Here is a 56235-nt window from a genome sequence, read left to right as displayed (position 1 = left end):
CCTTAGATCAAGTTACTTATATAAGCAACCTGATCTGGCCCGGGTTCTGCGACTGGCGTGCAGCCCGTCAGGGCGCCGAGTGTCTAGTTGGGCCGGTACGGAAGCTTTTGGGCATCGTCAGAGGGCGAGAAGCAGTGCCGCAGATCGCGATCCGGCCGCCCTGGGCGCGGGCCCGGACTCGTGCCGTGGACGGAGCCCTGAGAACTCCGAGGTGAAAACCGCGTATCAGCCACGCATCCGCGTGATGCTGGGCAGTAACGCCTCCCAGGACAACTTCGACAGCACCTGGACGTGGCCCGCCGTGATCGGCCTGGGCACGCTCTTGATCACCATCTAGGTCACCAGCCAGGTGCGCAAGCACAAGAAGGCGACGGAGACGAAGAAGAAGGCCACGGAGGGTCGGGCTGAACGAACTGCGCAGTCGGGTCAAACAGGCCGAACGCCGCTCTCCCGACCTGCCGTTCGGTGACGTCGTCGCCCGCATCGACGTCTACCAGAAGACCATGCTGCCGGACTGCTACGGAAAGAAGCTGGCGGGCAAGCGGGGCGACCTGGATGAACTCTTGGAACCGTCCAGGCAACAGGGCACAGCCTTGACGGAGATCAGGGTCGCGTGCGATGCAGTGCAGCGAGAGATTGACAGCCGTACAACCTGAGGTGCTCAGGCACCAGTCCGAAGTCAAGTCGGCTACGCCTGAGGCAAGTTGCTCGCGAACGCTTGCCGTGGGCCCGTTCAGTCTTTGCGGCATGGGCACACGGCAAGCCGATCTGAGCCCCGTCGACGCTGGCCATGCGGCTTCGTATCGATACGCTTCGCTCCGTGAGTTAGCGGTTCCCGCTGACGCTGCCGACCTTGTCGGCGGACTCGATCTCTTCGGGCATGGCATTCACCACCCACCGCGGACCAGTGCACGGCCAAGCAGCCGTGGCGAGACCCGGCTCGCTTCCCGACCGAGAGTCAGACCGGAAATGCGACGATCACAACGGACGACCGTAATTGACCGCCCTCTGACCGGAGTTGGGATTCGGTCGCGTTCGCGATGCGGTCACTGTGACCGTTCGCCGAACGTCTCCTTCCGGGCCCTCCAGGCCCTCGTGGCGCACCGCCGCGAGCAGTAGACCGCGTTCGAACGGCGGTCCACCCCGGCCACCCAAGTCGCCCCGTACTCGGGGCACTTGGCCCGGCCGCCGGCACCACGCAACTCCCCGGCCACCCGCTTGCGCAACCGGCGGTCCCGGCGCCACTGCCTGGAACCGGAGAACGACAACGGCCACGAGCGGTAGCCGGGTCAACCATCTGTCGACGACGGCTGATTCAGCCGTCGTCGACACGTATGCGTTCGGGGGGCTGGTCACTGTGACCAGCCCCCCGAACGCATACGCAAAGCTCCTATCTCAGGCAGGCTGACAGCCTTTGGTCTGCCGATTTGAGGTTCAGAAACAGGTCTGGCGCAGGACCCTGCAAGACCACAACAGATAGGACCGCGTCCCGGGGCGCGAGATCAGAGGCGCACGGGTCATAGGACGTCAGCCCAGATCGAGGAGTCCCGCGGCGCGGGGGTCGGGGAGCGGCTCGGGCGGCCGTCGAGTGGCCGGGACGAAGACCGGTGCGTCCTGCTGATAGAAAATGTCGATGTCCGCCTCCTCGCCGCCAACGATCAGCGTGTCCCACGCACCGCTCTCCTGAAGTGTCCGCAGAGTTGCCGGCGCCAGGGAGGAGAGGTGGGTCCGGAGCACCTCGTCGTCGGGAAGGCCCGGCAGGCGAGGTGCGAGTCGTTCGCGGATGGCCCGCATGCGGTCGAGGAGGATCTCCAGGTGGGCTTCCGCCGAGTTTGAGGCCGCGGCCGGAGCAGAGGGCTTCTGGTTTGTGGCATCCGTCCGTGCCGATGTCGCCGTGGCCTCCATGCTGCCTTCGATGATGTCCTTGATCGCTCGGGTCACGCCCCGCTCGTCCGTCGTGACCATGGCGTTCCATGCGCGGCTCTTGTGCCGGTACTGGAGCATGGACATCGCCGCCTCGTGCCGGATGAAGTCCGCGTCGCGCAGCGGCCGTCCGCGCCAGACCCGGCTGAGGGAGCGGGCCAGCGAGACGGCCGAGGCGAGACCGCTGTTGAGACCGCGCCCGGGCCAGAAGTGGATGGCGTTGGCCGCGTCTCCCAACAGGAACCCGTACGTTCCCGGACGGTCCGCGGCCGGGCGGGTGAGCTGGGCTGTGAACCGCGGGCGCTGGACCATGTCGAGGCGGAATGACGTGATGGCGCTGAGGTCCTCTTCGGGAACGTCGAACAGCTGCAGCCCCTCCAGGATGCGCTTCCACAGCGGTGAGCTGCGCAGCAGCGCCGGGAGGAAAAGCGTGCCGTGGGTCGGGCAGGCGAACTCGTTGTCCTCGTGGCGGCTCATCAGGCACGGCCGGGCCGCGATGCACTCCTCGAAGACCTGGCGCACCGGGTCGATGCCGATGACGTTGCGTGCCTCCTCCCGGGTGAGGCGCATGTTCAAAAAGCCCTCGCCGCGCAGCGAGTTGAGCAGGAACCGGTTCTGCGCCACGGTCAGCAGCACGCCCATCGGGTCCGACAGGCGGGACTTGACCTTGAGCCCGAGCACCACGTCCTGGATGTGCTCGCCGTCGAGGGAGTAGATGGAGGCGTCGGCCATGCCGAAGCGGTCGGCGAAGTGCTCACGGGTGCGGGAGCGGCCGCCCTCGCTGATGACCAGCACGTGGTCGCGGGCTATGAGGTGTTCCTGCTCGGCCACGTCGAACCGCTTGGGCACCAGCCGGATGGCGGACTTGCGGTTGGCCAGCTCGAGCAGCCGGTCCTCGATGTAGGCGATACGTATGTTGCGGGGCGGCTGTCCGTCCACGGAGTCGGGGCCCAGCGGCCACATCTCGGAGAACTGGCCGCTGTCGCCGAACATTGCCGTCTGCATCTCGTCCGTCAGCGCCAGGTACTGCCGGCTCTGGACGGTCACGACCTGCTGGCGGCGGACGTTGCCCTGGGCGGCGTCCTTCCAGACGACGGAGGTGCCGCTGCGGACCCACCGGCCGTCGTAGACGGTGACAGCGACCCGCCCGGACAGGGCCTCCTCCAGCAGCAGCGCGAAAGCGAGGCCGACGGGACCGCCGCCGCTCACCGTGACCCGCAGGACTCCCGGGTCCACGACCGCGCCGGCGCGCGGCAGGTCCATCTGGGAGAGGTCCATGACCGTCTCCACGGCTTCCTGGGTCTCGAACAGGAACGTCTCGTCGCCGATGCGTATGGTGTCGCCGGGCGCCAACTGACGCCGATCGACCCGCTGTTCGTTGACGAAGGTGCCGTTCCTGCTGCCGCGGTCGCGAAGGACGTACGCGCCGTTCTCTGCGACGATCTCGGCGTGGAAGCGGGAAGCACTGACACTCACGATGATGACATCGTTCTCACTGTTGCGCCCGAACGTCAGGGGAGCGTCTCCCAGGACCACGCTTTGACCGGTGAAGGGACCGGTGCGTCCCACGATGACCGACAGCACTGAGACTCCTTAGGGAAAAATGAGTGGTCCAAGTATGAGCGAAACGTTGCCTTGTCACTCGCCGTTCGCTCGGCACGTGATCACAAACGAAACAGAGTTGGACTTCGTGCCGAACGGCGACTTGATCTCCACGGACATTGCGCTCTTCAGCGTCCCCTCCTGCGCCCACGTCGACAAGCGCACCATCTCGGTCTTGGTCGTCGGGTCGCCTTCGCGGAACGACAGCGTCCGCCACTCCCGGTCAACCACCGCTCCGTTGTCGGAGACCCACCGGTAGGAGAACTGGACGGGGGCCCGGTCCGTCTTGAACGTCGCGGTGAACCGGGGGGCCTGGCTGTCTTCGGACGGGCAGCTCCCGTCGTACGTGGTGGCACCGCCGGTGACGGCAACTGACACCGGCCGGGAGGCGCTGCCCGCGGTCTCGACTCCGGCATGGTTGGTGCCGTTGTCATTGTCCTGGTTCATGAGGGTGTAAGCGACTCCTCCGCCCGACAGGACCAATACGATCGCCGCCGCGCCGATCAGATATGCGGGACGGCGTCTGCGTGGTGCGGGGGCCGGCTCGGAACCGGCGTGTTCCCCGAGGCCGGCCGCCAAGGCCGGTGTCGCCGTGTTGGGCCCAAATCCCGTGCTATTTAGGGGAGGCCCGAACGTTCCCAGCGGTGTGGCCTGGGTCTCGGGCGCCTCCGTCGTGGCGGTCGCCGCGGTTGCGGTGTTGTCCGTGGTCGTGATCGCCGCGGTGACCGCGGCCGTGATGCCCTCTGTCGCCGAATCCGTGGTCACCGTGCCGGCGGTCTCCTCCTCGGAGGGCGTCGCCAACGCGGCTAGAGCCAGATCGATTTCGCGCGCTGCCTCGTCGGGGCCCATACGTTCCTCGGGATTCTTGCGCATCAGGCCCTCGATGACCGTTGTCAACGGTCCAGCCCGGTGCGGCGTCGGCAGCTCGTCGTCCACGATGGCGCGCAGTGTCGACAGGGCGCTCGTTCGACGGAACGGCGAACGTCCCTGGACGGCCGTATAAAGGAGCGCCCCCAGTGACCAGAGGTCGGAAGCGGTGCCGGGCGTCCGGCCCAGGGCACGCTCGGGCGCCAGGTACTCAGGCGATCCGACAATTTCGCCGGTCATCGTGAGCGCAGTGTCGCCCTCCACCGTCGCTATGCCGAAATCGGTCAGGACGACGCGGCCTTCGTCGGCCAGCAGCACGTTGGCGGGTTTGACGTCGCGGTGCAGTACGCCGGCGCCATGCGCTGCCCGCAGAGCCGCCAGCACCTCGGTACCGATCCGCGCGACCTCCTGCGGCGCCAGGGCACCCTCGGCACTGATCACATCAGCCAGGGAGCGGCCGCGCACGAGTTCCATGACAATCCATGGCCGGTCGTCGAAGTTCACCACGTCGTGGACTGTTACGACACCACGGGCGTTGACCCGCGCAGCCGCCCACGCCTCCCGTTCCAGCCGGACGTGCATTTGCTTGCTGCGCTCGGCGGGCAGATCGATGGAAGCTCGGACTTCCTTGACTGCTACGTCGCGGTGCAGTACTTCGTCGCTGGCCCGCCACACGGTGCCCATACCGCCCGCCCCGAGGATGGACAGCAGTCGGTATCGGCCGGCGACCAGCCGTTCACCGCTGTCTGGTGACACCTCGTCGTGGTTATTCATGGGGCAACTCCCTTACTCCGCCAACTGCCGCGGACAGTATGATGAATACGGTGACGATCACTGAAATGTGCAGGCCTGAGGATCGGTCAGATACTCCTCTGGAGCACGCTGCCACGCGAGAGCCGGCGAACCGTGTGGAGGAGTGGCCTGCTTACTGGCACGACGAGATCTTCCTGAACGGCCGCGTCCAGGTCGCCGCCAGAACCGCCGTGGCCGTGGGCGGCCTCCTTGCCGTCGCCAGCGGCTGCGCCGTCGGGGTCGCCTGGGAGCACTGAAGGTCCATGGATGCGTGGCTGGCCTCCACCCTCGCGCGTGTCACGCTCGTGCTGGCCGCCCCCGCCATCACCGCAGCGGTACGGGCCTCTCTCTGCCGCTGTGGGCCGGGGACGGCGTCACCACGCTCTCCGACCACCTGCTGAACGCCCTCGGCTTCCCGCGGGAACAGATCGCCGCACGGCGAGAGGGCTCCGCGCGGTCGCAGAACCTCACCTTCAGCGACCCGTACGCCTACGTCTACCTCCAGGCCCGCGAGATCGACCGCCAGGTCGTCGGCCACCTGGACAGCTGATTCGAGCCCAAGCGCAAAGAACTCTTCCGCCTGATGTTCGCGCTCACCGACAGCACACTCATGGAGCTCAAGCGCATCAAGAACGGGCTCACGGACCGGCTGAACGCCAGAAATACCGAGCACGACAACGTCAGCTCCTTCCTGGCGGCCTCCGACCCCCGCGGCGAAGACGAACTGCGGGCCGAACTCACCCAGCTGCGCGACACGCTGACGCGGGCCGAGTCCGCCCTGGCGAGCCTCCGCGGTGAACTCGAGGAACGGACCGCCGCCGACACCGCCTTGCGGGAGGAACTGCAGAGCGCCATCCGAGCCGCCCGGCAGGCCGAGGAAGAGGTAGCCGCAGCTGGCGACCTCGTCGAGGCGCGGCAAGCCGTCGTCGCCCAGGTGCAGCTCGACCTGTCCCGCCTTGACCGGTCAGCCACGGCCATCGACCAGCTCTCCCCCTTCGAGTTCGTCGTCTGCCCACGGTGTACGCAGTCTCTGGCCGCCCGGCCTGTCGAGGAGGGCCACTGCCGCGTCTGCCTCCAACCCGACCCCGTCGAGGCTGACATCGACGCGGCCGCCATCCAAGCCACACGCACGGCTCTGCAGCAACAGCTCGAAGACGCACAGCACATCCAGCAGTCCGACGAGGCGCACCTGCAGAGCGCCCAGGCACGTGTTCAGCAACTCAGCTTCGCCATCACCAGCTTGCGCCGGCAGTTCGACGCCCAGACCCGCGATGTTGTCGCACCGCGCTTCGACGCCATCGCCGATACACGCCACCCGCGTCAATACCCAATCCGAGAGCTGAGAGTGACAGCCGCCGACGCAGGCTCGAGGCCTCCTGCCCCGCCTCGAGCCCAGGCAGCACGCCGTCACAGACCCTCGGGGAGCAAGCGCAACTGGAACGAGCTCCGCTGTCGAAGCCCGCATCCGGCCGCCGCTACGGCCGCCGACCGGGCAAGGATCCCCGGTTGCGGTTGGCAAAGGGGAGCGCTCCATGAAGCGCGGTGAACTCCGCGATCAGCTCCGCCTCAGCTCGGCCGGCAGGCAGATCGGTCACGGTGCGCCAGGCGACCAAAAGCGTGTCGGAGTCGGACAGCTGCCAGATGTACGCGCCGCCACTGTGCCCGGCGTTGCGCCCCTGGCCTTGACGGCGGTAGGCGTTCAGCCGATTCCTCAACCCTCGGCGGCCGGCAGCCTTGCCGACGTACACCACGGTGGCTCCCGGCACCCAGGCGCTGTTCAGGATGGCGGTCGTCACGGTGGGGTCGTGACCCTTGGGGTGACCGGCAGGGCTTCGCGTGAGGAAGAGCGGGGGCGCGGTCAAGGGGCGCAGCACGACATAGATGCCCTTCCCCTCGGGGACGGCGTTGCGCGGGAGGTCGGCGAACGGCACGAAGCCGACGAAGCCGCGCTCGGCCAGCATCGCACGCGTCAAGGGCGCGGGGCGGCCCGCTGGGGTCGCGGGCAGGCCGTCTCCGGCATGTTGAAGGTCGGGCGTCATCGGGCTTCTGCTCCCGGGGGTGAAGGGCTGGTTCCCGTCCCTTGCGGTGTCGGCTGTGGCTGCGGAGCGGGCCATGGCCGTCCGGCGGGCCTGCTCGGCGGTGAGCCGTTTGACCTTGCGCCGTCCCCGTTCACCGAAGGAGTCCGGATCGACGGCATTGGCTGCGGCCGCCGCCTCGGTCCAGGTTGTGCCCTCGCCCTCACCCTACGCGAACACCGTCGCCCGCTCGGCCGGCGTGAACCGCGCAGGACACAGTTGAGGCGGTCGTCTTCGTACACCCCGCCCGCGGCATGTTCCCACTCGACGTCGGCGGCGACCAGGTCGTACAGCGACAACCCATCGCCGAGATCGGAGTCCAGCGACCACACCCGACCGTGCCGGGTCCGCCGCCAGGTCGGATCCCCACTGGCGATGCGGGGTGCCCGCTTCCGTATTCAGCGCACTGATTGCCGTGTTAGGAGATGTCCGGTCCGCCCGGCACCAGAGCTTGTGCTGGTTCATTCCAGGTCGTCCCACGTCCACGAAGGGGCGGCCATCCCGTTGGGCTCACGTCCGAATCGAAACCCTCGGCATCCCGGCCGTCGTCGCCATCTGCGGGTCCACCCGCTTCATGGCGGAGATGACGGAGGCCGACCTGCGGGAGACCGCCGCCGGGCGCATCGTCGTCAAACCGGGCTGCAACATGAAGGAACCGCACCCGCTGTTAGCCGACCCGGCCGAGGCGGAAGCCTTGAAGGCACGGCTTGACGACCTGCACCAGGCGAAGATCCGTCTCGCCATGGCCGGAGCAAGGTCGCTCCATTTCCCGTGGGCGACGTCTCCCTCCGGGAATCCCTTCACAGGCCGCTACTTGGGCCAGCCATGGTCCATCGCAGGGATCGAGACCTGCGAAGAGCGGTCCGCAGATGGGCACGCCCTGTCAGAAAGGGGTGGCAATGGTTGGGGGAGCCCGATGACGAGGATCGATGAGTACCAGCTGCGCTGCGAGCAGCTGTTCGTGGCTGGAGGAAACGGGGCTGTGAGGCGGGCCGCCCAGGCAGGCCTGGACGAGCTCGGCCCCAGCCCCGATCTGTACTGCTGGTTGGCCCTCGGGCACGCCGCCGAGGACGACGACGAGCACGACGACTCTGCGGAGGAAGCCTTCCGGGCCGGCCTCGCTCTCGACGGTGACCACCTGGGGCTTCTGGCCGGCTATGCCGAACTGTGCCTTCGCGCCGACTCCTTCGAGTACCCGGGCCGGGCCGCGCGAGCCGTCGCTTTGTCCACGCGCCTCAAGCAGCTCGCTCCGCAGTCCGCCGAGGCCGACCGGCTTGCGGCAGCGGAACGCTGGGCGCGGCGCGGCTACTGGGACGACTTGCGGATGAGAGCGGCGGCCGCCGCGGTCGCGGGCCGCGACACCGAAGCACAGGCACGTGCCCTAACCGTGGATCTCCGACACGGCGACGAAGCGGCGACCAGAGACATGAACCTCGAGGACCGCGACGCCGTCGTACGCGCCGCTACCCTCAAGGCGCTGTCCGGGCCGTGGAACGCCCCCGTACGCTTCCTGGGCCGACATCGCACGACCGTCTGGGCCCTCAGCGGCATCCTGTGTTTCCTGACCAACACGGTGTTGCGCCAGACCGGCGTCGTCGACTCCTTCAGCGCCTGGGGCTTCCTCTGGGCCCTCCCCGTACTTGTTGTCGACCGCCGTTTCGCCGCCATCCGCAGGCAAGCCCAGGCACAGCACATCGCCACCCTCGAAACGGCGCTCGGCGAACGGAGCTGAACGCACGGACGCGTCCGCTTCACCGCCCCGGTCCCGAGGTACCGGCGTCGGGGCGCCGGTGGTCGACCGTGACCACACTGATGACCGCCCGAACCGCTGCCCATGAGCGCGCACCTGTCTGCGCAGCCTCCTTGCGCTGCTGCCAAGCACGCTTAGGCCCGAGGAGGACCGCCACTGTGGGAGTACCCCCTTTTTGGGGGTGTGCGAGTCAGTGCCGTCGCCTGGGATCTCAGCGCCGCTCACCAGGGCACGGGCGGTCCGTCCCAGGAGAAGAAGCCACCGGTGGGGCCGTCGTCTGGCAGCAGGGCCAGGCGGGCGGCTCCCTGGGCGGCCTCGGCCGGGTCGTCGCCAGCAGCGGCGGCCAGGGGGTTGAGGTCGGTGGCCCGCTTGCCGGGGGCGAGCGCGTTGACCTTGAAGCCGTCCTCGGCCAGCGTCTGGGCGTAAAGGACGGTGAGGGCGTTGAGGGCGGCCTTCGAGGACCGATAGGCGGCGGCGCCACCGCTTCCCGGGGTGAACTGGGGGTTGGGGTTCGTGCTCCAGGTCAGCGATGCGGTGCCGCTGGAGATGTTGACGATGCGCGGATGCGGGGACCGGCGCAGGGCGGGCAGGAAGGCATTGGTCACCGCCACCACCCCGAAGACGTTGGTCTCGTATGTGCGCCGGAACTCCTCGACGCTCGTGTCGGCCGGCGGGGCGAGCGACGGTGAGATTCCGGCGTTGTTGACCAGCACGTCCAGACGGTCCACCTGGGTAGCGGCCCGTGCGATGCCGTCAGGATCTGTCACGTCGAGGACCAGCAGGCGGGCGCCTGCGCCGATCTCCTGGACGGCTCGCTGTCCGAGCTCGCGGTCGCGAGAGCCCACGTACACGGTGAGGCCCTCGGCGGCGAGGAGCCGGGCGATGTGCTTGCCGATGCCCTTGTTGGCACCGGTGACCAGAGCTGTGCGATCGTTCATGGCAACTAGCGTTCCCTGGCTGTGGGCGCCCTGCCAGGGACTACCTGTACCAGGCAGTAGGAGGAAGCGACATGGCACGGCAGGAGCTGGCCCGCTTCCTGCGGGGCCGCCGGGCGGGCCTGCGTCCACACGAGATCGGCCTGACGGTGACGGGCACCGATCGCCGGACGCCGGGCCTGCGCCGCGAAGAGGTGGCGGAACTCGCCCACATGTCGGTCGACTACTACACGCGGCTGGAGCAGGCCCGGGGCCCGCGGCCGTCCACTCGGATCCTCGACGCGTTGTCCCAGGCACTACGGCTCACGCCGGCCGAGCGCAGCCACCTGTTCCGCCTGGCGGGATCGAGCGCGCCGCCCGGCACCAGCGCCGTGCGGCGGGTACGCCCGCATGTGGCCCGGATGCTGGAGCGGCTGCCGCAGACCGGCGCCATCGTCACTGACGCGGCGTACGGCGTCGTCGCCTGGAACCCCCTGGCCCAGGCACTGCTCGGCGGCGATCTCGAAGCCGGGAGGACTAACCTGGCCCGGCGCCGCTTCCTTGGCCAGGGGCGGATGTACGAGAGCTCCAGCGTTGAGGAGTTCGGGCACATTGTGGTGGCGCGGCTGCGACGGGCCGCCGACCGCTACCCTCACGACCCGCAGCTGACCGCTCTGCTGGCCGAACTGCACACCGGCAGCGAGGAGTTCCGACAGATATGGCAAACGCGTCCGGTCCACGCCCCCGGGCACCGCACCAAGATCCTCGATCACCCGGAGACCGGCCCGCTGCGGTTGAACTGTGACGTCCTGCTCGTGCCCGAGGATGACCAGGAAGTCGTCCTGATCACGGCCGACCCCGCATCACCTGCCGCGCGGACCCTGCACAGGCTGGCCGGGCAGGCGACCTGAAACATCAGACTGGCACAGGTCCCACCAGTGGTCACAGAACGTCACAGCTACATGATCACTGGGGCCTGTGCCCCTCGCCTGCTCGGTGCTCCGAACGATCCACGGCAGGCAGCTCGTTGGAGGTGATGACGACCGGCGCGTTTGCCTCCGCGCGTGCGCGTTCGGACGGCGCCGCGATCTCCTCGTAGGTCCATTCCCTGTACAGGCGCTCCCCGTGGGCATCGGTGATGTCGATGACCACGCCCGTCCATTCCTGGGCGGGCTCTTCGGGGACGAGTCCCAACTCGTAGGCAGCGTCCTGGAGGAGGGAATCAGTGACGCGTATGCCGGTGAGTCTCTCGGCCAGAGCAAGGACCGCCGCTTTCCGGTCGACGTCCGGGGCGCTGTCGTCATGCTCTCCCTCGACGGTCAGAGGGAAGCCGACGTCTCGCAGCAGGGGGATCAGTTCATCGGGGGTGCTGCCGTGGCGCGCCGCGGGGTCCTCGAACGTCGTGCAGAGCTCGCCGTCCTCGAACCAGTGGAAGAGGTGGATGGGCTTGCCGCCGTTGGTCGAGTGCGCCACGACCCGGCCGCCGTTCGACAGCCTCTCGAGGCTCGGCGTGGCGATCCCCAGGCCGCCGTCGAAGCCGAGGACGAGGGTCCAGTCGCCGCTCTCGCCCGGCACGCTGAAAGCGCCCGCGATGTAGGACTCGTCCCAGTAGTCATCCCCTGCGCCGGCGCGGTGAGCCTCGTCCGCCTCGATCAGCCCGGCCGTTCCCTCCCCTGTGCCGCACGGTTCGGCCGTCATCGCCTGCAGCACTTCGCGTGGGGGCCGCCCGCGTACCAGAGTCAGGGTGTAGCCGCTCTCCATCATGTGGTGGAAGAGCGGCGAGGTGCGGATCCAGGCGTAGTCGTGCGCGGTCACCAAGGTCATGCGGCGCAGTGTGCCTGATACCTCTGACAACAACGCCCGGTGCAGGCCACTCCCCCATGGCCGCCGGTGACCTACTCTGACGATTCGCCGCTCCAAGTCCGCATGACGGCGCCGACGTTCGCCGCTCCCGGGTGAGCACGTTCATGCTGATCATGCCAAACCATGATCGTGAAGAGCAGTGCAACAGCTGCCAAGATCAGTTGGACAGCGCCTGCGAACGGATGCGCCGAGACCAGGAAGATCACGGCTATCACGAGCACACCAACCGTGAACCCGCCGCACCAGAGGATCGGAACCCAGTCCACTGCCGGTGCCACGATGCGCTCGTCCCTACTGCCCCACCCACGGATGACCGAGGTCAAACCCAGCAGCATGACAACCGGAATCTCCAAGAGCAGCACGATCAGGCTCATGCAGCCTCCCGCGATCCCGTCGCCTCGAAGACTCAAGGGCTTCCCAGTGCCGTCATCGCCCCTGGGCAGGCGGGAAAAACGCGTAGTGGAGTCGAAGCGCATGGTCACACGCTGGAGCGTGACGCCATGCCACGCATCACGATTCACCAGGCCGAGACCGACTCGTGGCCAAGCCGATCACCAGGCGCACAGCGCGTCGCCCCTGTTCATTCAGAAAATCTCCCCGGCCCAAAACCCAGATCGTTTTCTGCGAGGAGCCGGGCTCGTGAGCCCTACCGGTGGTGGTGCTCCCGCCAGGCGCGGCACAGTGCGGTGAACTCCTGCTGGCGTTCGGCAAGAAGGTCCTGGCGCCGCTGCAGGTGGCAGTCCAGGATGTGCACGCCGTCCTGGAAGGGTTCCAAGCCGATCCGCTCCCATACGCGGCTCAGTGGGAGAATCCGGCACACAATCCCGGAGAAGAACGACAGCCACGCCGCCCGCCTGCGCAAGGGCGCACGCGGTGGACGGCCGCCCGGCTTCAATGAGGATCGCGACAAGAAGCGCAACACCGTCGAGCGGGCGATCACCGCCTGAAGCAGTCCCGGGCGGTCGCCACTCGCTACGGCAAGCGCGGCTACGTCTTCCTCGGCACCGCCACCGCCGCGGCCGTCGCGATCTGGCTCCGAACCTGAGCTCCTACGCGACCCAGCAGTAGATGCTCTGGTTCTGGCGCCGAGCGCTCCTGACAAGAGCAGCTAGATCGCCCACGATCCCGTCGGCGATCTCGGAGTCGATGACCTCGCCGTCCTCCGCACACAGCCGAGTCCACCAGGCGGCGACGTCACGCAACTTGGAGGGCCCTGCGTCCGCGAGTGCAGTGGTCAGGCGGCCTCGACGCAGCCGGTGGCCACGCTGATCTGCCGGGACCGGGATAACCGCCCGGATGCCGCGCTTGCGCAGGTGGCTGCGGATCGTGCGGGAGGAATAGGCCTTCTCCGCCAGGACCACGTCCGGCCTGGTGCGAGGGCGTCCGCGCTGCCGGGGAACGCGTAAGCGGGCCATGACGTCGGTGAAGGCCGGTGCATCGCCTGCTTGTCCGGCGGTGAGAACGAACGCGAGAGGTCGGCAGCGGGCATCGGCGGCCAGGTGGATCTTGGTGGTCAGCCCACCGCGGGACCGGCCGATGGCGTGGTCGCCTGGTTCGCCGACCGGGGCCCCTTTTTGCGGGCTCCGGCCGCGTGCTGGTGAGCTCGCACGATCGTGGAGTCGACGGACACGGCCCAGTCGAGGTCCTCATCGGCGTCGGCCTGTGCCATGAGCGTGTCGCTCCTCGTTGTGGGGGTGGCAGGTTGCGGGCGAGGAAAGGCGCAGGCAGACGAGCCGAACATCCCATTCTTGCCGAGTCTGTTGAAGACTTCGATGATATGTTGAAGAATCTCGGACGTACCCTCGGGTCGGCAAGCACAGGAATGTGTCACAGTGAGGACTCCCATGGACCGCAGTGATCTCTTCATCGGCGGCGACTTCGTCACCGCTTACAGCGAGGGCCGCGCGCTGGAGAACCCGGATGGCCTGAATTGCCATCGCGCGCGGTGACTGGCCGGATGCGAGCTCTTCCCTCGCTGACTGAGATCCAGGCTGTGGGTCGGCTCATCGCAGGCCACGTGCCCGAGTCGCCGCTCGTCGAGTGGCCTTCCTCTGCGGGGCGAGTCCGGCTGAAGCTCGAAAACCTGTTGCCCACTGGCTCGTTCAAGATCCGTGGCGCAACCGCAGTGCTGCTGTCGCTCACCGCCGAAGAGCGCGCCGCCGGACTCGTCACCCCCAGCGCCGGGAACATGGCTCGCGCCGTCGCACGGCTTGCCCACGAACACGGCATCCCGTGCACTGCGGTCGTCCCCGACCATGTCCCTGCGGCCAAGGTCGCAGCACTGGCGACCTGGGGCGCGAAGGTCGTCCGCCTTCCCGTCGCCGAGTGGTGGACGATCATGGAGAACGGAACGACAGAGGCGTTTCCCGGTACGCTGGTGCATCCGTTCGCCGACCCCCGGGTGGTGGCCGGCAACGGCACGATCGGACTGGAGTTGGCCAGAGATTTCCCCGACGTCGAGACGGTCCTCGTCCCGTTCGGCGGGGGCGGTCTCAGCCTCGGTATCGCGGCATCGGTCAAGGCGCTTATGCCAGGAGTCAGAGTGCTCGCCGTGGAGGTCTCCACCGCAGCACCACTCTCTGCCGCGTGGTCGGCAGGACATCCGGTCAATGCGCCCTACGCGGCAACCTGGATCGACGGCATCGGCAGCCCACGCATTGCGAACGACATGTGGGACCTCGTACACATTCATCTGGACGGCGTGGTCACCGTCGAACCGGAAGAGGCAGCCGAGGCGGTACGCGAACTCGCCCTCACTGCCAAAGTCGTTGCGGAAGGTGCGGGCGCTGCCACCGTAGCCGCCCTCCGCACCGGCAAGGCTGGCGATGGCAAAGTGGCGTGCGTGGTCTCGGGTGGGAACCTCGATGCCTCGTTGCTCGCTTCCACCCTCAGCGATGACGACAGTTAACCTCAACCTTCGCCCGAAGCCCATCGCCGCCATCCATAACGCCGCTGGAATCCCGCAAATCAGGATCACCGATCATGAAGGGAAAGCCACAATTCGTGGCAGCCGCACAGAAGTCAATGGTCTCCTTCACCGATGAGGAGACGGAATATGCACGGCTCGTCACCCGGGTCGTCTCCCAAATCGTCCCGGGCCTGGCCAGGGCACTCGCCCCGCGTACGGAGGTGCTGCTGCACGATCTGACGAAGTTCCCCAACTCCATTGTCGCGATCGAGAACACGATCACGGGCCGTTCTCTCGGCGGACCACCAACCGATCTCGGCATGAAAACACTCAACTGTGAACCTCCGGACGACTTGATCGGCTACCGCACAGAACTGCCCTCCGGCCAGGTACTGAAGTCGTCGAGCCTGTTCTTCCGCGCTCCGATCACGGGGCGCACCGTCGCGGCGCTGTGCATCAACGCCGACATCGACCACATCATGCGTGCCCAGGAAGTCCTTGCGACACTCGGGTTCCCGCTGCACCAGCAGGGCACTGGAGAACCAGAAGATGCGCCGCGGGAGACTTTTCCCGAGTCCGTCGACGTTCTGGCGCAAAGCATCCTGCGGGACGCCATCGCAGCGAGCGGCGTCAGCATCGATCTTATGAAGAAGTCCCACAAGATGAATGTTGTGCGCGAACTTGACGAGCGCGGCTTCTTCACTCTGCGGGAGTCGATCGATCTTGCCGCCAAGGGGCTCCGAGTGAGCCGCCACAGCATCTACAACTATCTCCGAGAGTTTCAGGAGTCCAAGTCCGGATCCTGACCGCGTCCGGCCCAGCCAGGGACACTGCCCGGGAGGCTGTGCGGGCGGGCCTGGTGCCATCGCACGGCTGCAACGCCCAGCAGGGCCTGGTTCGCGAGTAGTTGTTTCGGGCCAGGCAACGTGGCTTGTCTTCAATCGCCGAGCAGGTCGACCAGCTCCTGGAAGCCCGGTCCGGTGCGCCCAGGGCGGGCCGCACCGTTTGGGAGCGGTTTCGAGGCGGTCTTCCTCGACCCTCTCGGGCAGATCGTCCAGCAGCGACGGGCGGACGCGGCCCTGGCCGTGGCCTTCGAGGACCTGCCGCCCGTGGACACGTTCCCGGCGATCCCGGGGCGGCGGTGGGGGGGGCCGGGCCTGTGGTGGTCGGCCACGACCGGAGGGCACGTGTCGGCCGGGTCGAACGCGATGCGCCTGCAGCTGATGGTCCCGGACCGCGCCGCCGACTCTCCACCCCGATCGCCCGCCGATACTCACTCGACGACGGCGTCGAAGCGGCAATCGACTACGCCCGCAGGCACCCGCTCGGCAAGAGGTCGTCACCGTCTGAGCAGCGAAGCCGGCCGCCACTGAGCACGGCGCAAGGCAGCCGCGACTTCCCTGGGAGAGGGACCGATTCGTCACGCCCTGACCGGCGTGACTTGTCCAGACACACAACACTGAGAGGCGTACGCACGATGCGAAGTGATGAATACTCAGCCGCGAACAGAGCCGTCGCAAGTCATTGTGTTGACCGTTCTCGACCAAAGAGTGCCAAATGCGATCGCCCTGCCTCGGAGGAGACCTGGTGACGAGAGCGGTTGGGGACTAACTTCACGCGCGCCCCTTTGGCAGAGAAGGGACGTGGCGGCGCAAGAACTCGATCTGGTCCGCGATGACGGTGCCGAACAGGGGCTCGACATAGGGATCGAAGTGGCCACCCTCGTAGACGCGGACGGTGGAGTGCCGCATCTTGCCTGCTGCCCGTTCGGCGACGCGCTTGGGAGTGATCGCGTCCTGCGCGACGATCTGGACCAGGACCGGGCACTTGATGTTCCCGGCCCAACGCTGGGGCGAGTAGAGGCCGATCTTCAACGCGATGCGGGCTGCCACGGTGTGGGGGTAGGCGTCCTCCTTCAGCCCTGATTCACGGAGGAGCGTGTGCATGCCCGGATAGGCGTCCGGCGAGGTCATCATCGCGGTGCGGCCGGGAAGACCGACGCTCTGGACATACACAGGTTCACGACCGAGGCGGGAGGCGATCGCGTCACGAATCCCCGGCACGGTGACCCTGAGAGCGGCCCGCAGGCCGGTCGACCTCACCGCTGCCGGGCCGCTGACGTGCGGGACCTGAGCGATGACGGCGGCGAGAGACTCTCCTTGGCCGGCGATGGTGATGACGTGACCTCCGGCGAACGAGGTACCCCACGCCACGACTCGGGTGTGGTCGATCCCCTCAAGTGACCTGGCGTAGCGGAGGGCGGCGCGCCAGTCCTCGTGCTGCATCGCGATGTCCAGGACCTGGCGCGGCTCCCCCTCGCTCTCTCCGAAATTCCGGTAGTCGAAGACCACGACGGCGTATCCGGCGGCGGCGAAGCTCTCGGCGTAGGCGTAGAGCCGTAGCGCACGCACCGCGCCGAAGCCGTGTGCCATCACAATGACGGGCAACGGCTGATCTGCAACGGTGGGCCGGTAGACGCGCGCGGCGCAGCAGGTGCCGCTGGAGTCGAACCACTCCTCCGACGTCGTGAACGTGCCGTCGAACGGCTCGGCCATGGTGCACTCCTCGTCTCGCTATGTCGTCCTGAATGATGTTCAAGGCGATGGATGGGGCTCAAACGGTGGGTGCCGTCCATGCCGCGAATGCGCGTCACATCGGCAGTCGCCGCGCCACCGCGGCGTCATGGACGGTGCGACGATCGTCCCGGAAGAACCGGGAGCCCCGCGAAGCACGCCCGTGTGCTGGTGATTCTCGCGGTGCTGACAGCGTGACCTCCACCGTGGCGAGGCGCCCAGACTCGCTCGTGCAGACGAAGAAGTCGTCGGTCGGACAGAACAAAATGAGCGGCTCGCGCCGTGGTCGTGGACCAACTCGTCCTCAGCTGTACGGGGATCTGGTCGAGGTCACGGAGATCGGGTGAGCACGGCAGGTCCGAGCCAGCGGCATGCGGCCAGCGCGAGCTCGAGGTCGAGCCGGTCCTCCTCGATCGGCCGCCCCCGCAGCTGCACTGCTTTGTCCACCCGGTACTTGACCGTGTTCTTGTGCAGGTGCACCTTCGCAGCGGTCGCGACAAAGCTCTGGTTCTGCTGAAGGAAGACGGTGAGAGTCTCCCGCAGCCGTGCGACACCTTCGTCGTCCTGCGCCAGCCCCCCGAGCATCGATGTGACGAGGTCGCGGGCGAGGGCGAGGTCGCCTGCGAGGGCCGCGGCCGCCCTGACTCCGGGAGCGGTGAACGACGTGATCTGGTGGGCCCGCTCGGCCCCGATGACGGCGACCTGGTGAGCTCGCAGGGCCTGGCGGTGTGTCGCACGGAAGCCCGCGATTCCTGTCCCGACCGCGCCGATCGCGGCCTTCACTTCACTTCCTGCCTCACCGAGGACTCGGGTCAGGCGGTCGACGTCGATGCTTGTGTCCGCTTGCAGCGGCACCCAGCCCCAGCCGAGCGAGCGGTCCTGCGGGACGAACAGCGGCGAGGACTGCGAACCAACCTCCTGGGCTATCGAGCTGGTCAGCTGCCCGAGACGCTCCAGCGAGCCTGTTGATGTCATCCGTTCGTCCGCCCAGAGGACGAGTCCAAGGTGGTCCTGGCGGAGTCGGTAGCCAAGTACGTGCTCCGCCGCGGCCACATCCATCTCGTCTCCGGCGAGGAGCGCGCTCAGCGTGGCCGTGCGGATCGTATTGCGATTCGCCAGCCACCGCTCCCGCTCGGCCTCGTACGCCTTGACGACCTGCTCGGAAACCCGGTCGATGTAGGCGAAGGCGGCGTCCTGGAGCATCTGCAACGCCGCGAAGGAGATCCTGCCGTCCGGCTCGACGCCGGCCAGCTCCCCGGCCACCCACTCAAGGGCGCGCCGGTGACCGAGGCGGTATGCGCGCAGCAGGGCGTTCGAGGAGATCTCGCGCTGCGCAAGACGTCGCGCGTACTCGACGGCCGGCCACGGCGCCTCCACCGCATCGACCGAGACCCCGTACTGCGCGACGTGGAAGAACGTCTTCACATTGCTCTCCACACTCGCGTAGAGGAGGTCGAGCATCAGCTGATCTCCGCGAAGCTCCGAGATCGACTCGGCGAGCTCGACCTGCAGCACGCGCGCCACCTCGTCGAGCTGCGCGCTCGAGGCCGCGGCGATGTCGGCGACGCGGGCGGCCGCACGGCGGGCGATCTCCTCGCGGTCCGCCCAGGGTTCCATGGTTGGCCTTTCATCCCGTGTTGGTCTCCGGGCACAGGTGTGTGGTGGGCCCTCGGGCTGTCGCTACCGGAACGGTAGTCGGAAGCGGGAGGTACGGAGACCAATCCCTACCCGCTCTTTTGGTTCGCGCGCACAGTGTCCCAGGTCTTCCCGTCTACCTGGTCATGGAGCTGGTCGACGGCTGGAGTTTGGCCCAGGAACGCTCCCTGCGCGGCGCTTTGGCCCCGCAGGAGGCCGCGGCCGTCGCAGCACAGATGGCCACCGGGCTCGCCGCCGCGCACCGGCACGGAGTGATCCACTGGGATATCAAGCCCGCCGGGCGTCCAGGGCCCGCGTGGCCTCGGCGGCGGCCCTCCGAGCCCCGCGGCCGGACGGTATTCCTCCAGGCCGGAATCGCCGACGCCGGCGGCCGGGCCCTGCCACTGGAGCCCCGAGTGCACGGGGATCACGCTGTAGAGGGTGACGTCCCCGAGGCTGAGTCCCAGCAGGGCGTAGTACCAGCCCCGGCGTTCCTCCCAGTCCAGCCGGATGCCGCCGTGGCCGCCGGTGCGGGAGACATCCCAGGCGAGCATCATGCAGGTGGTCAGGCCGCGCTCGAGGCCGTGGCGGCTGGCCCGGACCATGCCCGGCGGGATACCCCGAGCGGTGAGGGCGTCGTCGACGGCCCGGACGTAGGGCCAGTGCGGCATCCCCTGGGGTGCACCGCGCAATCCTGGCGGGTCCAGCACGGATCTACCCCGGCAGGAGCACGTCGGGGTGTGGGGGTTATGAGGCGCGGCGGAAGACGGCCGCCGGGCCGATCACGCGTGGGCCGAACTTGTCGCGGACCCGGTCGACGGCCGTTTCGGCAGCGAGGCGGTTCTCTCGGGCCTCATCAAGGGACAGCTGCCGCGGCGCCTGATCGGCATCCACGAGGTCCTCGCCCTTCAGGACCAGCCCGGTCAGGCGACCGCGCTGCAGGCCGGCGGCATCCATCAGCGAAGCCGACGAGTTCGCAGAATCCCGAAGGAGGTGTTGCGGGAACCCGAGGGACGCTCGGGTAATTATCCTCCCAGGCAGGCGGGTTCGCGGCTTATCACGGGGTCGCGACGGTAGAAGTCGCGACTTGCGGAGCCCGCCCGCGCTACCACCCTGGCCGGCTGCGTACGGGTGGGACGACCTGGAGGCGGGGGTGGGCAACGAGCGTTCCGACGACCGGGCTCGGTCCTGCTTGGGTCGCCTTTGAGTGCCTTGACGCGTGAGCCGTCGATCACCGCTCTCGACCAGTCAAGCGCGTCGGTGGTGTTCAGTTCAGCCGGGAGTGCCTCGTGCAGACGCTGCCAGGCACCCGCGTTGTTCCAGTCAGACAGGCGCCACCAGTAGGTCATGCTGGTACCGGAGCTCAACGCCTGCGGTTGCAACTCCCGTCGGAATGCCGGTGTTCAGCACAAACAGGACACCCGACCGCACCTTCGGTCATTCAGATCCGCGCCCGCAGGTCATCGGGCACGATGCACGGCGGCTGCTCACCGCTTGCCATGCGCAGGTTGACGCGCCATCAGAGTCCCACAGGCGCAGGCCGACAAGTCATTTGCGCGCTTCCGCCCACTGCAGGCACGCGGCCGTACTCGTCTCGGACAACAGTCGGCGAAGTGCTGATCCCTGCTTGAAATCAAGCCAATGAGCCTGCTGTGCGTGGCAGGTTGATCACGGTCGAACATACGATCATGCCGCTTCCCCTGGAAGTTGAAGGGGACATGAACCAAACCTCCCATGAAGGGATCTTCATGCAGGTCCGCAGAAGCCGCATGTTCGCAGCCCTCATATCCCTGGCTACCGCAGCCACCCTAGCCCTCATCAGCGCGCCAGGGGCCCAGGCAGACACCCCTGCTCCCGCTCACGGCAAGCTATTAGGTTCGTTTACCCCACAGGACTTCGCCTCGCAGCCAGCTCCGCACCTGGCAAGCCCCATGAAAGCTTCGGCCAAACGCTGCTCACCGCTACCGGCGGGTTCAATCGCACGTAGGGCCGGAGCCACCACCGCGTGTATCCAGGTGACCGCCCCATCCGGCAGCAGCCCGGTGCGTACTAGTGGTCTTAATAATGCTCAGGACGCTGCGGCGACGTGCAGCGTCACGAACCCGGGCTCGTACTCCTATCACCGCCACGACTACTGCCTGAATGGCCTTGAGGCCACGTACACCGAATATAACGAGCAGAATCCCGGGGAGATCCTCGGCACAGGCGTTCTTACCGTCAGCAGCAGCGCCACCCTGTCGGCATCAAGTGGCCGGTGGCAGGAGTCCCAGACGGTCACCCTCGCCGAGGCCACGGGCCTGGTCGAGGATCTGAGCGTGGGACTCACCGCCAGCTGCACTGCCAGCTGCACTGCCACCGTACCCAATCCCTGGGCGGGCAACCGGCTTCTGACGGTGGGCACGTCGGCCTCCGGGAACGTCACATTCCTGGCAACGCCGAGTGCGGGCCTGGTCAGTAACATCACGACCAGCTACGTACTGAACGTGACGCAGCCAGGGGCCATCCCGATCAACGAGAACGCCCCCTGGAGCAATCCCCGCCAAGTCCGCTGCGACACCACGTTCGCCGACAACACCAGCACCGGCTGCGTCATCCCCAGCATCCGCCCCGAACTCGACCTCTCGCTAGCCACATACGGCGCAGCGGCAGCCACGTACGGCTGGGCCGAGAACAACCTCATCGACCACTGGGGAGCCGACGACAACCCCCTCCAGCGGCTCGCCAGCGAGACCGCGCAGACGGCGAACCGCACAAGCACCTGCGGCTCTGGCGCCTCGCGGCCCTTCGTGTATCTGGACGCCACCGTCCCGGACGACTCCTGCGACGAGTATCCTTTCGCCGCGACCTACCAGGGAGGCACCAACGGCGGCCTGTGCGCGGACGTCATCCCCCTGCTGCAGAACGGCGTCTGGAACTTCTACCAGGACCCCAACGCCCCTGCCGTCACCTTCAACGAACCCTGCATCCGCGGCCATGTGCCGAACAGTGAAAACGGCGCCGCGGGGCTCGCCCTGGGCCGCAACTCCCAGAGCGAGCGTGTCATCGACCTGGAGAAATTCGACCTCGTCGTGACAGCCTGATTCACACTGCACGTTCGCTGCGCCCCGGGAGCACTTCGCGGGGCGCAGCGGCTTCGACCGGAGTACGAAATGAACGATGCGGACCCTTCAGCGTGGGAGTGGATGTTCCACGGCCGCTACTTGGGCTTCACCATCACCTTCACTCACGCAGTAACGCCCGAGGAATGCCTGCGCCGCTACGGCGTAGATCCCTCCGCGGCCCGTCACCTGCCGTTTGCGGGCATCGATGACGCTCTACGGCCTGGGCCGGACGATGCCATTCTGAGAGTGGGCATGCTCCGGGATTGGGCGTTCGCCATCGAGATCCTCGGTGGCATGGGGAACGCCCCTGCGATGCTCGCCGAAATTTCCCGCGGCACGGAGACGATCGCCGTTCATGTGGGGGCCAGTGCCCTGCGCACCTTGGCCTATTGGGTGAACGGTAAGCCCCTGGAGAAGTTTGAGCCAGGCGAGGCACCCACGCTCAGAGCAGCAGGGACACATCCCTTCTGGGACGCCACCGAACGGTACCGGACCGCCCAGCCTGGAGCTAGAGCCGTCCTCGCCGCTATGCAGGCAGTAGAAGAACGCATCGGAGGACATCTCACTCTCGATCTCGACGAGGGCCCCCTGCTGTCCCTGGTCCTGCCGCAAATCCTCCCGCCCCCGTCTCCCCCAGTGCCCGCACTACCACGGGTCAACCCCTCTCCGCCCGGGCGACTGGGCCGCCACCTCGGTAGCTTCCGCCCACCCGAGAGATGAGGATCGCCTCACGGCAAGGGGCCGTCTGTCGGCCCTTTGGTAGCGTTTATCTCTTCTAGACTAATCGGCGGCAGCGACTGTTGAGGGGACGATCGCGGGCCGCCGCAGGGGTCTTGAGTGGGACCTTCCCTGCGGCGGCAGCCCGCTCGGGCTCAGCCCTGGTCGGCGGCGAACATCTGCAGCCGGTGCTTCTTGGCGTCGCCGCTCGTCTCGCTCATCGCGGCGGAGGACTCCTGCGCCTGCGTGATGTCCTCGTTCGTGATCGTCGCGGCGATCTACTGGAGGAGGTCGTCCACTGATTCACTTCCCTTCGGGGCTGGCTGGTCGTTGCAGTGCGGCACCTGGTGTCCGGACACTTGTTGCCGCTTCAGCACTCTCCCCTGCAACGAGGGGGCTGCCAAAGTGCGCTTACAGGACGAATCCCGGACGGGAGGCCGAGTGCATATGCACTGGTCACACGCAGGGGCAGAGGTGAAGGCGATACCTCCGCTTGACCTCAGGGCTGCCGGGCCCCTCCGAGAGGGCGCAGGTGAGCATGTTCTTAACAGGCTCAGTGCGTGAGGTCGGGAGTGTCCTCGTGAGCGATCTCCGGTTCGACGTGCTTTCGCGCCTTCCCCATGCGTGTTACACCGATCGCCCAGATGGCGGCGTAGACAATGGCGAGCCCAGCCAGAAGCCGGGTGGTGTCGGGCATGCCGATGGACGCGGCCAGAGGTGCCACCGCGAGAGACGCCGCCCACAGGCCGCCAGCCCCGAACGCTGATCGAGCCCAAACCGGCCACGCGCCTTCGCTCATCGGAGTTCCCCTCCGGGCACCGCTCCCCCGACGACGGCTCCCAGCCGGTTGATGTCGGGGCTGGACAGCACAGCGGGAGGGCTGCCTTGGAGGTGGACGACGGCGATCATCGCGCGGCCCAGGTGCTCGGTCGTGGTCGTGTGCGACGGTGCCAGTCGGTGCAGCAGGAGGTACAGCCACGACGTGAGTCGGTACGTCGGATGGTAGGCCGGGGTTCGAGAGACGGCGCCCTGGAGGGGCGGGATGTAAGCGGGCTGGAAGGCACACGCGTGGAACGGAATCCCCGCGGTTCGTTCTCGGTACGCCTCAGGCCCCGGGCCCCCGCCGAGCGGCTCAACTCGGAGGCGCCCTCCCCCGATACGAAGGTGAAGGTCAGAGACGGGGCAGCGGCGCTCACCGCGTCCGCGGCTGCCAGCGTGTGATCATGGATGATCCCGGAGTATTCCTCCTCACTGCGGCCGGCCGAGGAGAGACCCGCGCAGTAGAAGCAGGCGTCCAGATGCGCGAGTTCGCCTTGAGCGGCCCTGAATTCCGTGAAATCGTGCCGCCCTGCCGGACCTTCGGATGGTCCGCGTCCAGAAGCCTGCGGACCACTAGCAGGACGGGGTCGACCTGGCGCTCCCGGTGCTGAATCAGGACGGCGGCGAGGCGGCGCCACTGCGTATAGGTCGCTCACCAACAGCCCATCAGGGACTCATGACGAGTCGCGTACGACGAGCTCAGTGGGGAGCGTGACGCGCCGACGCGGCCTTTCGGGGTCGCCGATCTCCTCCAGAAGGATCTGGGCGATCATGGCGCCGATCTCCTCGACGGGCTGACGCACTGTGCTGAGGGGCGGATTGGTGTGCCGGGCGATGATGGAGTCGTCGAATCCGACCACGGCCACGTCGTCGGGGACCCCCCTCCCCTGCCTGCGCAGCTCTGCCAGAGCCCCTGCCGCCATGACGTCCGAGGCGACGAACAAGGCGTCGAGCTCTGGGACCCGTTCAAGGAGTGAACGCATCGCCGCCGCGCCGCCCTCCTCGGTGAAGTCGGCCGAGGTCACGAGCCGGTCCGTGGCCTCGTGGCCCGCCTTTTCGAGCGCCTCGCGCCAGCCCTGGAGCCTGCTGCGCGCTACGTCCATGTCAAGCGGTCCACTGATGGTGGCGACGGTGCGCCGCCCTCGCGCGAGGAGATGGTTGACGGCCTTCGCGGCGCCGCCCGCGTTGTCGGAGTGCACATGGCTGAGCGACTCGTCGGAGGAACGACGCCCGGCGAGCACCGTGGGCAGCCCCATGTCCTCCAGCAACCCCGGCAGCGGGTCGTGCTCGTGCACCGAGACCAGGAGCACGCCGTCGACACGCCGTTCCGCGACCGACTCGGTGAGCTGGTCGCGCTCGGCCTGGTCGCGTACGAGCACCAGTTGGAGTTGGGTGCGGGTCTCCGCGAGGGCGGTGCTGACCCCGCGGATGACCGCCGAGAAGTAGGGCTCCGAGCCCAGTCTGCTCTCCGACTCGGGGATCACCAGGGCCACGGAGTTCGTCCGGCTCGTCTTCAGCCCGCGGGCAACCGAGTTCGGGACGTAGTTCAGCTCGGCGATGGCGGCGAGCACGGCAGCCCTCGCCTTCTCACTGACGAGCTCCGAACCGTTGATGACTCGTGAAACCGTGGTGCGTCCGACACCGGCGCGCGCGGCCACGGTGATGATGGTCGGACGTTGCCTGCCCCCCATGACGCCTCCCTCGCTCGTCGATGCCCAGGCGGCTTCCACCTGCGCATTGTGCCAGACCTACGGGACGGGCCCGCGGGGTCCGGGCGCGGGCTCCCGACATCTTTCCGCAACGAAGTGGATTCAACTTCTTGACAGACGCCTTAAGCGGCGGCCAGGCTGCGAGCTCCTGGGTGGGCACGTTCCCACCCTTAATTGGGAACGTGCCCAACAGACAAATAACGCCTTCAGGGCGAGCCGTGGGCTCGAACTCCGGTGCGTCAGCGCCGCCGCTAGGAGGACGAAATGGACAAGTTCCGAAGGAAGCCGCGTACAAGGGTCGTGGCCGTCGTGTCGGCCGCGTCGGCCCTGGGTCTGCTCGTGGGCTGCGGAGGCAGCGACGGGGGAACCGGTGGGGGCAAGAAGGACGGCAAGGTCACCATCACCATGGGGCTCTTCGGTGTCATGGGCTTCAAGGAGACCGGTCTGCTCGACAAGTACATGAAGGAACACCCGAACGTCGTCATCAAGGCTGACGTCGCGGGCGACGAGCAGACCTACTACACCGCCCTGCAGACCCACTTGGCCGCAGGCAGCGGCCTCAAGGACATCCAGGGCATAGAGATTGGTAGGGCCAAGGAACTGTCCGACACCCAGAAGGACAAGTTCGTCGATCTGGCCGGCGTGGCCGGGACGGACCACTTCCTTCCGTGGAAGCAGAGCCAGGTCACCGCGGCCGACAAGAAGGTCATCGGCCTCGGCACCGACATCGGCCCGATGGCGGTCTGCTACCGCAAGGACCTCTTCGAACAGGCCGGCCTGCCCACCGACCGCGACGAGGTCGCCAAACTGTGGGAGGGCGACTGGTCGAAGTACGTCGACGCGGGCAAGCGGTTCAAGCAGAACTCGAAGGACGACAAGGTCGCCTTCATGGACAGCTCCAGCGGCCTGTTCAACGCCATGATCTACGGCAACTCCCAGCAGTTCTACGACAAGCAGGGCAAGCTGATCTACGCCACCAACCCCGTCGTGAAGGACGCGTGGAAGCTGGCCTCCGAAGCGGCCACCTCCGATCTGACCGCCAAACTCCGCCAGTTCCAGCCCGGTTGGGACCCCGGACTGGCCAACAGCACCTTCGCCAGCACCGTCTGCCCGGCGTGGATGCTCGCCCACATCAGCGAGAAGGCGGGACCCAAGAACAAGGGCAAGTGGGACGTCGCCAAGGCACCCAAGGGCGCCAACTGGGGCGGTTCCTTCCTCGGCGTGATGGAGCAGAGCCCCGTCAAGAAGGAGGCGCAGGACCTCATCGCCTGGCTCACCGCTCCCGAGCAGCAGGCCTACCTCTTCGAGAAGATCGGCAACTTCCCCTCGTCGCAGACCGCGTTGGAGATGCCTGAAGTCGTCAATGCCAAGTCGGACTACTTCAGTGGCGCCCCCATCGGGAAGATCTTCGGCGCCGCGGCCCAGGAGATCCCCGACGAGCAGGTGCTCGGCCGCAAGGACGGCACCATCAAGGACATCTTCTCGCAGGGCCTGACCTTGATCGAGGCGCAGAACAAGAGCCCGAACGAGGCGTGGAAGACCACTGACGAGCGTATCGAGAAGGCCGCCGGCTGACCCAGGGCCATCGCCCGCCTCCTCCGCCCGGCGCCCCACGCACGGCCCGTGTGGGCCGCTGGGCCCCTGCCCGCCTCACCCCCCGTCCAGGAAGGACGCCTTCCGGTGGCCATCTCCACCTCGACACCCCCAGACGGTGCTTCCGGCATCGGCGCGGAGCGCCAGCGGCGCCGCACGCTGTTGCACCGCCTCGACGTCCGGGGTGCGCCGTACGCCTTCGTCGCCCCGTTCTTCGTCGTCTTCGCCGCCTTCAGCTTCTACCCCCTCATCTACACCTCGTGGATCTCGCTGCACCGCGTCGAACTGTCGACCCTGAACCTCATGGAGTGGGTCGGCTTCGACAACTACACGGCGCTGTGGGAGGACGACCGGTTCTGGAACGCGCTGGCCAACACCTTCACCATCGGCGTCCTGTCGACCGTGCCACAACTGCTGATGGCGCTCGGACTGGCGCACCTGCTCAACTACCAGCTGCGCGGCTCGACGTTCTTCCGCGTCGCCGCCCTGACGCCCTATGCCACCTCGGTCGGTGCCGCGGCCCTGGTGTTCACGATGCTCTTCGAGCGCGACTTCGGCATGATCAACTGGGCGCTGAGCCTGATCGGTGTCGACAACATCGACTGGGAGAACAACAAGTGGGCCGCGCAGACGGCCATTTCGTCCATCGTCATCTGGCGATGGACCGGTTACAACGCCCTGCTCTACCTCGCAGCGATGCAGGCGATCCCCCGCGACCGCTACGAGGCCGCGGCCATCGACGGCGCCTCGCGGTGGCAACAGTTCCTCAAGGTCACCGTCCCCGGCATCCGCTCCACCATCGTCTTCACCATCGTCCTGTCCACGATCGGCGCCACCCAGCTCTTCGGTGAACCCCTGATCTTCGGTCAGGGCCCGAACGGCATCACCGGAGGAGCGGACAACCAGTACCAGACGCTGGGTCTGCTGCTGTACGAGGAGGGCTGGAAGAACTACCAGATGGGCCGGGCCGCCACGGTCGCCTGGGCGATGTTCCTGCTGCTCATTCTCGTGTTCGTCGTCCAACGGATCGTCCAGCGCGTCCTCACGCGCAGGACCTGACCGGGAGATCTCCATGACCACAGACAGCATCCCGGTCCCGGCGACGGAGGCACGCCCCGCGACCGCGCGGAAGACCCGCAAGGCCACCCCGTCCAGTGGACGGCGCCGCCTGTTCCGGCACCCGGGTGCCGGACGTCAGCACCACGCGGGTCCCGTCGCCTACATTCTGCTGGGATTCGCCGCCCTGCTCTCCCTGTTCCCCCTCTACTGGACGATGGTGGCGGCGTCGACCGACAACACGCGCGTCACCCAGACGCCGCCGCCCTTCCTGCCCGGGCCCCACCTCCTGGACAACCTCGGCAAGGCCTGGCAGGACGCCGCACTGGGCAAGGCCATGCTCAACAGCCTGATCGTGGCCGGCGCGATCGCCCTGTCCACGGTGCTCTTCGCCACCCTCGCCGGCTTCGCCTTCGCCAAACTCCGCTTCAAGGGCCGCAACATCCTGCTGATGCTCGTGATCGGCACGATGATGGTGCCGCCTCAACTGGGCGTCGTACCGCTGTTCATGATGATGACGGAACTGGGATGGGGGCAGAAGCTGCCCGCCGTCATCTTCCCCACCCTCGTCAGCGCCGTCGGCGTCTTCTTCATGCGGCAGTACCTGTCCGAAGCGCTGCCCGACGAACTCGTCGAGGCCGGACGGGTGGACGGTGCGCACTCCCTGCGCATCTTCTGGAGCATCGTGCTGCCGATCGCCCGGCCCCCCATGGCCGTGCTGTTCATGATCACGTTCGTGCACGCCTGGAACGACTTCTTCTGGCCCTTCATCGTGCTCGACATGACCAATCCGACGGTGCCCGTCGCCCTCACCCAGCTCAGCGCGGGATACGTGCGCGACCAGTCGCTGATCATGGCGGGTGCGCTGCTCGGCACGCTGCCTCTGCTCGCCCTTTTCGTCGTCTTCGGCCGTCAGATCGTCGGCGGCATCATGCAGGGAGCCGTCAAGGGATGAATGCCGTGCCCTCCCCCGCCGCCGCGGCCCCTCAACGCCCGCACGCAGCTCCGCCCCTCCCACCCCGCCCCGCACTTGGAAGGACCCACATGGCCACCGCAATCCGACGCGTCGCGCCCGCCCTGGAGAACACCGCCACCCGCAGGTTCCCGCCGGGATTCACCTGGGGCACCGCCACCGCCGCCTACCAGATCGAGGGTGCCGCTTCCGCGGACGGACGCACTCCTTCGATCTGGGACACCTACTCGCACACGCCCGGCAGGGTGCGCAACGGTGACACCGGTGACATCGCCACCGATCACTACCACCGCTGGCACGAGGACGTCGACATCATGGCCGACCTCGGGGTGAGCGCTTACCGGTTCTCCCTGTCGTGGCCGCGCGTGCAGCCGACCGGCCGCGGCCCGGCCGTCGAAAAGGGGCTCGACTTCTATCGCGCCCTGACCGACGCACTGCTGGAGAAGGGCATCGAACCGGTCGTCACGCTGTACCACTGGGACCTGCCGCAGGAGTTGGAGGACGCCGGCGGCTGGCCGGAGCGCACCACCTCCGACCGGTTCGCCGACTACGCCGCCTTGGCGGCACATGCGCTGGGAGACCGGGTGAAGACCTGGATCACCCTCAACGAGCCCTGGTGCAGTGCCTTTCTCGGATACGGCTCAGGAGTCCACGCGCCGGGACGCACCGACCCGGTCGCCGCCCTGCGGGCGGCGCATCATCTCAACCTCGCCCACGGCAAGGCCGTTCAGGCGCTGCGCGCCGAACTGCCCGCCCGCGCCCACACGTCCATCACCCTCAACATCCACCACGTCCGCGCGCTGACCGAGACAACCGAGGACCTGAACGCGGCTCGGCGGATCGACGCTCTGGCCAACCGCGTCTTCACGGGCCCGCTGCTGGAAGGCGAATACCCCCAGGACCTTCTCCAGGACACGGCGAGCCTGACCGACTGGTCCTTCGTACAGGACGGCGACACCGACACCATCCACCAGCCGCTGGACTTCCTGGGCGTCAACTACTACACGCCGACGGTCGTCTCCGCCACCACCGGTGAGGCCGGCCATGGTTCCGACGGCCATGGTGCGAGCAAGCACAGCCCTTGGCCGGGCGCCGACGACGTCACCTTTCACCGACCGCCGGGCGACACCACCGCGATGGGCTGGGCAGTCGACCCCAGCGGTCTGTACGACCTGCTGACGCGTCTCACAGCAGACTTCCCCGCGATGCCGCTGGTGATCACCGAGAACGGTGCCGCGTTCGACGACTACGTGAACCCGGAGGGCGAGGTGTCCGACCCCGAACGCATCGCCTACCTACATGGCCACCTGTCAGCCGTACTCCGCGCCATCGGGGCCGGCGTGGATGTCCGGGGCTACTTCCTGTGGTCGCTGCTGGACAACTTCGAGTGGGGTTACGGCTACAGCAAGCGCTTCGGTGCCGTCTACGTCGACTACCCCACCGGCAAGCGCATCCCCAAGGCCAGTGCGCGGTGGTACGCCGACGTGGTCCGCACCGGCGTCCTGCCGGAGGGGAGCGGCGCAAACCGGTGAGCCGGAGGAGACCCGCCTGGCCGCCCGATCCGCGCAAGGCCCCGTCCGCGGTCCATGGCAACGTCTTCACGGTCGGACCCTGCACCCGAGTCAGGGCGAAGCGCCCCCGCTCCCGCAATCCGGAGCAGGCCCAGTTTCTTGCGGCCGCGCCAGGCGGATGTGGCGATCAACACCTTCGAGGACCGGACCAACGCCTGACCAGGCCGTCCAGCCCGGCAGACGGTCGAGATGAAGGTCTGGAGCGCGTGGCCGGACACCACGCAGCCCGTCCCGAGAATGCGTGGTGTCCGGCCACGCGCTCCAGACGTTCCACGGCGAATTCGCCCGGCTCGTCGACGTGCTTCCAGCGGCCGAATGCGCCGGGAGGCGCGGGGCGCGGGGCGCGGTCGAGCTGAACACCGGTCTGGCCGAGGGTGCCCACGAACCTGTCAATGGGACAGCGGTACCGGCCTCCGGCTGCGGCCGGAGGCCACACCCTGCAGGAGGACGCCGCACGGGGGCAGTCGTGGCGGCTGATCTTGTCGCCCGTCGGATACAGACGTGGTGCGTCTCGGTACAGCGGCCGTACACCTCTCGATCCCTCCCTCGATGGCGGCCACGCCAGGGGCGCCGGTCGGCCGGTGCGGACGGGCAGCCGATCAACGCGAACGCCGCGGTGTGCCGCCCGCGGTGACCGCGCTCGCGGCGGGGCGCCGTGACCGGGACGGGGAGACGTCGATGACGTGTTCACCGCACTCGGATGGCTAGGGCGGCGCAACGCGTCCACAGCTCCTACCTGCGGTTTCCCGCAGACCTACCCGCGGCTGGGCGAAACGCACAACTCGTCTTACGGGTCCGGCGGTTCTTCTGCACGGCCACGGTATGCGGCCGACGCACGTTCGTGGAGCAGGTGCCCGGACTGACCCGCCGCCACGGCCGGGTCACTGAGCGGCTGCGGCAGACGATGGGCGCGATCGGTCTGGATCTGGCTGGCCGGGCTGGCGCCCGTCTCGCCCAGCTCATGGGCATCGCCACCAGCCGCACCACGCCGCCGCGCCGGGTGATGGACCTGCCCGACCCGACCGTGACGCGCCCCCGCGTCGTCGGCGTGGACGACTTCGCGTTGCGGCGTGGGCACGTCTACGGAACGGTCGTGATCGACGCTGAGACCCACCAAGTCCTCGACCTGCTGTTACCTGCCCGGCATCAGCAGCTTTGCCGTCGGCCTGCACAGCGACTTCGATGCAGTGACAGCCGGCCTGACCGCGGACTGGAACTCCGGCCCGGTCGAAGGAGCAGTCAACCGGATCAAGATGCTCAAGCGGCAGATGTTCGGCCGCGCCGGCTTCGCCCTGCTACGGAAGCGAGTTCTCCTCACCTGATGGGCACCCTGCCTCAGGCAGTAGTTCTCAGATCATCTGCGGTCAGGAGTGACAGAAGGCGGATTTGTTCGGCCGCAAGCGTCTCGGTCCCGCCCTGTTGACGGTCGATGACGCAGAGCGCCTCGCGAACGTCCGCACCCAGGGCACGCAACTCGGCGGTGGACAAGACGATCTGACCACCGCTAGTGACGACGTCCTCTACGACCAGCACTCGGCGCCCAGCGATGTCCGCGCCTTCAGCCAGGCGGCGCGTTCCATACGACTTGGCCTGTTTACGGACAATGGCGCAGGGAAGGCCGGTGTGTCGGCCGAGCGCGGTGACGACCGGGATACCACCCATCTCAAGGCCCGCCAGCACCTCCGTACCGTTCGGCACGAGCGATGCCATTGCCTGGGCGATGGCATCGAGGAGAACAGGGTCACCTTCGAAGCGGTACTTGTCGAAGTACTCCGAGGCCCTACGTCCCGAGCGGAGTACGAAATCACCGGTCAGATGGGATGCGGCATGGATCTGGCGAGCAAGCTCTGAAGTCGTCACAGGACCGAAGTGTCTCAGCCGACCGAACCTCTGGCCGGTCGGTGAGTCTCCCAACAAACGGTGAGATTGGCGATCACCGAACCTAGTCGGCTCACGGAACTTGTGGCAGACCCCGAATCAGACCATTAAAGCCACCCTACCGCCGTCGCTGGAAAACCGAATCGTGACCGTGGTCGTCTTAGGAGCCGAACAGGATCCGGGCAGGCCGGATCCGCTCCTGGAAGCCGGGAGGATCGGTGGAGACAGAGCAGCGTGTCGTGCACCGCAGTTGGTTGTTCTCCCGGTTGTTGTGGATCCTGACCGCGATCGCGGTCAGCCTTCTGGTCTTCTGCCTGGTCAAGGAGAATCTGCCCGGTCATGTCGCACGGTCGTGGCCGTGGAAACTCCATCTACTGGACACCGGCAGCGCTGTGACCGCGGTGCTGGGAACGGGAGGAGTCGCGCTCGCCCGAGCCCAGTACGCGCAGACGGTCAAGCCGTCGCTCAGTTCGGTCGGTGCCGTGTACGACCGCTCCCCCACCGGCGGACTGGTGTGGGCGTTCCAGCTCGCCAACGGATCGCAGGACGTGGCCGTGATCAGAAACGTGGCTTACTGGATCGTGTTCAGCCCTGCCGCGATCGCTGCCTGGGCGGCCAACCCCGGCCACTGGATGCCCCAAGAGGAAGTGGTGGCGGCCATCAAGAACCGGCAGTTGGCGAAAGGCGAGCACTTCGACTTCAAGCACCTGGGACGCGGAGCCTTCATCAGTGCCGGCCACCCGACCGGTATCGGCTGGCTCTCAGAACGAGCCATGCAGGAGGTCCAAGACCTCCACGTGAAAGTCACGGTGCTCGACCGTGCGGGAGACACTCATGAGCGGGTGATGCCACTGATGAAGAACGTCGACCGACCGCTTCGGAACCCCACTCCTGCCTTCCTGGTCTGAAGCCCGCCCGATGGACTCCCGGGTGAGGCCGCCGCGGCGGCCTCACCCCTTTACCTCTCCTGCTGCCGCCACCGGTGGAAGAACGTCAGACCCGGGCCTGCTCCGAGGTACAGCGGGCCGCCCGTGAGCAGGGAGCCGACGTCGATCGCCTGCCGCGGTCCCAGCACGCTGACGCCCTGCCGTGTGTAGTACGAGCCCAGGTTTCGTTCAGTGTCGAACGAACTCACCGAACAGCAGCGTGTAGTCCAGCTGCCAGTACACCTGCACGCACCCAAGTCTCGGATAGCCGAGACCAGCCGAGACCACTTGGGACGGCGACGACACCTGCGCGAACTCGGCCCTGCCGGTGCACCGGGTTGCGGTGCGTACGCCTCCAGTGACGTGAGTCTGCGCAGCGAGTCACATGCCAGCGGTCCAATAGCTCCCTGGCCTGCCGTGGTCGGCCCCGTGGACGGGGTGTCCACCGCCGTGGATTCCCGTGCCGACTCTCGTTCCCGGACGGGTGAAAGCCGCGCGATCGCCAAAGCCTTCACAGGCGCGGGCAGGTCATGCTGGGCATGAGACCGATCCACGACGCGCACGTCGAGCAGCCGGGGCTGGCCGTCGTCGAGGTCGCGGCCGCCGACGACGTGACGGTCTTCGCCGTCCAAGACCTGCTCGCCGCCAACTACACGGTCGCACCGGGCGAACGTGCGGTCCGCGAGCCTGGCGAGTCCTGTGTACGTGAGACTCGGGATCCAAACCCGAGTCAGGGACTGCTCGACTGTCGGACCGAAATGGATAAAACGCTCACAAAATGACTGTTTTGCACGGTCCGCTCTGGCAGAGTCGCTGCGTGTTCAGGGGCGTGTGAAACGAGGAGCCCCAAGCGCCCTCAGTGCACACAGGCAGGGAAAAGCCATGAGCGACGCAGGAGGTTACTCCGGCCGGAACGCAGACCGCAGCGCCGGGGACAGTGCCGCGTCGCCTGTGCCCACGGCCCCCGGCGCGAAGAGCCCGGCGCAGCTGGCCCCCGGCGGGTCGGGAGGAGGACGTACCGAGTCAAGGGGACCTGATGAGGGACCGAGGCCGCCGTCCTGGCGGGCGTTGATCAGCGGCCTGCTGATCGCCCTGGTGATGGCCTCCATCATGGTCACGACCTACGTGTCGGCGCAGCACGCCGTGGTCGCCCACAACCTTCCGTGGGGCGTGACCGGCAGTTCACCGCTGACCACAGCCGTCCAGGAACACATCTCGCTGAAGATCCACCACTACAAGGACCAGGCCGCCCTGGAGGACGCCGCCAACCGCACGGAGATCTACGGCGGCTTCGTGGCACAGAGCACACCGTGGTGATCGCCGAGGCCGCGAGCCTGGTCGCCCCCGGCCAGATGCCCGCTCTCTACGAGAAGGCCGCCAAGGGCGAGGGCCAACATCTCGCCTTCAAGGTGACCAACAGACTTCCCAAGCAGGGTCCGCTCGGCGTCGTCCCAGGTATCGCGGTGTTCGCGCTGCTCGTGGCCGGCTACCTGGGCTCCACTCTCGCCGTGCAGCGCACCGGCACGGCGTCAGCCCGCCGCCGCGTTCTCAGCCTCATCGGCTACGCGGTCATCGCCGGCCTGGTCTTCGACGTGATCATTGGTCCGATCCTCGGCGCACACCCGGACGTCGACACCAACTTCTGGCCCCTATGGGGAGAGTTCACCCTCATGTGCCTGGCCGTCGCGCTGCTCGCCGCAACGCTTCAGAGCCTGATCGGCCCGATCGGCACCCTGCTCACTGTCGTCATCGTCGTCCTCTTCGGCAACCCCTCCACCGGCGGAGTCAACGGAACCGCCTACCTGCCGGCCTTCTGGCAGTACCTCGGCCCCGTTCTGACTCCGTGGAACGGGGCACCCCTGGTCCGCAACACCCTGTACTTCGACGGCAACGCCATCACCCAGCAGTTCGTCGTCCTGAGCATCTACGTCGTCGTCGGAGCCGCGTTGGTCACCATCTCCACCTACGGGCCTGCTGTGGTGGCGCGGCACCAAACGACGCCCACCCATCAGCCCCGAAGAAGAGGGCGGCATCGCCGCCATCCCACCCGCATGAACCGGCCGCGCCCCGCATCCCGCCGCCCAGACCGAGCAGGCCAGGCACCAGGCCACACCACCCCCGCAGGCTGCAGCGACGGCTCGGACCGACGGCGTCTCCCCCGTCTTTCCCTCCCGCTCGAATATGGAGGCTCGGCCCGTGGTACAGCCTGAGCAGCGCGCCGAGGGCGCGGGACCGTTCACCACCCGGCTCACCTGGCACCCTCCCGGCGGCGGCACCGCCGTGTGGGAGTCCCGGCTCGCGCGCCGACGCGGCGTTCTCGCCGTCCGCCCCCACGGCATGACGGCAACCCAGCACATCCGTGCAGACGCCGTCGCCATCGCCCGCCTGCACAGACTCAACACCATCGCGGCGATCGCCTTCGTCATCGGCGGGGCCCTCTTCGCCGCCGGCGCGGCCGTCGCCCAGTTCGGCTCCGGCAACGCCACCGCATGCGCCTCGATCTACTTCGCGGGCGGCCTGTTCTTCACCACCGGCGGGTACGTCTCACTGCTCCAGGTGATCAACGCGCCCCGCCACGAAGGCGGCGGCGAAGGCCGACTGGTCACCGGCCGCTGGCGGTGGTGGAGTTACGAACCGATGCGGGTGGACTGGCTGAGCACGTTCGTCCTGTTTGCAGGCACCCTCGTCTTCGCCGTCGACCTGCTGGACTCCTTCCTGCAGGGCCTGAACGTCCACCAGGTCAACCGGCTGATCTGGGTGCCCAACGTGATCGGCTGTGCCCTCTTCCTGGTCTCCGGCCACCTGGGCTTCGTCGAGCTCTGCCACGGCCGGCCCTGCCTCCGCCCGCACAGCCTCGGCTGGCGGATCGTGGCCGTGAACCAACTCGGTTCCGCCCTCTTCATGGTCTCTGCGCTCGCTGCCTACACCCGCCCTGCCACCGACAGCCTCGTCAACGCCGACATCGCCAACTGGGGCACTCTCACCGGCGCCTTGTGTTTCTCTCTCGCCGGCCTCCTCCAACTCAGCGAACACCCATAGAGGTCGCAGGCGAGGCGATGCCGACCAACCTCCACACCGTCGCTGCCGCAGGGTGCTCCGCGAAGCTGGCCAGCAGCCGTAGTTCAGAGAAGGCCTTCTCTGAACTAACTGATCGTTTCAAAATGGTTGGCGTTCACATAGCGGCCTGCGGCGTCCAAGGTGGTGGTGGCAGAATGCCGGGGTGGAGTCGATCTTGCGCGCCGCCGGCGAACTGTTGGATCTCGAGTTGTCCGGCCCGGTCGACCTGGGTGGCAGCTCGCGTAGCACCGTGTTGCGTTGTGAAACGGCCGGTGGCGGCAGTGTGATCGTCAAGGCGTTCGGCGACGAGCCGGAGTCCCTGCGCGGCTTCACGGCTGAGGCCGCGGGGCTGTCTCTCGGGATCGCCGGTCCCGAGGTGCTGGGTGTGGACCCCGAGGTTCCCCTGCTGGTCATGGCGGATCTCGGGAACGCGCCTACCCTGGCGGACGTTCTGCTCGGGAGTGATCCGACGGCCGCGGAGAGCGGGTTGCGGGCCTGGGCCCGCGGGCTCGGGCAACTGGCCGCCGCGTCGGTGCACCGGCGTGCCGATCTCGCGCTGCTGTGGTCCCGGTACGACAAGGGCATGCGGTCCTGGGGGGACGAGCCGTGGATCGCGCAGAGGGCCACCGATCTGCTCGCGCTGCTCGACGGCGCCGGACTCGCAGTTCCTCCGGGCCTTGCCGGGGAGTTGGCCCGGATCGGGACAGCGGGTGGGGAGGAGTATCCGGCCTTCACTCCGGGTGATACCTGTCCTGACAACAACCTGCTCACCTCCCAGGGGCTGCGGCTGATCGACTTCGAGGCGGCCTGCTACCAGTCGGTGTTCCTGACGGCCGCGTACTGCCGGATGCCCTTCTCCAGCTGCTGGTGCGTCTTCACCCTGCCGACCGGGATCGCCACGGAGATCGAGCAGACGTATCGCGCGGAGCTCGTCGGTGTGTACCCGGCGCTGGCCGAGGACGAGGTGTGGCAGGCCGGCATGCGACAGGCCATAGCGGTCTGGACGATGGACGCGACGGTGAGGATGCTTCCTCACACCGTGGAGGACGAGCCGCTGCACCGCACTCGGCGTCCGGTCCCGACGAGGCGTCAGGTGCTGAGGCATCGCTGGGAAGTGGCGAGCACGCTGGAGGAGTTCCCGGCGTTCGCGCAGACGATGCGGTTGTTGTTGCGTGAGATCGCCGGAGGCTGGGATGTGGCCCCGCTGCCGGGGTATCCGGCTTTCGGAAACCGAGGGGCGGGTCGGTCGTTTCAGGCACCGGCCGATGTAACGACTCCCGGCTGAAGGTATGTCGGGGCAGGATCTGTCGAAAGTCTGCCGATCTTGTTCCTGATGACCTGTGGGAGCGGATAGTTCCGTTGCTCCCGCCGCGGCGTTCTCGGCGGTACCGCAATCCTGGGCGGTTGCCGGTACCGGACCGAGTTGCTCTGGCCGGCATCGTCTACGTGCTGCGGAAGGGCGTCGCGTGGCGGGATGTTCCTGCTCAGGTCGTCGGCTGCTCAGGGGTGACAAGTTGGCGTCGGCTTCGGGACTGGACCGAGGCCGGCGTCTGGCCCCGCCTCCACAACGCTCTCCTCGGTGAATTGAGAGCATGGGGACTGCTCGCGATGGACGACACCGCGATTGACGGCTCTCACGTCCGTGCGCTGAAGGGGGGAGCCCATGTCGGTCCTTCACCTGTCGATCGTGCGCGTCCTGGCTCCAAGCACCATGTGATCGTCGACCAGCACGGCACTCCGCTGGCCATCTCCGTGACCGGGGGAAATCGACACGACGTCACGCAGCTGATCCCGTTACTGGAAGCGATCCCACGTATCCGGGGACTGCGCGGGCGCCCCCGCAATCGGCCCAAACGGCTGTACGCCGACCGCGGCTACGACTTCGACAAGTACCGCCGCCTGTTGTGGGCGCGCGGGATCAAGCCCGTCATCGCCAGACGCGGGGTCGCACACGGCTCGGGCCTTGGGCGCACCAGGTGGGTAGTCGAGCCTACATTCGCCTGGCTCCATCAGTTCAAACGGCTGCGGATCCGCTACGAACGCCGTGCCGATCTCCACCAAGGGCTGCTAGAGCTGGCCTGCGGAATCATCTGCCTTCGCCGACTCCGGAAGGCATTCTGAAACGATCAGTAAGTGGGGTCGCAGCCCGAAGGGGCAGCAGCGCAGGGGACAGACGAATCACTCGCGCATACGGGCTGACGCGGGCGAGTCGAGCATCGCTTTGAGGATGCGTTGCAGCTCAACGCGGTCCTGGGGGGTGACCCTCGCCAACCTGCGGTCGTACTCCGCCGCGAGGGCTGCAAGGGCTCGATCGCGTGCTTTCGTGCCCTCGTCGGTCAGCACGAGCCGATGACGCCGCAGGTCCGCCTCGTCGATCTCGCGGCGGATGAAGCCCTTGGTGACGAGGTTGCGGACGTAGACCGTCACGCTCGCCTTGGGCAGCAGTAGCGCGGTCGCGATCTCGGCCGGGTACGGCGATGCCTCCACCTCTGCCAGGACGAAAAACTCCTTCGTCTCCAACCCGAGCTCGGCCAGCTCCTCCGTGCAGGCATCCATCACGACTGCCAGCAGCCGCTGGTTCAGCGTCCACAGCTGCGCCCCGTCGACCGACACGCGATCCTCCGCTCCAGGTGGTACGGTTTCGTATTAGTTTCAGATCGTACAAGATATGGTCTTGTACTGGACTCCTATGGAACAACAATCTCACGAAGGAAGCCAGCCATGCTTCAGCACCTCACGATCCCGCGCGGTCCCATCGACCTCGCCGCGGACCTCCACCTGCCGAACAACGCCGACAGCAGCGCACCGCTGCCCGCCGTGGTGCTCTCCACCCCCGGCAGCAGCGTCAAGGAGCAGATCGGCGCCAACTACGCCTCCCGTCTCGCCACCCACGGCATCGTCGCGCTCGTCCTCGACCCCGCCCACCAGGGCCAGAGCCAGGGCGAGCCCCGCGACCTCGAAGACCCCTACCGCCGCGGTGAGGACATCTCCTACGCCATCGACGCGCTCACCACGACGCCCGGCATCGACCCACAGCGCATCGGCGTCCTCGGCATCTGCGCCGGTGGCGGCTACGCCGTCCACACCGCCCGCACGGACCACCGCATCAAAGCGGTCGCCACAGTCGTCCCCGTCAACATCGGCAACGCGTTCCGCACCTTCTCCCCCGACGGTCCGGCCGCAGCACTCGACGCCCTCGCGGACGCACGGACCGAAGAGGCCCGCTCCGCCGAGACGACCCGCGTGAACTGGCTGCCCGACACCCTCGAGGACGCCGCGGCAGCGGGCCTGACCGACATCGACACCACTCAGGCCGTCACCTACTACCGCACCGAGCGCGGCGGCAACGAACACTCCACGAACCGGCGCCTCCTGCGCAGCGACTCCCTCCTGCTGGGCTACGACGCCTTCCACTTGGCCGATCGGCTCATGACTCAGCCCTTGCAGGTGATCCTCGCCGGACGCATCGGCAACACCGGCTCCTACGACATGGGCATGCAGCTGTGGAAGCTGGCCCCCAACCCCGTCGACCTCATGGTGATCGACGGCGCCGGCCACTACGAGATGTACGACGAACCCGCACACGTCGACGCCGCCGTCGAACGACTCACCAGCTTCTACGCGAACAACCTGTGACTGCGAGCATGGACAACGCCTCACTGGACCGGCTCGGTACGGGCAAGTATCTGCTGATCACCAGCTACCGCAGGAACGGCACCCCGGTCGCCACCCCCGTCTGGGTGGTGCGTGACGGCGACGCGCTCGGCGTCTGGACGGCCGTGGACTCCTGGAAAGTCAAGCGGATCCGGGCCCGCGCCGATGTCCTCGTCGGCCCCTGCGATCTACGCGGCAATTCGACGGGCGACCAGGTTCCCGCCACCGCCGAGATCTGCGACGACGCCACCACGGCCCGCTATCGGCAGCTCATCGCCCGCAAGTACGGCATCATCGGCCGCCTCAGCCTCCTCGGCAGCCGACTGCGCCGAGGTGAGGCCGGAACGCTCGGCATCCGGGTGACGCCGACGCCGTGACGCGCATGCGGAGCGCGGCGAGTGCATGCTGGTCGCTCAACGCGCCTAGCCCGGCACGGTCACGGGCGCCGTCAACCTCCGGCGGGCCGGAGCCGCCTCCCGCAGGGGGAGCCGCTGCAGCCCGGCCCTCGTCCCCGCAGCCGGTTCGCGATGAGGCTCACCTCCGCTTGCCTCACGGCCGCAAGGACCGACCCGCAGAAGGCCCGCACCGGGGGACAACGCGCGGGCCTCCCGCACGTACGCCCCTGCAGACGAGGGCGGAAGTCACCCCTGTCTGTCGTCCTGCTGGTGGGGAACGAGCAGATCCCGCTCGATGCCGAACTGGGTGAGCTGACCCGGCCGAGGTTCCGCAGTGAGGCGGGCTTTTGCGGGGTGTGCCGGAAGGGCTCGCTGCCGCGGTGCAACCGGGTCAGGAGGCCCGGCTGCGGTGGCCCGATAGGCAGCAACGCAGGGGCTGGGCGGAGAGTCGTTGGTGGACGACCAGGGACGCCTGATCGTGGCCTTCCTGGGCGCGGGACCGCCCCCGGCCGGGTGATGGACCGAGTCCCTTTGAAGTCCTTAGGTAGGCCGTGACTGCCTCGCTCGTCAGGTGTTGCTGGTGGGGAGGCTCCGGACGGGGCTGCGCTGGTTGCTGGTGTCGGTGCGCCGGTCCAGCTCGGTGCGCAGTTCGTGGATGACCTGGGCATAGACGGCGACGCGTTCGCGGAGCCGGTCGTTGTCCTCCCGCAAGGCTTGAGCGGCGGCTTCGGCGTCGACGGCGCGGGCGTGTAGATGCTGGAACGCGGGTGGGATGCCGTTCGCTTCGGACTTTCGGCGGACGAATTCCCTTTGAGGTCAACGTGCTTGTGTGTGAGGACCCAGCGCTTGACGCCCGCCTCAGCGGCGAGTTGCTGCGTGGTGAGCGCCCCGGTGGACCGGGTTGGACGGCCATCGAGGAGCCGTTGGATCGCTGCGGTGATGGCGTCGCGTTCGTCGTCGTGGTCGGTGACCATCGTGGAGTTCTCCAGTCGGGTCGTGGGCGGCGACGATGCGTTCCAGGCAGTCGAGTTCGTGCTGTTCGCGGGTGTGTCGGAAGGCGGGAGCCAGCGGGTCGTCGACGAGCGGTCGTAGCTGCTCGATCTGGACGAGGACGTGTTCGATGTCGCGATCGGCCCGCGCGATGTTGACCAGTTCGGGCGGCAGTCGTCGAGGTCTGGGGTGCGGCGGGTGCTGTCTTCCTCGCTGCGCAGGCGGCAGGCTGCCCGCTTGGGGTCCAGGACGCAGGTCATGCCCTACAGCCTCGCTCACGTACCGGTAGACGGTGCTGAGGCTGATGCCGAACCCGGTGGCCAGCTGGGCGTAGGTGTGTCCGCATCGCAGGTGGGCCGGGACCAGCAGGGCCTGTCGGTCCGTTCCGAGCCGACGCCACCGTGTTCCGCGTTCACGGCGCAAAGCCGTCAGCTTCCCGGCCAAAAACCGTAGGGCTGAACTGGACAGGTCGAGTCCCGATGGGTAGACAAGCATGCGAAGCTCCGGGCGGACAGGTTGATCTTGGTCGGCAACTCCTCTACCAGGAGCTTCACTTCGTCACGCACACGGTGCCCCGCTGCCGCACGACCTACGCCGACCTGGGCAAAGGACGGAGGCGCCGCACCGGCCTTCAGAGCGCAGGCAGTGGAAGCGCCACCCGTGGCCCGGGGCCGAACTCCTCGGCCTCGTCGGTACTGACGACCGCAATGGTTCCCGCAGGGACCCCGGGCAGCGTGGCCACGCGGGACGCCACCGTGAGAAGACCTCCCTGACTGGCTCATGGTCAACCGACGGACGGACCGCGTCCGGCCATGGTGGGCAGGAAGACAGCTCCGGTCATGCCTGACGGGAGGCGCTCCAGCTGGCCAGCATCGGCAGGACGTGGGCGGTGGGCGAGTCGGGGTCCACCGTGTAGATGACGAGGTGCTGCTCCAGCTCGTCAAGCGTGCTGACGTGCTCGATGTCGAAGAGCATGGGACCGGCCACCGGGTGCTCGATGCGCTTACTCGCCGATCTGAAGTCGACGACGGCGTGTTCGTCCCACCAGCGGGCGACGTCACGGTCTGTGGTGCGCAACTCGTCCACGAAGTCTGCCAATTGGTCGTCGTACGGCCGGCGCGCCATCTCGCGACGCAGTGCGGCGACGGTCGCGGCGGCGAAGTGCGACCAGTTGGTGATGCGCTCACGGGCGACAGGATCCTGGAACATGTAGCGGACGAATGACGATCCCGGCTCCAGGGGCCGCCCGAGGACCTCCGCGAGCAGGGCATTGCGGGCCAGGACCCGGCCTGCGCGCCCCAGCAGGAGTACAGGCGTGTGGTCCAGGGTGCGCATCACTCGTATCAACCCGGGAGCCGGACTCTGCACAGCGTGCGGGTCGTCGCCGCTGTGCAGCGCGGCAGGGTCGGCCAGATCGCGAAGATGCGCGCGCTCGACCTCGTCGAGGCGCAGCGCTCGGGCCAGCGCGTCGAGGACACCCGCCGAGACGTTGGCCTGACGTCCCTGTTCGAGCCGGCTGTAGTAGTCGGCACTCAAGCCGGCCAGTACGGCCAGCTCCTCACGCCGCAGTCCGGGCACACGCCGAGCTCCGGGAAGCACCTTGAGGCCGACTTGCGAGGGGGACAGCCGATCCCGGCGGGACCGCAGGAACGCCCCGAGCTCGGCTCGATCTTGTGGCATCCGTCCACGATATACACGGTGTGCGCACCTGTGGGTGGTCCTGTTGTGACCAGGTTCGTCGCGACCTGGTCCGGCCCGGGAAGGCCGCGGTAGGAAGGAGTCGCGACTCCTTCCTACGGCTCAGCGCGCCGTCGGCCACGACGGACGCGGAGCACCCGCTGCGGCTGTGCCTGCCGTGCCATGCGTCCTCGCGATGCCGGTGCCGGCGGTGTCGGCCTCCGGCCACCGCACGTCCCAGACCCGGACCGCACCCTCCAGAACCCGTCTCAGAGGACTGACTGATGCCCCCCAGGAAAATTCGTATCGGAATCGTCGGCGCGGACACGAAGGCCAGCTGGGCCCAGGTCTCGCACGTCCCGGCGCTGCAAGGCCATCCTCATGCGGAGCTGGTCGCGGTCGCCACGCGGCACGAGGACAGCGCACGCGCAGCGGCAGCGGCGTTCGGTGTGGAGCAGTGGTTCGCCGACCCCTTGGACATGATGAGCGAGGAGGCGATCGACGTGGTCACTGTCTCCGTCAAGGTGCCCACTCACCGGGAGCTGGTCCTGGCCGCGCTGAGTGCAGGCAAGGCGGTCTACAGTGAGGCGCCTCTCGGGGTCTCGGTGGAGGAGACAGAGGAACTCGCCTCGAAGGCCGCCTCGCACACGACCGCCATCGGTTTGCAGGGCAGGCTGAATCCCTCGGTGCGCCGGGCCGCGGAGATCGTCGCGGACGGCCGGATCGGCGAGCCTCTGAGAGCTCGGGTCGTCTCCACCTCCATGGGCTTCGGTGGCATCACCCTGGACCCCTATCTCTATTTCGAGAAAGCCGACTCCGGCGCCAACCTTTTGACGATCACCGCCGGTCACACCCTCGACATCGTGGAGGGCGTGCTCGGTGACATCACCGATGTCGACGCCCGCACCGAAACCCTCTGGCCGACCGTCACCGTCATGGACACCGGCGCGACCACCGCACGCGAGGTACCCGACCACGCCGACATCCTCGGCAGGACGACGTCCGGCGCTACCTTCAACGTCAGTGTCGTCGGCGGTGTCCCCGCCGACGACGCGGACTTCGTGTTCGAGATACTCGGCAGCGAGGGCTGGCTCAAGCTGACGGGGGGAACGATGTACGGGGTCCAGGGCGGAAACCTGACCCTGACCTCGAGCGTCCCGTTCGACGCGCCGGAAGCCCCGGTGGCAGGCGGTGGCCCCGCCGACCCGGCGGTGAACGTGGCGCAGATGTACGCCAGCCTGGCCCACGACCTGGAGACGGGCAGCCACGACACACCCGGCTTCGACCACGCTCTGCACAACGCGCGCCTGATTGCCGCCGTCGCTCGCGCCGCCCACTCAGGGACCCGCCAGACACTCCCCGACGCGTAAACACGCGCGCCCCGTGACGAGGTCCCACGCGTGATGTCCCGAACAGCCCGCGTGGGAACCACGACCGTCGGCCCGTTCGCGCAACTCGGTCCGCCGGCGACCGGGAGACCTCAACACGACGCCGGCTGACGTGCTGATGATCGGGTCTTGAAAGACGGTACGGGAGACGCGCCCGTCACCTGCCGCTCGCGTCTGAGGCTGCTCACACAGACGGTAGAAGTAAGCATGGGTGGCTTTATCGGTGAGTCCTGACACCGGTTGTCGATCGGCGGCGACACCGCCCGGTGTTGGCGGAGAGTGATATCGCCGAGTTTTGACACCACTTGGGGGCTTGCGGTGGGACGCCGGGGATGCTCTGCGAGGTAAGGGGGCGCCGGTGCCACCGAAGTCCAAGGTCGATCTGTACGCGGCGATACGCCGCGATGCCCGGGCGGGGATGTCGAACCGGGCCTTGCAGCACAAGTACGGGGTGGGCTTCCGGACGGTGAGGGCGGCCATGGAGTCCGTCTGGCCGGAGCCTCGCAAGCAGCTGCCGCCCCGCAAGACGCGGCTCGACGCCTTCAAGCCGGCCATTGACCAGATGCCCCGGGCGGATCTGGACGCGCCGCGCAAGCAGCGGCATACCGTCAAGCGGATCTTCGACCGGCTGCTGGACGAGCACGGTGCGGTGGAGGTGACCTATCCGATGGTGCGGGCCTATGTCGCTGTTCGCCGGCCGCAGATAAGGATCGAGGCGGGACGTGGGCCGCTGAACGCGTTCATCCCGCAGACCCACATGCCGGGGGCGGAAGCCGAGGTCGACTTCGGCGACGTGACGATCCGTCTGGCCGGCGAGCAGGTCAAGGTCTACTTTTTCTCGATGCGCCTGTCGTACTCCGGCAAGGCGGTGCACCGCATCTTCGCCTCGTGCGGGCAGGAGGCGTTCTTCGAAGGCCACGTCCACGCTCTCAGCGTGCTGGGCGGCGTCCCTTGCGGCAAGGTGCGCTATGACAACCTGCGGGCCGCGGTCGCCCGGGTGCTGGGCCTGTCGAGAGCGCGGGGGGAGAACGAGCGGTGGACCGCGTTCCGTTCGCACTACGGAATCGAAAGCATGTACTGCCGCCCGGGCCTCGCAGGAGCCCATGAGAAGGGCGGGGTAGAAGGCCAGATCGGCTGGTTCCGCCGGAACCACCTCGTCCCCGTCCCGGAAGTCGACTCCCTAGCCGAACTCAACTCGATGGTGGATCGGTGGGACGCCGAGGACGATGACCGCCGCATTCGGTCGCGGCCGCGGACTATCGGCGAGTACTTCGCCGTGGAACGCCCGCTGCTGCAGCCGCTTCCGGACGAGCCGTTCGAGACCGGGCGGCTGTTCAGTCTCCGGGTGGACAGATACGCGCAGGTCAGTGTTCGCACGAACCGCTACTCGGTGCCGGTGGGGCTGATCGGCCGGACCGTCCGGGTGATGCTCCATGCCTCCGAGGTCGTCGTCTACGACGGCCGCAAGCAGGTCGCCCGGCACGAGCGGCTCATCGCCAAGGGCCAGACCCGCCTGGAACTGGACCACTACCTGGAGGCCCTGATCCGCAAGCCCGGTGCCTTCCCCGGCGCGACCGCGCTGGAACAGGCCCGCTCCGCAGGCAAGTTCACCCCCGTCCACGACGCCTGGTGGGCGGCCGCCTGCAAGGCCCACGGTGACCGGGACGGCACCCGCGCTCTGATCGAGGTCCTGCTGCTGGGACGGCATCTTCATCACGAGTACCTGGTGACCGGGCTCGCCGCCGCCCTGCGGGCAGGCGCCCTGACCGCGGACGCGGTCGCACTGGAAGCCCGCAAGGCCGCCGAGGCTGACGACGCGCCGGCCACGACGGCAGATCCGGAGCCGGACCGGGCGAGTGTGACGTTCCTGACCGAACGGCGCCTGGCCCACCTGCCGCCCGACAACCGGCCGCTGCCCTCGGTCGCGGCCTACGACCAACTGCTGCGACCGCAGCAGCCGGACCGTTCTGCCGTCGAGGGAGACAGGCCATGACGACGTTCAAACGCCACCGCGGGCTGACCGAACAGGCCTCCGACGCTGCTGTCGACCAGGCATGCCGGATACTGCGGCTGCCGACCATCCGCGCCCAGTTCCCCGAGCTGGCCGAAGCCGCCGCCCGTGACCAGATGTCGTATCGCGGTTTCCTCGCCGAACTGCCGATGGCCGAATGCGACGACAGGGCCCGCCGCCGTTCGGAGCGGCGGATCAAGGCCGCCCAGTTCCCACGCGAGAAATCGCTGCGGGCCTTCGACTTCGAGGCGAACCCCAGCGACCGGCGTGTGCCACGAGGCGGCCGTCGTGCCAGATACCGAAGTGCTCTTCTGCCTCGGCGTCGCCGATCGCAGCAGGCAGTCGCAGCGTGGACCCGGCGGTCATCCACACCCTGGCGACCTGCGAGTGGGTCAAGAAGGGCCTGCCGCTCTGCCTGATCGGCGGCCCAGCGCGATCAGCAGGTGCGACTTGCCGGTGCCGGAGTCAGGACGTACTCGTCGAACAACCTGAAGGCCGCCTGGTGACCATGCCGCTGCGGACCATGGTGACGCCCCTGCGCGACGATGCCCGGTGGCCCTCAGGGCCAGTACGGCTGTTCTCACTCCCTATGTGACGGGCCCCTTTTAGCGGCTGGGTCAGGCCACGTGCTGATAGGTCGGGTAGGTGATGTAGCCGGCGTCACCGCCCTGGTAGAAGGTGGCCTGTTCGACGCGTGCGACGGGCAGCCCGGTGCGCAGGCGTTCGACCAGATCGGGGTTGGCGAGAAAGCCGCGGCCGAAGCTGATCAGGTCGGCGCCCTGGTTCAGCCAGTGGTCGGCCTCGGTCAGTCCGGTCTGTGTGGGGCCGTTGGGCACGGTGGGGTTGACGATCAAGGCCCCTGGCCACGTTCTGCGCAGCCGGAGGAGTACATCCTCATCCGTGGTGGCCTCCAGGTGCACGTAGGCCAGGTCGAGGCGGGCCAGCTCCTCCAGCAGAGCGATGTTCAGCTCGGCGGCGTCCTTCTCCACCACGCCCCAGAAGCCTCCGCCGGGCGACAGGCGGATGCCCGTACGGGCGGCGCCCACGGCCTCGACGGTGGCGGCGGCCGCCTCGACCGCGAACCGGATCCGGCCGGTGACCGAGCCACCGTAGCGGTCGTCGCGAAGATTGGCGTTGGACGACAGGAACTGGGAGATCAGGTAGCCGTTGGCGCCGTGCAGCTCGACCCCGTCGAAGCCCGCGTCGACGGCGCGGCGGCCCGCGTCCGCGTAGGCGCGGGCGTGCTGGGGTACCTCGTCGGTCTCAAGCGCCCGGGGAACGGGCATGGGCTGCGGACCGCTCAGCGTGAAGACACTGCCTTCGCCGGGAACCGCCGAAGGGCCGACCGGCTGGAATCCTGTGGTGTCCTGATGTGAGACCCGGCCGCCGTGCATGATCTGGGCGAAGATGCGACCTCCGTTGACATGCACGGCGTCGGTCACCTGCCGCCAGGAGGCCACCTGCTCGTCGGTGTGCAGTCCGGGCGTGCCCGGATTGGACTGTCCCACGAGGCTGGGCTGGACGCCCTCCGAAACGATCAGTCCGGCCGTGGCGCGCTGCGCGTAGTAGGTGGCCATCGCAGGCGTCGCCAGACCACCGGCGGCAGCCCTGACCCGGCTCATCGGGGCCATCACAGCCCGGTTGGGCAGAGTCAGCCCGCCCAGGGGGTAGGCGCTGAACAGGGACGGCATTCGCTTCTCCTTCGTGCTCTGTGCCCCAACGTTTCGAAGCACAGGACAACGCTAAAATCTGACACAGACGTCAGATGCAAGTCGAAAGCGTCTCGGCAAAGTGTGACAACGCTTACACGCTCCAGGTGCGGAGACCGTCAAAGGAGGTAGCCGTGCGCATCGGAGAGCTTGCCGCACGTACGGGAGTCAGCGTGCGATCACTGCGCTACTACGAAGAGCAAGGACTGCTCACCAGTACCCGCAGCACCGGCGGGCACCGGCACTACACGGAGAACGACGCCGACCGCGTCGCTTTCATCCAAGGCCTGTATGCGGCCAACCTGTCCAGCCGGACCATCGCCGACCTCATGCCGTGCGCCGACTCCCCCAGCACACACAACTCCGACGCGGCCCTGGAGCGGATGGCCCGCGAACACAGCAGAATCACGGCACAGATCGACGAGCTTCGTCTGGCTCGAGACACGCTTGAACGCATGATGGACGTGGCCCGCGCTCACCGTGAGTCGCTGCTCAACGCAACCACTCCTTCCGCGCCGGAATGCTCACGCCCCGAGTCACCCCGGGACGACGCTCGTGCACGAGGAGCCTGGCCGTCACGCAGGGTGGGCGCCCGGAGCTGAGCCCGGGAACAGGTACCCGGCAGTGTGCGCCGCGCCGAAGTCCTGCGCGTAACAACCGTCACATCTGCGAGGTCTCACCTTGCATCTGACATAAGCGTGAGGTTTTAGCGTCCTCGGCATGAAGCGATTGCTCCTTCCCCTCTGTGCCGCGCTGCTCGCCACGACCGCAGCGCCGGCTGCCATCGCCGCCACCCCGACCACCTCGAACGCGGGCTCCGGCGCTTCCACCACGCGGTACTCCCCGATCAACCGTCCCGGGCCCCGTCTGTCGGTACCCACCGACGACCTGGAGTCGGCTGTGAAGTGCACCCCGACCGTGAAGAACGCCCACCAGGAAGTCGCCCTGTTCGTTCCGCCGACCGGCATCGGCCCGGAGGCGTACGCCTGGAACTGGCTGCCCGCCATGGACAAGGCCGGCTACCCGTACTGCACCGTCACCCTGCCGAACAACTCAGTCGGCGACATCCAGGTGTCCGCCGAATACATCGTCAACGCCATCCGCCACACACACGAGCTCAGCGGCCGGAAGATCGCCCTGATCGGGCACAGCCAGGGAGGCGTCAGCGCCCGCTTCGCCCTGCGCTTCTGGCCCGACACCCGAGCCATGGTCGCCGACTACGTGGGTCTTGCCGGCCTGAACCACGGCTCGAGCCAGAATGACGACCTGTACCCCCATGGCAACGGTCCGGCGTTCAACCTGCAGCTCAAGACGACTGCCAAGTTCATCGAGGCCACCAACTCCGGCCAGGAGACCTTCCCCGGCATCTCCTACACCTCGCTGTCCACCACGCACGACCAGTTCGTCACTCCTCAGGGCACGACCGACCTTCGCGGCCCCGCCCACCGCGTCTCCAACATCTCACTCCAGGACATCTGCCCGGCGGACACGAGCGACCACATCGCCATCGGAACCAGCGATCCCGTCGCCTACGCCCTCGCCATGGACGCCATCACCAAGCCTGGTCCCGCCAAGGCGGCCGACATCCCGTCTTCCGTCTGCAAGCAGACCCTGATGCCGGGCGTCAACCCGTCCACCTACGAAACCGACCTGGCCGGCTTCAACGAGACTTCGACCACCAACATCGCGAACGCTCCGGCGTATGCGGACGAGCCCGCGCTGAAGCCCTACGTGTACGCCCACCACTGATCTTCCGCTTGGAGCCTCTGACGGAGTGGGGCGCCCGCGAGCGGCGCCCCACCTCACCCTCACTCGTGAAGAGCCCGTCAGGCACACCGGTACTGACGGGCGGTACACGCCCTCGAAGGCAGCCCCGACGGGGACTCCTCCAGCGTGGCCAGCCGGCCGAGCGGTGTGATCGCTGCCTGCCGCGCGATCATGTCGGTGCCGGCTGCCACCTCCTCGAAACCGGGAGTGCGGGTCGGGCCGGGGCACACGGCGTTGACCCGGATGTTGTCCGGTGCGTAGTCGACCGCTGCGACCTTGGTGAGCCCGACGATGCCGTGCTTGGCGGCCACGTAGGCGGGGGCGGTCTGAATCGCGTACAGGCCTCCGTTGGAGGCGATGTTGACGATCGCACCGCCTCCCCGGCCCGCAGCGCGGACAGTTCGTACATCATGCACAGGAAGGTCCCGGTCAGGTTGACGCGGACCACGCACTTAGCAAGAGCCGCGCAGCGCGGCGACACAGGGTTCACCCATCCCGCACCGGTGTCAGTTCGCACCAACATTTTCGGGCTCTGCGATCGACAAGCGCTGCCCAAACTCGGTGACAAACGGTGTCGGCTCTCGGTTACGAAGCCACATGGGCACTTTGGCTGACGATGACGCTCACATTCCGAGAGGGCAGAACGCTGTGAATACGGAGTCGGAACTCGGTCGCGTTCAGGCAGCCATGAACGCTCGCACGCGTCTGCGGCAATGGGCGGCGGTCAGATGGTCGACCTGATGCGCGCGGCGGCGACTGCGGCGTGGCTGGATGCGCTGGCTTCACCCCACGACCGTCGAGGCTCTCGCGGGCATCGGCGGGATTCCCGCCGAGCGGGTACGCCGCGTCCTGGACGTGCTCACGACCGGGGGGGCGTCCGTGAAGCCGAAGATGCGCCATCCGCCTTCACCCTCAGCCCGGTTGTCGCAGCACTGCACGACGGCCCCTCCGGGGTCCGCCTGGACCACTCGACCGATATCGCCTACGCGGACGTCCGGCAGGCGCGGACGGGGTCGGCCCACGAGGAGACCATAAAGGTCGGATTCGCCTCCAGCGGATAGTGCTGCGTGCGAGTTGGAGCAGTGCGGCGTAGAGGTCAGCGCGTATCTCGTAGCGGATTCGGAGTCGCTTGAACTGGCGCAGCCAGGCGAAGGTCCACTCGACGAGACATCGGATCCGGGCTCCTGAGGGGCAGCTTCCAGCACGGCCGTCCACGATGCGCAGCCCGTACCAATGCGGCCATGATCGAGTACGGCCAGCCGGGCGTCATCAGAAGTCTGCCCTCTCCGTGACAGCCGGTTCCGCCCGGTCACTTGTCAGCGTCCCCCGGAGCCGCAGCGTGACGCCCGCGGCCAGAACCCGAAGCAGGGAGGTGTTCCGCAGGCGGGGATCAGGCCGACCGGAATCTGCCCCGGCCTGTCTGCCCATGCTCGCAAGCGCGTCGCCCCGGTCAGTCAGACACGCGGGCAACTCTGTTCGTCGGCGTGACACTTCCGCGAAAGCATGCCGTGAGCGAGGCGGCAGCGGCATCCCGGCTCGTGCCCGTGTGTGTCAGAGGTGCTCCACCAAGGTGGTGCCGTAGGACTCGACGGCAAGGTACGGATTGAGGTGGGGATGACGGCTGGCAACGGACAGATCCCGCCAGTGCCGCTGGAGGACGTTGGACGTTCGGAATCCGCTCGCGCCGTGCAGGTCGAGCATGCGTTCAACGGCTGCCCTGCAGTCACGTCCTGCGTCGGCGAGGTCCATCTGCAGACGCGGCCTTTCCGTCGCGGGCAGGTCGGGCGTGCCGATAGTCCGCGCGATCGACAGCAGGGTTTGTTCGGCACGGTTCACCAGATGGGTCGCCTCCGCCAACCACTGCCGGGCTCCGGAGGACTCCCCCATACGCGTGTACTGGGTCATGAACGGCTTCCTGTCCGACGCGAACATCGCCTCGGTGGCGTCGAGTGCGCCCTTGGCGGCCCCTACCACCGGGCCCAGCGCGGTGAGGGCATACAGCAGCATGTCTCCCACGGTGAACGCCGCTGCCTGCACGATGTACTCAGTCGGGACCAGTAGGTCGTCGGCGACCAGGGTGTGACTGCCCGTGGCGCGCATGCCTGCCATCTGCCATGTTCGCTCGACCGTCAAATCGGCCACGGGAACGACAGCGAAGGAAAACGTGCCTTCCACCATGACGGCGAGGTTGGCCCAAGCCGCGTCTTCACACCCCGAGACGTTCGGCCACCGGCCGCTGACACGCACGCCGTCGGGCACCCTCCTGCCCGCGCCCGCGGGGACGCCCGAACCACAGAAAAGCGCATCGGGATCCGCGAAGAAGGAGTCGCGCACCGATGCATCCGCGAAACTCCTGACAACGAGGTCCTTCGCCGTCACGCAGGTACCAGCGATCCAGGCCATGGACGGGCAAGCCCGGCCCAGTTGTATGAGGCACTGGGCCATGGTCTCCGCATCCACCCAGCTTCCGCCGTGGTCCTGGGGCGTGCGCAAGGCGAAGATCCCGTCGCTGCGCAGAGCTTCCAGGCTCGCCACGGCGGGCCGGTCGGCGGCCTCGGCCTTCTCCGCGTGATTACGCAGGGTTTCGCACGTCGGGTGTTCGAGAGAGTAGGTGATCATGCCTAGATCCAACCTACTGTCGCCAGCTTCGGACCATACGCGAGCGGCTCGGCTTTATACGAACCTGACCGGCGACGTCGCTAACATCGGCTGAGTGGACCTAGTGAGCGAGGTAGTTCAGGCCGTTCGCATCGGAAGCCCCGGGAGCCGCGTGGTTCGGCAGTACGACTGCCAAGGCGTTCGGTTTCCCCTGTTCGACGGCACCGGTTTTCATGTCGTGCTGCGCGGCACCTGCTGGCTCATCTCGGAGGCCCAGGAGCCGGTCGCCCTGGAACCGGGCGACATCGTGCTCGTGACGTCCGGAGCCGACCACGGCCTGAGTCCCACCCCGTGTGCCCTGCGCGACCTGCCACCGATGGTGATGCGCCCGGCGCCGCCGAGAGCTGAGTCATGCGATTTCGAGTTCCTGTGTGGTGTCTACCAGCTGGAGCCGGGCCGCACCCCGCAGTACCTCCGTACCCTGCCCGATCTGATTGTCTTGACACCGGACGACGACCGTCATCCGCAGACGCGTGCCCTGATCGACCTGCTCACCTCGGACTCGTCCGAAGCCGACATGGGCGCTGCGGTCGCCCTTCCTGCGCTGCTCGACCTCATCCTGGTCCACGCCTTGCGTCAGTGGCACGAGCAGCACGGTTCGGCGGAATGGCCGCGCACCGATGACCCCGAGATCGCCGCCGTCCTGTGGGCGATACACAAGAATCCGCAGCACAAGTGGTCGGTGAGCCGCTTGAGTGAGGTGGCCGGGTTGCCTCGCGCCGTTTTCACGCGACGCTTCACCGAGGGGGTGGGCCAGCCGCCGATGTCCTACCTCATCAGCTGGCGGCTGAGTCGCGGTGCCCGGCTGCTCAGGGAGACTGACGCCACGCTGGCGATGATCGCCCGCGAGGTCGGGTACTCGACGGAATTCGCCTTCTCCGGGGCGTTCGCTCGCGAGTACGGCGTCTCGCCTGGCCGTTTCCGCCGCAACCCGCCTGCTTTGGTCCTGCCCGTCGTTGCCGACGACTGACTCCGGCTCGTCGAGGTGCTGCTGAAAGGGCGAGGAGCAGGCACGTCATTTCCGACGTCACCCCCGGGCTGGCGCAGCACCGTTCGGGAGGTGCGGCCTAGTTCGTCCGACATGCAGGAGCGGCTGAACAAGATCAAGGGCCGGGAGGAATAACGGCCCATCGCCCCGGTCTGCCGGGCGGAGGATGTCGACAGGTGCTTCCACTGGTCGGGCACCAGCCGCTGCATGTGCCACTTCCAGCAAGTACGCGACCACCAGCAACTCCCGGCAGTGACGCACGTCGATGGCACGGCACGTACCCGGACGGTCACCGCACACAACACGTCGCTGAACTTCAACGGGGCCGCCGTCATCAACCGTACGTCGGACCTGGTGGATTACGTGCTGACTCGCGGCCTGGACGGCGTTGTTCTGGACTGCCGGTTCTACCACACGCGAAAGCCCGCCGCCTGAGAGCACCTCCACCGATGTGACCGCCCGTCGCCACCTGTCACAGCTGCTGACGGGCATGGTGGGCCTCGGCGACAATGTGTCGACCGAGTTCCCTGCAGGACGGCACGGCCCTCGGCCGCCTGGCCTCCGATCCGCCAGAGGAAGGAACCTTATGTACCCTCTTCTGTCCGAAGACCGCGCTCGACTCGCCCAACTCCTGCGAGACGTCCTCGATATCGCCACCGATCATCTGGACGTGCTGGACCATCGGCCCGCCTGGCAGCCACCCGTCACTCCGGACCTCCAATTTCTGCCGGGGAAGGGCGGAGGAACGCCAGAGGCACTGAGCCGCTTCATCACCGACTGGGCTCCGGCGTTCTCCGGCAGCGCCGGCCCCCGCTACCTGGGCTTCGTGACCGGTGGCACCACCCCCGCATCGCTCGCAGCGGATTGGCTCACCAGCGTCTACGACCAAAACGCCGGTGGCAGCACCGGATCGTCTGCCGCCGCTCTCGAGCGTCAGACCATCGCATGGCTGCGCGAACTCTTCGGCCTCAGCGATGTGCACACCGGAGTCTTCGTCACCGGCTCAACCATGTCCAACGTCACCGGACTCGCCGTGGCACGCGAATGGCTCGGCCAACAGCACGACGTGTCCGTCTCCGAAGAAGGCGTCGCCGCCCTCGGCTCGGTCACCCTCCTGTCCGGGGCGCCCCATTCGAGCATCGCCAAGGCCGCGTCCATCCTCGGACTCGGCCGCGCGAGTCTGCGCCGACTGCCGCTCCTACCCGGCAATCGCGAAGCCGTGGACGTCACCGCTCTCACGGTCGAGCTTGAGTCACTGCGCGGAAGGCCTGCCATCGTCGTCGCCAACGCAGGCACCGTCGACACAGTCGACTTCGACGACCTCGAGGCGATCGCTGCCCTCAAAGAGCGCTACAACTTCTGGCTCCACATCGACGCGGCCTTCGGCGCCTTCGCCGCGCTCCTTCCCTCGCACGCCCACCTCCGCGCGGGCCTCGATCAAGGTGACTCTCTCAGCATCGACCTGCACAAATGGCTCAACGTCCCCTACGACAGCGCCGTCTTGTTCACCCGCCGCCAAGACCTGCAACTGAAGGTCTTCCACAACGCCTCCCCCTACCTCGGCATGCCCGCCCTGCCCGACCCCGACTTCATGCACCTCACCCCAGAGACTTCGCGCCGCCTGCGCGCCCTGACCGCATGGTTCTCCCTGGCCGCCTACGGACGTGAGGGCCACGCAGAGGTTGTCGCCCGTAACACAGCACTGGCCGAACAGCTCGGCGACAAGATCATGGGCACGCCTCACCTGCGGCTCCTGGCGCCCGTGCGCCTCAACGTCGTCTGCTTCACTCTCGCCGACAACCCCACGACGGAGAAGATCCAGGCCACCGCACAAGCCGTCGCCGCCACTGGGGAAGCCTTCATCACCCCCACGCACTACCAAGGCACACCGGCCCTGCGCGCAGCGTTCAGCAACTGGCGCACGTCACAGGCCGACATGGAGCGGGCCTTCACCGCCATCTCAAGCGCGACAGCGCCCCGGGACGGGTCGGCCCCAGAGCCGGGAGTGTAAATGTAACGGCGGATCCGACGATCATTGGAGAGACGTCAAGTGACTGACACCGCCGTGGAGTTGGAGACCGTGGAACCTGTCGAGAGTGCCCCGTCCGGGCAGCCTGCACCCGTGTCCGATGAGCAACTGGTCGCGATGCTGGTGGAACGGGCCCGGTCGGAGGGCTTGCAGTTGACCGGGCAGGGCGGCTGCTGCAGCAGCTGACCAAGCGAGTCCTGAAATCTGCCCTGGAAGGCGAGATCGCCGATCACCTCGGCTATGAACGCCACGATGCCGTCGGTCGGGGCAGCGGCAACTCCCACAACGGGAGCCGGGCCAAGACCGTGCTGACCGATGTTGGGCCGGTGGAGGTGAGGGTGCCGCGCGATACGGCCGGCAGCTTCGAGCCGCAGATCGTCAAGAAGCGGCAGCGGCGTCTGACCGGCGTCGACGAGATGGTGCTCTCCTTGTCCGCGACGGGCCTCACGCACGGAGAGATATCGGCTCAGCTCGCCGAGGTCTACGGCGCCGAGGTGTCCAAGCGGACCATCATCATCACCGACCAAGTGATGGAGGGCATGGCCGAGTGGCAGAACCGTCCCCTCGACCGCGGGCGGTTTCCACTGATCGTTGCGAATCAGCGGTAAGCGAGCTTTCTCGACCAGCGTCTCATGGCCTCGGCCGGGGTGCGGTCTCCGAGGACGCG

The 56235-nt window shown here is 67.6% G+C and carries 51 protein-coding genes and 7 pseudogenes; 35 read left to right on the top strand and 23 right to left on the bottom strand.

The window, feature by feature from the left end:
- Positions 1 to 211 precede the first annotated feature (211 nt).
- Complete coding sequence (locus tag H293_RS60860) at positions 212 to 337, top strand: hypothetical protein (protein ID WP_020123937.1); 126 nt, start codon at positions 212 to 214, stop codon at positions 335 to 337.
- Between the two features lie 1190 nt (positions 338 to 1527).
- Here the strand turns inward: H293_RS60860 and H293_RS0142890 are convergent.
- Positions 1528 to 3507, bottom strand: a complete 1980-nt coding sequence (locus H293_RS0142890; protein WP_028808701.1) for an FHA domain-containing protein — start codon at positions 3505 to 3507, stop codon at positions 1528 to 1530.
- A 54-nt stretch (positions 3508 to 3561) separates the two neighbouring features.
- Positions 3562 to 5166: a serine/threonine-protein kinase gene (locus H293_RS0142885; protein WP_020123936.1), complete on the bottom strand. Its 1605-nt coding sequence runs from the start codon at positions 5164 to 5166 to the stop codon at positions 3562 to 3564.
- A 134-nt stretch (positions 5167 to 5300) separates the two neighbouring features.
- Here H293_RS0142885 and H293_RS60855 point away from each other — a divergent pair, with 134 nt between their 5' ends.
- From H293_RS60855 to H293_RS53285, 3 genes are read left to right on the top strand one after another with little or no spacing between them, the layout of a single operon-like run.
- Positions 5301 to 5441 (top strand): hypothetical protein, encoded by a 141-nt coding sequence (locus H293_RS60855; protein ID WP_020123935.1) that lies wholly within the window; start codon positions 5301 to 5303, stop codon positions 5439 to 5441.
- 14 nt (positions 5442 to 5455) lie between these two features.
- Positions 5456 to 5734 (top strand): hypothetical protein, encoded by a 279-nt coding sequence (locus H293_RS60850; RefSeq protein WP_020123934.1) that lies wholly within the window; start codon positions 5456 to 5458, stop codon positions 5732 to 5734.
- A gap of 33 nt (positions 5735 to 5767) precedes the next feature.
- Positions 5768 to 6730, top strand: a complete 963-nt coding sequence (locus tag H293_RS53285; protein ID WP_020123933.1) for a hypothetical protein — start codon at positions 5768 to 5770, stop codon at positions 6728 to 6730.
- On the opposite strand, the gene H293_RS0142870 is transcribed toward H293_RS53285, so the two are convergent.
- Entirely contained in the window at positions 6660 to 7223 is a 564-nt protein-coding gene (locus tag H293_RS0142870; protein WP_259294670.1) for a hypothetical protein, read from the bottom strand. The genes H293_RS53285 and H293_RS0142870 overlap by 71 nt on opposite strands.
- A 556-nt stretch (positions 7224 to 7779) precedes the next feature.
- On the opposite strand from H293_RS0142870, the pseudogene H293_RS56020 reads away from it, so the two are divergent.
- Positions 7780 to 8001: pseudogene (locus tag H293_RS56020) on the top strand (hypothetical protein); the annotation flags it as partial.
- Between the two features lie 1229 nt (positions 8002 to 9230).
- Here the strand turns inward: H293_RS56020 and H293_RS0142855 are convergent.
- Positions 9231 to 9947, bottom strand: coding sequence for an SDR family oxidoreductase (locus H293_RS0142855; protein ID WP_020123929.1), 717 nt, complete (start codon positions 9945 to 9947; stop codon positions 9231 to 9233).
- A gap of 71 nt (positions 9948 to 10018) precedes the next feature.
- Here H293_RS0142855 and H293_RS0142850 point away from each other — a divergent pair, with 71 nt between their 5' ends.
- Positions 10019 to 10834, top strand: a complete 816-nt coding sequence (locus H293_RS0142850) for a helix-turn-helix transcriptional regulator (protein ID WP_020123928.1) — start codon at positions 10019 to 10021, stop codon at positions 10832 to 10834.
- A 55-nt stretch (positions 10835 to 10889) separates the two neighbouring features.
- On the opposite strand, the gene H293_RS51375 is transcribed toward H293_RS0142850, so the two are convergent.
- The 5 genes and pseudogenes from H293_RS51375 to H293_RS61815 form a co-directional block, all read right to left on the bottom strand.
- Positions 10890 to 11747 (bottom strand): DUF6461 domain-containing protein, encoded by an 858-nt coding sequence (locus H293_RS51375; RefSeq protein WP_020123927.1) that lies wholly within the window; start codon positions 11745 to 11747, stop codon positions 10890 to 10892.
- Positions 11748 to 11818: 71 nt separating this feature from the next.
- Positions 11819 to 12160, bottom strand: a complete 342-nt coding sequence (locus H293_RS0142840) for a DUF6234 family protein (protein WP_020123926.1) — start codon at positions 12158 to 12160, stop codon at positions 11819 to 11821.
- A gap of 272 nt (positions 12161 to 12432) precedes the next feature.
- Positions 12433 to 12561, bottom strand: a complete 129-nt coding sequence (locus H293_RS60845) for a hypothetical protein (RefSeq protein ID WP_259294673.1) — start codon at positions 12559 to 12561, stop codon at positions 12433 to 12435.
- A 466-nt stretch (positions 12562 to 13027) separates the two neighbouring features.
- Positions 13028 to 13324 (bottom strand): annotated as a pseudogene (locus H293_RS56015) (transposase); the annotation flags it as partial.
- Complete coding sequence (locus tag H293_RS61815) at positions 13300 to 13455, bottom strand: IS5 family transposase (protein ID WP_020123922.1); 156 nt, start codon at positions 13453 to 13455, stop codon at positions 13300 to 13302. The pseudogene H293_RS56015 and the gene H293_RS61815, both read right to left, overlap by 25 nt.
- 348 nt (positions 13456 to 13803) lie before the next feature.
- Between H293_RS61815 and H293_RS0142810 the strand changes: the two genes are divergently transcribed.
- Both H293_RS0142810 and H293_RS0142805 read left to right on the top strand, forming a co-directional pair.
- Entirely contained in the window at positions 13804 to 14694 is an 891-nt protein-coding gene (locus H293_RS0142810; RefSeq protein ID WP_158694525.1) for a threonine ammonia-lyase, read from the top strand.
- 95 nt (positions 14695 to 14789) lie between these two features.
- Positions 14790 to 15500 carry a helix-turn-helix transcriptional regulator gene (locus tag H293_RS0142805; RefSeq protein WP_213083776.1) on the top strand — a complete coding sequence of 237 codons (711 nt, stop codon included), beginning with the start codon at positions 14790 to 14792 and terminating at the stop codon, positions 15498 to 15500.
- An 807-nt stretch (positions 15501 to 16307) separates the two neighbouring features.
- Here the strand turns inward: H293_RS0142805 and H293_RS0142795 are convergent.
- Positions 16308 to 17249 (bottom strand): alpha/beta hydrolase, encoded by a 942-nt coding sequence (locus H293_RS0142795; RefSeq protein ID WP_020123917.1) that lies wholly within the window; start codon positions 17247 to 17249, stop codon positions 16308 to 16310.
- Between the two features lie 348 nt (positions 17250 to 17597).
- Positions 17598 to 18884 carry a PucR family transcriptional regulator gene (locus tag H293_RS0142790; RefSeq protein WP_020123916.1) on the bottom strand — a complete coding sequence of 429 codons (1287 nt, stop codon included), beginning with the start codon at positions 18882 to 18884 and terminating at the stop codon, positions 17598 to 17600.
- A gap of 164 nt (positions 18885 to 19048) precedes the next feature.
- On the opposite strand from H293_RS0142790, the pseudogene H293_RS60835 reads away from it, so the two are divergent.
- Positions 19049 to 19141 (top strand): annotated as a pseudogene (locus H293_RS60835) (hypothetical protein); the annotation flags it as partial.
- A 508-nt stretch (positions 19142 to 19649) separates the two neighbouring features.
- Here H293_RS60835 and H293_RS0142780 read toward each other — a convergent pair.
- Positions 19650 to 19859 (bottom strand): hypothetical protein, encoded by a 210-nt coding sequence (locus H293_RS0142780; protein WP_020123914.1) that lies wholly within the window; start codon positions 19857 to 19859, stop codon positions 19650 to 19652.
- Positions 19860 to 20917: 1058 nt separating this feature from the next.
- Between H293_RS0142780 and H293_RS0142775 the strand changes: the two genes are divergently transcribed.
- Positions 20918 to 21982 (top strand): NucA/NucB deoxyribonuclease domain-containing protein, encoded by a 1065-nt coding sequence (locus H293_RS0142775; RefSeq protein ID WP_158694524.1) that lies wholly within the window; start codon positions 20918 to 20920, stop codon positions 21980 to 21982.
- A gap of 69 nt (positions 21983 to 22051) precedes the next feature.
- On the top strand, positions 22052 to 22723 hold the full coding sequence (locus tag H293_RS58745) for a DUF6461 domain-containing protein (protein WP_158694523.1): 672 nt from the start codon (positions 22052 to 22054) through the stop codon (positions 22721 to 22723).
- 550 nt (positions 22724 to 23273) lie between these two features.
- On the opposite strand, the gene H293_RS0142770 is transcribed toward H293_RS58745, so the two are convergent.
- Entirely contained in the window at positions 23274 to 23519 is a 246-nt protein-coding gene (locus tag H293_RS0142770; protein WP_020123912.1) for a hypothetical protein, read from the bottom strand.
- Positions 23520 to 24213: 694 nt separating this feature from the next.
- Entirely contained in the window at positions 24214 to 25230 is a 1017-nt protein-coding gene (locus H293_RS0142765; protein ID WP_020123911.1) for a LacI family DNA-binding transcriptional regulator, read from the bottom strand.
- A gap of 282 nt (positions 25231 to 25512) precedes the next feature.
- Here H293_RS0142765 and H293_RS0142760 point away from each other — a divergent pair, with 282 nt between their 5' ends.
- The 5 genes from H293_RS0142760 to H293_RS60825 all read left to right on the top strand — a co-directional run bounded on the left by H293_RS0142760 (position 25513) and on the right by H293_RS60825 (position 31763).
- Positions 25513 to 26823: an extracellular solute-binding protein gene (locus tag H293_RS0142760; protein ID WP_028808696.1), complete on the top strand. Its 1311-nt coding sequence runs from the start codon at positions 25513 to 25515 to the stop codon at positions 26821 to 26823.
- Positions 26824 to 26928: 105 nt separating this feature from the next.
- Positions 26929 to 27900, top strand: a complete 972-nt coding sequence (locus H293_RS0142755) for a carbohydrate ABC transporter permease (protein WP_020123909.1) — start codon at positions 26929 to 26931, stop codon at positions 27898 to 27900.
- 13 nt (positions 27901 to 27913) lie between these two features.
- Complete coding sequence (locus tag H293_RS0142750) at positions 27914 to 28852, top strand: carbohydrate ABC transporter permease (RefSeq protein WP_020123908.1); 939 nt, start codon at positions 27914 to 27916, stop codon at positions 28850 to 28852.
- 89 nt (positions 28853 to 28941) lie between these two features.
- Positions 28942 to 30402, top strand: a complete 1461-nt coding sequence (locus H293_RS0142745; RefSeq protein ID WP_020123907.1) for a GH1 family beta-glucosidase — start codon at positions 28942 to 28944, stop codon at positions 30400 to 30402.
- 1226 nt (positions 30403 to 31628) lie between these two features.
- Positions 31629 to 31763 (top strand): hypothetical protein, encoded by a 135-nt coding sequence (locus tag H293_RS60825; protein WP_020123906.1) that lies wholly within the window; start codon positions 31629 to 31631, stop codon positions 31761 to 31763.
- Between the two features lie 13 nt (positions 31764 to 31776).
- Here H293_RS60825 and pyrE read toward each other — a convergent pair whose 3' ends face one another.
- Positions 31777 to 32301 (bottom strand): orotate phosphoribosyltransferase, encoded by a 525-nt coding sequence (gene pyrE, locus H293_RS0142735; protein WP_020123905.1) that lies wholly within the window; start codon positions 32299 to 32301, stop codon positions 31777 to 31779.
- A gap of 236 nt (positions 32302 to 32537) precedes the next feature.
- Here pyrE and H293_RS0142730 point away from each other — a divergent pair, with 236 nt between their 5' ends.
- A complete protein-coding gene (locus tag H293_RS0142730; RefSeq protein WP_020123904.1) occupies positions 32538 to 33227 on the top strand; it encodes a hypothetical protein in 690 nt (229 codons plus the stop codon).
- A gap of 50 nt (positions 33228 to 33277) precedes the next feature.
- Here the strand turns inward: H293_RS0142730 and H293_RS56000 are convergent, their stop codons facing one another.
- Positions 33278 to 33454: a hypothetical protein gene (locus H293_RS56000; RefSeq protein WP_020123903.1), complete on the bottom strand. Its 177-nt coding sequence runs from the start codon at positions 33452 to 33454 to the stop codon at positions 33278 to 33280.
- 330 nt (positions 33455 to 33784) lie between these two features.
- Here H293_RS56000 and H293_RS51350 point away from each other — a divergent pair, with 330 nt between their 5' ends.
- The 6 genes from H293_RS51350 (at position 33785) to H293_RS55995 (ending at position 38423) form a co-directional block, all read left to right on the top strand.
- Positions 33785 to 34027 (top strand): DUF6207 family protein, encoded by a 243-nt coding sequence (locus tag H293_RS51350; protein ID WP_158694522.1) that lies wholly within the window; start codon positions 33785 to 33787, stop codon positions 34025 to 34027.
- 100 nt (positions 34028 to 34127) lie between these two features.
- Positions 34128 to 34562, top strand: a complete 435-nt coding sequence (locus tag H293_RS58740) for a hypothetical protein (protein WP_158694521.1) — start codon at positions 34128 to 34130, stop codon at positions 34560 to 34562.
- Positions 34556 to 35455 (top strand): hypothetical protein, encoded by a 900-nt coding sequence (locus tag H293_RS54010; RefSeq protein WP_020123900.1) that lies wholly within the window; start codon positions 34556 to 34558, stop codon positions 35453 to 35455. Before H293_RS58740 ends, H293_RS54010 begins: the two co-directional genes overlap by 7 nt.
- Positions 35442 to 36284 carry a hypothetical protein gene (locus H293_RS0142705; protein WP_020123899.1) on the top strand — a complete coding sequence of 281 codons (843 nt, stop codon included), beginning with the start codon at positions 35442 to 35444 and terminating at the stop codon, positions 36282 to 36284. Before H293_RS54010 ends, H293_RS0142705 begins: the two co-directional genes overlap by 14 nt.
- Positions 36285 to 36552: 268 nt before the next feature.
- Positions 36553 to 37587: a hypothetical protein gene (locus H293_RS0142700; RefSeq protein WP_259294669.1), complete on the top strand. Its 1035-nt coding sequence runs from the start codon at positions 36553 to 36555 to the stop codon at positions 37585 to 37587.
- Between the two features lie 17 nt (positions 37588 to 37604).
- Positions 37605 to 38423 carry an IS5 family transposase gene (locus H293_RS55995; protein ID WP_078612857.1) on the top strand — a complete coding sequence of 273 codons (819 nt, stop codon included), beginning with the start codon at positions 37605 to 37607 and terminating at the stop codon, positions 38421 to 38423.
- Positions 38424 to 38480: 57 nt separating this feature from the next.
- Here the strand turns inward: H293_RS55995 and H293_RS0142690 are convergent, their stop codons facing one another.
- Positions 38481 to 38915 (bottom strand): MarR family winged helix-turn-helix transcriptional regulator, encoded by a 435-nt coding sequence (locus H293_RS0142690; RefSeq protein WP_020123896.1) that lies wholly within the window; start codon positions 38913 to 38915, stop codon positions 38481 to 38483.
- A gap of 87 nt (positions 38916 to 39002) precedes the next feature.
- Between H293_RS0142690 and H293_RS0142685 the strand changes: the two genes are divergently transcribed.
- Complete coding sequence (locus H293_RS0142685; RefSeq protein WP_472727644.1) at positions 39003 to 39938, top strand: alpha/beta hydrolase; 936 nt, start codon at positions 39003 to 39005, stop codon at positions 39936 to 39938.
- Between the two features lie 8 nt (positions 39939 to 39946).
- Positions 39947 to 40333: a PPOX class F420-dependent oxidoreductase gene (locus tag H293_RS0142680; RefSeq protein ID WP_020123894.1), complete on the top strand. Its 387-nt coding sequence runs from the start codon at positions 39947 to 39949 to the stop codon at positions 40331 to 40333.
- 585 nt (positions 40334 to 40918) lie between these two features.
- Here H293_RS0142680 and H293_RS60820 read toward each other — a convergent pair.
- Positions 40919 to 41062: a hypothetical protein gene (locus H293_RS60820; protein ID WP_020123893.1), complete on the bottom strand. Its 144-nt coding sequence runs from the start codon at positions 41060 to 41062 to the stop codon at positions 40919 to 40921.
- Between the two features lie 228 nt (positions 41063 to 41290).
- On the opposite strand from H293_RS60820, the gene H293_RS59490 reads away from it, so the two are divergent.
- The gene (locus H293_RS59490) at positions 41291 to 41443 is read left to right on the top strand and encodes a hypothetical protein (protein WP_199790265.1); all 153 of its coding nucleotides are present in this window, start codon (positions 41291 to 41293) and stop codon (positions 41441 to 41443) included.
- A 162-nt stretch (positions 41444 to 41605) separates the two neighbouring features.
- On the opposite strand, the pseudogene H293_RS55985 reads toward H293_RS59490, so the two are convergent.
- Together H293_RS55985 and H293_RS0142665 are read right to left on the bottom strand one after the other, a co-directional pair.
- Positions 41606 to 41836 (bottom strand): annotated as a pseudogene (locus H293_RS55985) (helix-turn-helix domain-containing protein); the annotation flags it as partial.
- 342 nt (positions 41837 to 42178) lie between these two features.
- The gene (locus H293_RS0142665; RefSeq protein ID WP_028808695.1) at positions 42179 to 43021 is read right to left on the bottom strand and encodes a helix-turn-helix transcriptional regulator; all 843 of its coding nucleotides are present in this window, start codon (positions 43019 to 43021) and stop codon (positions 42179 to 42181) included.
- Positions 43022 to 43302: 281 nt separating this feature from the next.
- Here H293_RS0142665 and H293_RS0142660 point away from each other — a divergent pair, with 281 nt between their 5' ends.
- The 3 genes and pseudogenes from H293_RS0142660 to H293_RS59730 form a co-directional block, all read left to right on the top strand.
- Complete coding sequence (locus H293_RS0142660; RefSeq protein WP_020123890.1) at positions 43303 to 44388, top strand: Gfo/Idh/MocA family protein; 1086 nt, start codon at positions 43303 to 43305, stop codon at positions 44386 to 44388.
- Positions 44389 to 44764: 376 nt separating this feature from the next.
- Complete coding sequence (istA, locus tag H293_RS0142655) at positions 44765 to 46399, top strand: IS21 family transposase (protein ID WP_020123889.1); 1635 nt, start codon at positions 44765 to 44767, stop codon at positions 46397 to 46399.
- A pseudogene (locus H293_RS59730) lies at positions 46396 to 46841 on the top strand (ATP-binding protein); the annotation flags it as partial. The gene istA and the pseudogene H293_RS59730, both read left to right, overlap by 4 nt.
- Before the next feature lie 193 nt (positions 46842 to 47034).
- Here H293_RS59730 and H293_RS0142650 read toward each other — a convergent pair.
- Positions 47035 to 48108: an alkene reductase gene (locus tag H293_RS0142650; RefSeq protein ID WP_020123888.1), complete on the bottom strand. Its 1074-nt coding sequence runs from the start codon at positions 48106 to 48108 to the stop codon at positions 47035 to 47037.
- A 152-nt stretch (positions 48109 to 48260) separates the two neighbouring features.
- Here H293_RS0142650 and H293_RS0142645 point away from each other — a divergent pair, with 152 nt between their 5' ends.
- Complete coding sequence (locus H293_RS0142645; protein WP_020123887.1) at positions 48261 to 48728, top strand: MerR family transcriptional regulator; 468 nt, start codon at positions 48261 to 48263, stop codon at positions 48726 to 48728.
- Positions 48729 to 48846: 118 nt separating this feature from the next.
- Positions 48847 to 49875 (top strand): lipase family alpha/beta hydrolase, encoded by a 1029-nt coding sequence (locus tag H293_RS51335; RefSeq protein ID WP_158694520.1) that lies wholly within the window; start codon positions 48847 to 48849, stop codon positions 49873 to 49875.
- A 77-nt stretch (positions 49876 to 49952) separates the two neighbouring features.
- Here the strand turns inward: H293_RS51335 and H293_RS53275 are convergent.
- Positions 49953 to 50341, bottom strand: a pseudogene (locus H293_RS53275) (SDR family NAD(P)-dependent oxidoreductase); the annotation flags it as partial.
- 1103 nt (positions 50342 to 51444) lie between these two features.
- A complete protein-coding gene (locus H293_RS0142630) occupies positions 51445 to 52512 on the bottom strand; it encodes an acyl-CoA dehydrogenase family protein (RefSeq protein WP_020123885.1) in 1068 nt (355 codons plus the stop codon).
- 94 nt (positions 52513 to 52606) lie between these two features.
- Between H293_RS0142630 and H293_RS0142625 the strand changes: the two genes are divergently transcribed.
- The 4 genes and pseudogenes from H293_RS0142625 to H293_RS53270 all read left to right on the top strand — a co-directional run.
- Positions 52607 to 53521, top strand: coding sequence for an AraC family transcriptional regulator (locus H293_RS0142625; protein ID WP_028808694.1), 915 nt, complete (start codon positions 52607 to 52609; stop codon positions 53519 to 53521).
- 159 nt (positions 53522 to 53680) lie between these two features.
- Positions 53681 to 53974 carry a carbamoyltransferase C-terminal domain-containing protein gene (locus H293_RS0142620; protein WP_078612856.1) on the top strand — a complete coding sequence of 98 codons (294 nt, stop codon included), beginning with the start codon at positions 53681 to 53683 and terminating at the stop codon, positions 53972 to 53974.
- A 151-nt stretch (positions 53975 to 54125) separates the two neighbouring features.
- Positions 54126 to 55550 (top strand): pyridoxal phosphate-dependent decarboxylase family protein, encoded by a 1425-nt coding sequence (locus tag H293_RS0142615; protein ID WP_020123882.1) that lies wholly within the window; start codon positions 54126 to 54128, stop codon positions 55548 to 55550.
- A gap of 135 nt (positions 55551 to 55685) precedes the next feature.
- Positions 55686 to 56137: pseudogene (locus H293_RS53270) on the top strand (transposase); the annotation flags it as partial.
- Positions 56138 to 56235 lie beyond the last annotated feature (98 nt).

This window comes from Streptomyces canus 299MFChir4.1 (assembly GCF_000383615.1).
Taxonomy (GTDB): domain Bacteria; phylum Actinomycetota; class Actinomycetes; order Streptomycetales; family Streptomycetaceae; genus Streptomyces; species Streptomyces canus_C.
This window is presented reverse-complemented; position numbering and strand designations above follow the sequence as displayed.

Bases quoted from the DNA above. Each gene is read 5' to 3' on its own strand.
- H293_RS0142885 (WP_020123936.1), bottom strand. From the start codon at position 5,166: ATGAATAACCACGACGAGGTGTCACCAGACAGCGGTGAACGGCTGGTC.
- H293_RS53285 (WP_020123933.1), top strand. From the start codon at position 5,768: ATGTTCGCGCTCACCGACAGCACACTCATGGAGCTCAAGCGCATCAAG.
- H293_RS0142870 (WP_259294670.1), bottom strand. From the start codon at position 7,223: ATGACGCCCGACCTTCAACATGCCGGAGACGGCCTGCCCGCGACCCCA.
- H293_RS0142855 (WP_020123929.1), bottom strand. From the start codon at position 9,947: ATGAACGATCGCACAGCTCTGGTCACCGGTGCCAACAAGGGCATCGGC.
- H293_RS0142850 (WP_020123928.1), top strand. From the start codon at position 10,019: ATGGCACGGCAGGAGCTGGCCCGCTTCCTGCGGGGCCGCCGGGCGGGC.
- H293_RS51375 (WP_020123927.1), bottom strand. From the start codon at position 11,747: ATGACCTTGGTGACCGCGCACGACTACGCCTGGATCCGCACCTCGCCG.
- H293_RS0142840 (WP_020123926.1), bottom strand. From the start codon at position 12,160: ATGAGCCTGATCGTGCTGCTCTTGGAGATTCCGGTTGTCATGCTGCTG.
- H293_RS61815 (WP_020123922.1), bottom strand. From the start codon at position 13,455: ATGGCACAGGCCGACGCCGATGAGGACCTCGACTGGGCCGTGTCCGTC.
- H293_RS0142795 (WP_020123917.1), bottom strand. From the start codon at position 17,249: ATGGCCGAGCCGTTCGACGGCACGTTCACGACGTCGGAGGAGTGGTTC.
- H293_RS0142790 (WP_020123916.1), bottom strand. From the start codon at position 18,884: ATGGAACCCTGGGCGGACCGCGAGGAGATCGCCCGCCGTGCGGCCGCC.
- H293_RS0142780 (WP_020123914.1), bottom strand. From the start codon at position 19,859: ATGGATGCCGCCGGCCTGCAGCGCGGTCGCCTGACCGGGCTGGTCCTG.
- H293_RS58745 (WP_158694523.1), top strand. From the start codon at position 22,052: ATGAACGATGCGGACCCTTCAGCGTGGGAGTGGATGTTCCACGGCCGC.
- H293_RS0142770 (WP_020123912.1), bottom strand. From the start codon at position 23,519: ATGAGCGAAGGCGCGTGGCCGGTTTGGGCTCGATCAGCGTTCGGGGCT.
- H293_RS0142765 (WP_020123911.1), bottom strand. From the start codon at position 25,230: ATGGGGGGCAGGCAACGTCCGACCATCATCACCGTGGCCGCGCGCGCC.
- H293_RS0142760 (WP_028808696.1), top strand. From the start codon at position 25,513: ATGGACAAGTTCCGAAGGAAGCCGCGTACAAGGGTCGTGGCCGTCGTG.
- H293_RS0142750 (WP_020123908.1), top strand. From the start codon at position 27,914: ATGACCACAGACAGCATCCCGGTCCCGGCGACGGAGGCACGCCCCGCG.
- H293_RS0142745 (WP_020123907.1), top strand. From the start codon at position 28,942: ATGGCCACCGCAATCCGACGCGTCGCGCCCGCCCTGGAGAACACCGCC.
- H293_RS51350 (WP_158694522.1), top strand. From the start codon at position 33,785: ATGAGACCGATCCACGACGCGCACGTCGAGCAGCCGGGGCTGGCCGTC.
- H293_RS58740 (WP_158694521.1), top strand. From the start codon at position 34,128: ATGAGCGACGCAGGAGGTTACTCCGGCCGGAACGCAGACCGCAGCGCC.
- H293_RS0142680 (WP_020123894.1), top strand. From the start codon at position 39,947: ATGGACAACGCCTCACTGGACCGGCTCGGTACGGGCAAGTATCTGCTG.
- H293_RS59490 (WP_199790265.1), top strand. From the start codon at position 41,291: ATGGCGTCGCGTTCGTCGTCGTGGTCGGTGACCATCGTGGAGTTCTCC.
- H293_RS0142665 (WP_028808695.1), bottom strand. From the start codon at position 43,021: ATGCCACAAGATCGAGCCGAGCTCGGGGCGTTCCTGCGGTCCCGCCGG.
- H293_RS0142660 (WP_020123890.1), top strand. From the start codon at position 43,303: ATGCCCCCCAGGAAAATTCGTATCGGAATCGTCGGCGCGGACACGAAG.
- H293_RS0142650 (WP_020123888.1), bottom strand. From the start codon at position 48,108: ATGCCGTCCCTGTTCAGCGCCTACCCCCTGGGCGGGCTGACTCTGCCC.
- H293_RS51335 (WP_158694520.1), top strand. From the start codon at position 48,847: ATGAAGCGATTGCTCCTTCCCCTCTGTGCCGCGCTGCTCGCCACGACC.
- H293_RS0142630 (WP_020123885.1), bottom strand. From the start codon at position 52,512: ATGATCACCTACTCTCTCGAACACCCGACGTGCGAAACCCTGCGTAAT.
- H293_RS0142615 (WP_020123882.1), top strand. From the start codon at position 54,126: ATGTACCCTCTTCTGTCCGAAGACCGCGCTCGACTCGCCCAACTCCTG.